Here is a 57671-nt window from a genome sequence, read left to right on the forward strand (position 1 = left end):
TTGTCCTAGCTGTGAGCCTAATAAAATCGCTGTGAGCGGATAACGCGCCATTACGACAGGTGCGACCAGCCCACTCACCATTTTGGACAATAAGCGAAGGAGCGGAATAAAGATCGTCGTCACCAGCGAGCCACTTGTTGTGAATACAAGCGTGATCAGGCTAAGCTGATAGACAATATCGGCTATATTGGACACCGTCTGTGTACCCCATAGCATATAAAACGATTTTCTTATCACTTGCTACATCCCTCTCTATATAAAGTAAAAGCTAGAGAACACAATAATGATGGTAAGAATAAGAAGCATGGCATAATGCTGTGTAGTATGTATCAATTAGAAATCGGGTACAGCACAATACAATCAAAGATCGATGCAGTACATGTTTATTGATTTTGTTGAAATAAAATACAGGCTGTGATGAAAAAACAGGGGCGTGATTTTCTTTTCTCACTTATCATTTTTAAGTATCGCACGTCTGCTTACAATTGTATAGCACTTACACACAAAAAAATTCAATAAAATGGAATTTATTTTTATCATTTTATACGCATATAAGATATTTATCCATATAAAAATAGCGTAATTAAGAATTATAAGAATATAAAAAAATATACAGCAGCCGATGGAGACTGCTGTATAAGTGAATGATCCATAACCTCATCGTAGATGATACGCGACCCTGAATCCGTTAATGACCTGTTATTTTTATCCGACCCAGGCAACTGTTCTTTCATTAATCCTTATATGGATCAAATTCATCCGCACCTGCCATGCACACACCAATCGGACGCAGCACATGCAGTACATCCAGTGTCTCGCGATGCGCATCCAGCACCGTTTGCAGTTTACGGTATACAAATGGGCTTTCATCGGTATCCGCACCGCGCAGCTCGACACCATAATCAGTGATCGCCTGATGCATTTGTTCTCTTGTAATGGCTCCACCAGAACGAGTTCGTGTTTTCCAATTCATTTTGCCCGCCGCCTGTGTACGGCTCATCACCCGTCCAGCTCCGTGCACAGTACTGTAGAACGATTCTACATTTTCGACGCTATCTTTGCCACGGACAATGACCGAGATATCGCCCATACTGCCGCCGATAAAGCCCAGCTGTCCTGGCGCAGAAGGTGTTGCTCCTTTACGTACAACGATCGTGTCCTGTCCAGCATGCTTCTCTTTCCAGGCAAAATTATGATGATTGTGTACGGCAAAATCTGCTTCTGCTCCAATCAATCGCAGCACCTCATCAATCACCACATCCCGGCCTGCGTACGCGTAGCGTCCAGCCAGCTTCATCGCACGGTAGTACAGCTCGCCCACCTCATCATCCAGATTCAATAGCACCGGCGGCTGATCCATATGCTCTCCTGGTGCCTTGCCAAAAAACTCTCGCCCTGCCGCCAGATTCAAAAATCCACTCGCCGTCTTATGCCCAAAGCCTCGACTTCCAAAGTGGTTCCCGATCCACAGCCGATCTGTCGCAGGCTCAACGAACAGATCGACATAGTGATTGCCACTGCCTACGGTTCCTAATTGCTGACGAGCCAGCTGCTTCAGATCATTATGCCCCTTTTGCCCGGCAACCTGCATGTATACATTCCAATCTGGATCATCAAACAATTCATGATCGACCATATACCGATTGCCCCGTCCTACGCCAAAGGCGATTGTGCTGGCGATTCGATCCATTATACTGCCGATATGCGGCATCACATCAGATGCAAGTAGATTCGTACGCACTGCCTTATTTCCACAACCGATATCGTATCCTACCCCCGACGGTGAAATTTGACCGCTGTACGCCACCACACCACCAATCGGCTGACTGTAGCCCTTATGATGATCCGCCATCAACAGCGTTTGCACGACATTGCCATGCTGCGAACACGTAATCGCCTGACTCACCGCCCCTGCATCAGGATCACCCCATATTCGTACGCCTTCAATCATTTGAAAAGCCATTGTTTTTCCTCCTTTATCGTAAACTGTCTAGCGTTATGATGAGACAGCTGAGTTCGTATGCTACTTTTAACGTGATACTAAATGCTGCGGCTGCGCTATGGTAATCGTTCTTTTGCTGCTTTGACGCATTGATTATGTTCGGTAACTAGGTGTTTTTTCGATCTTAATGTATTCTATTTTGCTGAATTGGTTTTCACATGCTTTTTATTATGATTTTGTGTATGACTTCATTGAATTATGAATGGGTATGCATCTGTTTGGATGGGAAGCTTACATCACTTACGGTAAGGAATAAGGGAACGGACTCCCGTCTCGCACAGGAATCTACGGATTAGGAATACATTGTAGATTCCCGTGCTCGGAAGCTGTAAGATATTTTGCTTCGCAAAAATCACTTCCTATTGAACCTCGTGTTAGGAAATCGCTAACACGGCAAGTCCATCCTTTTCCCTTATTTCCTTCCCTCCGTTCCGTGGTACTCGCATCAGATGTGCTTTTGATTTTGATGTAATATCTACTTCCTAACTATAGAGCTAGCTATACTAAGTCGTTAATCATACCAACTAACTTTTTATATGAAGCTATAGATCAAGCTGCTTCTTAAAACTCAGAAAATTAAATGCATCATAATATCCAGTTAAGATATTTTTATCTTCTATATAGATCAACTAGCGTAATGAATCTATTATTTAAACGACTACATTATACCTATCTGAATGCTTCAATCACTACCCCAGCACAAGCATCACTGACTCTATATACAGCGTGCACTATAAAATAATTGCAGTAGACCTTCAACCGCATACATACAGTCCTACCATCACACCACTATAAAATCCTCAAATGACCTTCGCACATAGCTTATTACAAAATCCTAAAAATGCCAGAGTAGCACAGCATACTCGGAACGAAGGCAACTAATGATAACCAACCTTTCATCCAATCACAGAACGGAAGGCAGAGAACGATGCCAAAAGACCGACCTTTAAGCCGGGATACGTCCGCTTTTCCCCATTCCAAGTATCCCGGCTTAACCGGAGGTCGTTGGCATGTTCTCTGCCTGGAGTGGTGGTTGCGACAGATCTATCAGTGCTCTTCGCGTCCAGAGTGGCTGGTGCAACAGGCATGCCAGTATGCTCACCGTTCAGAGGTTGATGCAACAAACAAACCAGTACGCTCACTATCCAGAGCGGCTAGCGCAACAGGCACACCAGCTTGCTCAACCTACAAGAGTAGCGATTGCCAAAAGCATATCCCCACGTCATTTGCATCATCATCTACAGCCGCGGATCAACCGCATCTGCTTCCAGTGCAAGTGCAGCCAGTACACACTCGTGCATACGCTCTAACGGCTCCTTGCGGACGAAGCGGTCGATCGATTCTATGCCCAGTGCAAATTCCATCAGTGCATGGCGTTCTTTTTTGCGAGTTTTGCGCTGCTTGAGACGCTTGAGGTTGTCGGGGTGCAAATAATCCATACCATAAATGATGTGTAAATATTTGCGTCCGCGTACTTTGATCGCTGGCTGGACTAATCTGCCGCTAGCGTGCATAGTCATATATTCCGGCTTGATGACCAGCCCCTCGTGTCCTTCCTCGGTAATGCTTGTCCACCAATCGATCAGCCGCTGCTCATCCTCACTATCCTCATCCAGCTCGACTACCTTATATTCGGTTTCCATCAGCAGATCAGAGCAAGCGGCAAGCTCCTTCGCATGCTCCATATGCCATACATGCTCATGCTCGGTGAAGGCATGATTTTGATGAGCCAAAATGTGGAATGGTGCGATGCGAATGCCTTCCATACCATCGGTATCCCAGCAATAAGCCTGAAACGCTTCGGCAAAGACATTTGCATTTTGTAGCAACTCTGTCCATTCGCCAACCCATTCCTGTACCGGTCGACCGTTCGCTTCGGCAGTCTGCAATGTATCCAGAATCGTCTGCCGATCATGCAGGGCAGCTTCAGCTACATGGGCATACTGGGATGCGATCAGCTCGCGTGCCTTCAGGTTCCACGGTACAATCTCGGCATCGAGCAGTACCATATCCGTCTGATAGCGATCAAAATAGCCTGCCTGCTCCAGATCACTGCGTAAGCGCTCCAATATCTCGCGCTCTAGCTGTGGCTGGAAAAAGGCGCGTCCGGTACGTGTATAGATACTGCCCTGTAATGGACGGCCAATATACGGAAGTGCAGCCTGTTCATTGCGGAATAGCAGCACAATCGCACGGCTTCCCATATGCTTTTTCTCAGCCACCAGTCGCTTCACATTACGCGAACGATAATATTCTACAGCCTCAGCCGGATGCTCCAGATAATCTGGCAATGCCGACACATGAGGTGGTGCCATCGTTGGTGGAATATAGACCAGTTCCTCCAGCGGCACCGTGTAATGGGATGTCGTATCAATCGCTGCTTTAACAAACTCGGCACGTACGCCAATCTCTCCATAGCTATCTGTCAGCACGCTATAGCCCTGGATAAACTGTCCCAGATCCGGTGCAGCAAAGCGGCGCTTACGCAGGCGAATGAGCGGGCTATCTGGATCAGCGGCATAATCCTGCTTCGCTTCTACCGAGACGAAGCTTTGCTCTGGATAACGATAGGCTGTCAATTGTCCGCCAAATACAGCGCCCTGATCGATGTTGATCGTGCGATTCGCAATTGTAGGTTGCAGACGTGGATCATGCCCCCAGACGATTAGCTCACCCGATTGATGCTCGTTAAACCAATCCGTACGTATCGGCTTATCCGAATGCTGACCTGCCACCGTTTCACCATAACGACAATAATCCGAAATGCGGTTCGACTGCTTCCCGATATGATGATCGCGAATACCCGCATGCGTGACGACCACACAACGCACACCATTTTTCGTGAAAATGAGATGGGATGGTGCAGCAAGCAGCATATCGCGGAACTCACCCTTTAGCTGCTCCACTGCTTCTTTTCCATGCTCCTGCTCGTATTGCTGCAATTCAGCGACAAACAGCTCATCACCATGCGTCATATTCACCTGACGACCTTGCAGATAGCGCGCGACCTTCCAGCCGTGATTGCTATCCACCATCAGCCCCTGCCCTGCGGCAAGCTGTCGTTGCCAGAAGCGCATCGTATCGATTGAACGCGGCCCCCGGCTCATCACATCGCCAGCCGAGACGAGCATACGACCGTCAGCATGATGGTAAATTCCAGCTTCATCCGGTACATACCCAAGCTGCCCGATCAGCTCCAGCATCTCCTCATAACAGCCGTGAATATCGCCGATCACATCAATGCCTGCGCCAATCTCATGCAGTAATGGATGTGGCAAACGTACCATTTGCAGTGTCGCCAGCTGGTGCGGACGAAGAATATGCACCTGCTGGAAACCCTCTTTTTTCAGTCGATGGATTTCACTACGGAAATTCCGATAATGCTGCTTGATTCGGTCACGTCCGCGCGGGTGCTTCCGGTCACGATCGCGCTCCAGCAATATTTTTTCCGGTACATCGAGCGCAATGATCAGCACAGGTACATGTAAACGACGCCCCATCTCTACATACTTGGTTCGATCTGCTTCATGGATATGGGTCGCATCGATCCATGTCATCTGGTTCAGGCGGCAACGTGCCTGCACGACCTCATCCATAATGTGGAATGCACGATCGGAGATCAGATGGTATTGCTGATACAATACCTCACTCTCATCGCGTGACGGGCGGCGCCAGTCCAGATGCTCCAGTCCACTCACCATCTCACGAAAACGGTCAGAGGATACGACTTCATCCGGCTGTAAAATCCCCTGCTCGATCTGCTGCTGTAGCCATGTCGTTTTGCCACTATTGGAGGCGCCCATCAGCAGTACGATCGCCCCTACAGGCAGCTCCAGTACAGGTGCTTCATCCGAAGTGAATGTACGAGACTGCTGTTGCGACTCATTAGCTGTATACGTATCGCGACCGCCACCTGAGCGCTTGGTATGTCCATCATCCAGCTTTGCTTGCTGGTTTTTAGCATCGACGCTCATATCGTTTTGCGCTGACATTTCATGGTCTCTCTGTTGCTGGTCACTCATCCTTTATCCCCTCCTATTCTTTGGAAAATTGCCATTTGCGTAGGCTGTCCATATTCATCTGAACGCTCGCCGATCCCTTCAAAGGTCACCTGGTATCCACCATATTCACTCCACTGCTGGCAAAATGTCTGGAATTCCGCACGCGTCCATTCAAAACGGTGATCCGCATGCCGCATCCGCTGTTCGTCCAGCTCATAGATAGCGTTATATTCACGGTTTGGTGTGGTCATAATGAGCGTTTGCGGCTGGTAATCATTGAATAGTGTGCGCATTACCATCGGCAATCTCGCTTCATTAATATGCTCGATTACCTCGCACAGAATCATCACATCATGCCGACTCCAGCGCTCATCCCGGTAAAAGAGTGAGCCCGTCGCCAGCTGGGGCACGACATTCGCCCCCTTTTCCTCCATTGCTGCAAAACGATCCAGCGCCCGTACGCCTGCATAAGCAGACGGCTCAACCGCCCATACCTGTTCCACGCCTGCAATCGAAGCCAGTCGTTCAGACAGCTTGCCTTCTCCTGCACCAAAATCGACTACGCTGCGGTGGGATTGAAGCTCCCCCACACAAGCGACAATCGCTTCATAACGGAGCTCATTCAGTCGCGGTGCTTTAGCCGTTTTCTGGGCTAGCTCGGAAGCTGCTGTCGCTTCTGCTTCCGCTACTTCTTCTGATTCCACTATAATTTCTACTTTGTCCATTTCATTGATCGAGCCATCGAGCAGATCCGAAGATGAGGTTTCCGTTTCATTCATCGCTTGCTCTGCTGTCCCATTATCCAGCTGCGAATCGGCATCCTCGTCCGTTGCACGCAAAAAACGACCACGCGTATCAAAATTATGCGCCACTTCTTCCGGTAACCCTTGACGATATAGGCGCAAAAGCGGAGCGAATCGCAGTGAGCGGCGAGCGATAAACGCATGCTGTGGGTGCTCCCGTAGCCAGCCCTCACCATAGCGATGCAGTTTTTCAATCTCTTCCTCGCCAATGTAATAATGCTTGTAATCGTCCAGTACGGGCATCAGTACGAATAACTGACGTAACAGCTGCTGTAATGTCGTCCTACCTGTTAAATGAACGGCCCGAATCGTGCTGCGCTCCTTTAGCTTAAAGGAATACGATGTCTCTGGACGCTCCAGTCGAACTTCATACCCAAGCGATGTGAACAACAACGTCATGACATCATCCGGCAAATTGGAAGCGACCGGGCCAAAGCTGACCTCCAGCGGAAAAGGGTGCTGCACCCATTCGGTGTAGTCTGCCTTAGGCTTACCATTGAGCGCAGTTCCGAGTGCAGACCGAAGATACGAGCAAAACAGACTGCTCACTGCAAATTCGCGATCGTTAATATACTGTGTAATGTCATAGCTATCTGGCGTACCTTTCACCAGCTCGACAGGATCAGGTGTTACGAACAGCAGCACCTCCAGCTCCTGCTCTGTGAATACCGGATATACGATACGCACACGCGCGCCTTTTTCATCGCGGTCATAAAGGTTATGCGGATTTTTCGCAAGTAAATGCGAGATCATGCCGGCATCCTGTCCGACTGATCGAATTTTTAAGTACATGATTACTGCCTCCTTTGATAGGGTGTGGCTATAGGTTTGGACTTGCTTGGTTGGATCTTATGTGCGAGTAGTTGCCTGTGCTATTGCTGTGTAGTCAACAGACATTTGATTACGTTAGTGCTTTTAGTGCTTTTAGTGCTTTTAGTGCTTTTAGTGCTTTTAGTGCTTTTAGTGCTTTTAACATGTTCTATGCTTCAATCTGCTTCGACTTGCTTCGTACTTCTTCCTTCTACACTACTACTTCCCCTGGACGATGGCGAATATCGTTGCGACACAACCCATTTTATATACAAAAAAGGCCGCAGACTTTTCAGTCCACGGCCGGTTTGCCTTGCAATCTTCCTGCTCATACTGTCCATTCACTTCCTTGCGAGCATGTCGCCTGAAAGTGTACACAGTAAGCTAAGATAAATTGTTCGGTTGTATGTATCTTCGATATGCAGAGTTTACAGCTTATCTAGCGTCTGTATCAGGCTACGCACAGGAAGGCGTGCAAGCTCCGAACAGGCGAGAAAGCAAGGTTGTATGCCACTGCGAAGATCCGGGTGGAGTGATCAGTCAGTTCAATCTGTATCGTATTGCTATTATGCTGGAATTGTTCTGATTCCTCGGGACGAGGATTATATTCGTTACGACTCAGCTCACTTAGCAATGTGAATGCCTGCAAATACAGATTGATGTTCATCATCTCTTCCGGACCTCCTTTTCTCACGAAGTGTAATGTATACGTAGTGGTCAGCGTCTGCTGCCCTCGAATAGTCAACATCATAAACTGCCTTTCCGTTTTCTGTCAACCGCGAATTTGCTGTAGTGCATGCTCCACTGTGCCCTTTAAATTAGCACAGCAGATTGCTTCTGCTTCTGCTTCTGCTTCTGCTTCTGCTTCTGCTTCTGCTTCTGCTTCTGCTTCTGCTTCTGCTTCTATCGCAAATTATACACCAGTAGTGCCAGTGCAAACATCACGAGCGATAGCACCAGACACCACATCGCCCAGCGCATGCGCTGTTTTTTGCGAATACGTCGTTCCTGTGCAGCTGTCTCATCCACATCGCTAACATAGCCGCCCATCCACGAACTACTCAAAAACACCGCGCCTGCCATCGCGATCAATCCCGCCCACACCAAACCATTTACCATATCGCTCTATTCCCCTTTTACCATTCCAAATGTAGTGATACTTCCATTTTAACAGCTATATAGAGCATAATTATACAAATGCACCATATTCACTCTACAGCGCTCAGTATTAACTCCTCACATGCGCCCTGCTCTTGCATCAGATGGAGCCCTATCCCGATACTTCTTAAACGTACGGCTAAAATAAGAAATATCGTTATATCCCGCCGCCATCGCGACTTCCGATACTGTCATCCCCGTATTGAGCAGCAAATATTCCGCCCGATTAATCCGCACCTGATTCACATATTCGGTTACCGTGCGCCCAGTTAATTCGCGGAATACACGGCTAAAATGAAATCGACTCAAGCCTGCCAGCTCTGCCAGCTGCTCAATCGTCATTTCCTCCGCATAATGCTGCTCAATATGCTGTAGAATCGGTGTAAAGCGCTCCACATTACGCATCCGATTTTCCGTATGTCGCCAATCGGACAGATCATCGACATAGCCCCGTACGAGTAAAGCAAGCAGTCGATACATGAGCGATTTCACCGCTAATTCATGACCGATTCGGCGATCGCGAAATTCATCGATAATGTCCTCCATACAGCGCTGTAGCCCGGTATCTCCACGAATATAGCTATGGAAAATCAATCGATTTTGCGTCATCGGAGTGATAAAGCGTGTCTCTACCGCATCCTGTGAAGGACTTTGCAGCGACTGCAAATCCACGATCAGCGCATAATACACCAGCTCACTCGACAGGCTAATGCCCTGATGCAGATCATGACTATTCAGCACGATCAGATCGCCTGCCTGCACATGAATCGGCTTCGCATTACACTCGATCATCGCCTCTCCACTCTCCACATATAGAAACTCCATATGCCGATGCCAGTGATGCGGAAATAACACCTGTCCATACTCACGCGATCCACAAAAGTTCACCTTGATCGGAAACGAAGGATCGGGCATACTCATCGGCTCTTGCAGATTAACAGGCCAATTCATGGCTGGAACCTCCTTCGCAAAGAAATCTCCTCCCCTCACTATACCCCATTCTCACTTCGTATACAGCCGTCCAGACGAAAAACGCTCTCAAAATAGCACAATTGTACAAATAAACCGCACGTCCATTCATGCTCCAGCAAGGCAAACGATTATATAATCCGGGTAATTACACAGCTACATATTCAGCCATATGAATAGGAGAGTCGATCATGACAAAGACGATTGGAATTGGTGTGATTGGGACTGGCAGTATTTCGGAGTTTCATCTAGGCCCCTATGCAAGACATGAGGGTGTAACAATTCGTGGCGTATGCGATCAGAATCTGGAGCGTGCACAGACCGTTGCGGCAAGCTATGAAGGGGCGCAGGCTTACAGTGATTATCACGAGCTGCTCGCCGATCCAGAGATCGATGCGGTCAGTATATGTACATGGAATAATACGCATGCGGAGATTAGCATTGCTGCACTACGAGCAGGCAAGCATGTACTCGTTGAAAAGCCGTTATGTCGTACGATGGAGGAAGCAGAGCAGATTGCTGCCGCTGTAAAAGAGACAGGCAAGCTGCTGATGGTCGGCTTTGTACGTCGATATGATAACAATGCCCAGCTGCTCAAGCATTTTAGCGATCAGGGCGATTTTGGAGATATTTATTATGCAAAAGCTTCCTATATTCGGCGCTTTGGTAATCCGGGCGGCTGGTTTAGCGATATTGAACGTTCAGGCGGCGGCCCGCTGATCGATATCGGTGTGCATGTTATTGATCTGTGCTGGTACCTGATGGGCAGACCGGAGCCATTATCCGTGAGCGGCAATACGTATTATGAGCTGGGCAATCGTGCACATATCCAGCATCTGTCCCACTACAAAGCAGCCGACTACGATGCCACCAAGAACGATGTCGAGGACATGGCAAATGTGATGATCCGCTTTAAAAATGGCGCCTCCCTGCTCGTCGACGTGAGCTTTAGCCTGCACGCGCGTGAAAATGAGGGCATGATTAAGCTGTATGGCAGTAAGGGCGGCTTTGAGGTCGATCCAGCGCTATCGATTACAACGGAAAAATATAATACCGTGCTCAATGTGCAGCCGCAGGTCGATCATCCTAGCTTTCAGTTTGCGACAGCATTTGATAACGAGATTCGTCATTTTATCGAATGTGTGCGTACAGGCAGTCAGCCGATCAGTCCGGTGGAGGATGGTGTACAGATGATGCGGATGCTAACAGGCATCTATGAATCGGCGCGACTTCGTCGGGAGGTGATTCTGTGAAGCTTGGACTGAGTACGTATAGTCTGCATGGCAAGCTTGCGTCTGGTGAGATGACTGTCCCTGATGTGATCGACTATGCCGCAGAGCATGGCGCGGAGCATGTGGAGATTGTACCGCTTAGCTACAATTTGACCGAGCAGCCTGAGCTACTGGAGCAGATTGTCGAACGTGCCCATACACGCGGGATTGAGCTATCCAATTATGCGATTGGTGCTAATTTTCTGAGCGAGGATGAACAGCAGGTGGAGCAGGAGATTCAGCGTGTGCTGAGTGAGGTTGAGATTGCGGCTGAGCTTGGGGTGAAGCTGATGCGCCATGATGTAGCCTCCTCACCGGATGTATCGATCGCCAATTTCAATCGACATCTGGAATCACTCGCTTCTGCCTGTCGACGTATTGCCGATCATGCGGCAGGCTATGGCATCACTACCAGTGTGGAAAATCACGGCTATCTTATTCAGCATGCCGATCGTGTGCAGGCGCTCATTCAGGCGGTGGATCGCCCTAATTATAAAACTACCCTTGATGTGGGAAACTTCGTCTGTGCAGATGAGAATCCACTAGCTGCGGTGCAGAAAAATCTACCTTATGCTTCCATGGTGCATATTAAAGACTTCTATATTCGTCCTGCGCATCGCAATCCGGGTGCAGGCTGGTTTACAAGCACAAGCGGCATGTATTTGCGCGGTGCAATTATCGGTCATGGCGATCTGGATATGTGGGAAATCCTGCGCCTGATCAAGTCGTCTGGCTATGATGGGTATCTGTCCGTTGAATTTGAAGGGATGGAGGATGGTGTGAGCGGAGCCGCAATCGGGCTGGATAATGTACGCCGAATCTGGGATGCCGTGTGACGAATGTCTTTCGACCAAATGAATGTTTACCGAATGGATATTTAATGAAGATACGACTATTTATGTATACACCAAGCCTTATTTTTATATAGCAGATCATTCATTAGACTAGCTTCATCATTTCATTCTGGAGACGAGTATAAGATAACGTAATATGGTCAAACCAACTATTTCTGCAATCGATAAAATCTTATTTAGAGAACATCTACTATTATATATCAAAATATATATCGAAAGGATGTGGCTTTATGGCAGGACTGGGCAAGATCGGCGTTATTGCTGATGCGTTCAAGCTGGATTTGCGTGATAATCTCAGAAAAGCACAGGAGGTTGGCGCAGACGGCGTACAAATCTGGGCAACCGAGGGTGCAATGGACCCGGACAATCTGAATAACGAGCAACGGCGCGAGTTAAAGTCGTTTATTCAGGAACTTGGTCTTGAAGTATCCGCATTGTGCGCAGATTATGGTGGTCATGGCTTTCGGAAGGAAGCGGACAATCTCTGGAAGATCGAAAAATCCAAAAAAGTAATGACCCTTGCACTGGAGCTAGGTAGCCCGATCGTCACCACACATATCGGTGTAATTCCCGAGCAGACGAGTGATCCGGAATATGCGATCATGCAAAGAGCGTGCAACGAGCTCGCTTCCTTCGCTTCGGATATGGGCGGTTATTTTGCCATCGAGACAGGGCCAGAGCCAGCAGAACGCTTGAAAATATTCCTCGATTCGCTCGATAACAAAGGGGTCGCTGTCAATTTTGATCCGGCTAATATGGTGATGGTCACTGGCGATGATCCTGTACAGGGTGTTCATACACTCCGTGACTATATTGTGCATACGCATGTGAAGGACGGGATTCGTACTGCGGAGGTCAATCCGTATGATGTATATGGCGATCTGAGCCATGAGCAGATTACTGCGTTCGAGGATGGCAGTATCGGCTTTCGCGAGGTGGCATTAGGAGAAGGTCAGGTCGATTTTGCTGCTTATTTTGAAGCATTGCAGGCGATTGGCTACACAGGCTATCTAACGATTGAGCGTGAGGTAGGCAATCAGCCAGAGCAGGATATTCGCCAGGCTGTGGAGTTTATCAGTCGATTTAAGGCGAAATAAAGCTACAGAGCTTCATCGAAAATTCAATATTTCATTAGTATGGAGGCTCTATTCGTATTTGATTATTATATAAACTCTATTCGATGAGAGTACTACCAGAAAATAAATGCAAGCACTACCACGCCGTTCGATGGATTTAAGATAACTGAGTTAAAGGAAGCAAGCTTACGTATGAAGCTAGCATCTAGCATCTAGTTATGAAAGCAACGGAACTAGACGATCAAGAGCCAGAACGCACATAGGTGCATACTGGCTCTTTTTTATGACCCATCAGAAACCGATAACGGCTCGCAGTTCCCCATACAACCCAACACATATGTACAGCGCAATTCCCCAGATCAATACCGCAGAGCTACGATTCAGCCATCGGAACCATTGCCCGCTCTGATCCAATCGCCCAATCGTCATGCCTGCTACCGCTAATATGACAAACCACAGCCACGATACGATAATACAGGTCAACGTAAAGGCCCACCGCTCCCCATCCTCATAGCGCAGCGAGTTCGTACCGATCACGCCAATCGTATCGAGCAGTGCATGTGGATTAAGCAGCGATACAGACAAAGCAAAACCGATTTGCCGTCTGGCATTCATAGGAGCTGTTACCATCCCACCAGAGCCTTCCTTTCCCTCTATCTGTTTATTCGGCTCTACTATAGACGGATGGGACGAGGATACAGCAGCACTTTTCCATGTCACCCAGCCCATATAGATTAGAAACAACACACCTGCACCCATCAGCACCAGCTTCACACCCGGTAAACCAAGGACAATAACCGAGACGCCCCCAACAGCCACACTAATTAACAGCGTATCGCATAATCCAGCGGTAATGACAACAGGAAGCACAGCACGCCAGCTACGCTGTACCATCCCCTGCTGAAAAATAAATACATTCTGCACACCTAGCGGCAGTATTAATCCCAATGCTAATATAAAAGCATGTATAATCACACCAGCCATATGGATCTCCCCCTTTTACATAAAGCCCATTGTATCAATGCCTGTACCCTCATCCAACAGCCAAATAAAATGTCTGTATCCCAGCCAAATGTTCTTTTCTTATAGGAAAATCGAATTATTCCTTTCATCATGATCTATATACAGCCGCTTAATGAGCTAGCTATTGCTCCTGCTCCTGCTCCTGCTCCTGCTCCTGCTCCTGCTCCTGCTCCTGCTCCTGCTCCTGCTCCTGCTCTCCAAGTATGAGTACTCTCTCTTTCCATTATCTACATTTAAATCTCTATAGCTGCTCTTCTATATGCAGGCATAGCATCTGGTCATCTTCACTTAAAGTAAGCTTCCTTCAAACCATACTGCGATGCACATAGTTCTAAATGCTTCGTCTGCACATTAGGATTCACACGGTACTCCCTGCACTTACATCTCACTGTCTTCCACATACACCTGTTATACTGAAATGTATCATGCAGTGCATCGTTTATCGTAAGGAGGAAGCTATCATGAACAGGTCTAATCGCTCCTGGCTGTTAGAGCGCGATGGAACGATCCCGCTTTATCGCCAGATTGAGCAGCAGCTACGGCAACGTATTAGTAACGGCGAATGGCCTGTAGGTACACGCCTGCCTTCACAGCGTAAGCTAGCAGAACAGCTCGGTGTGAATCGCAGCACGATCACTCAGGCGCTGGATGAGCTTGCTTCGTGGGGAATGGTCGAGGGCAATAAGGGCGGCGGGACACGAGTGGTCAATAACACATGGAATCGTCTGGCAGCAGCTACGATTGATTGGGACAGCTATGTGGAGTCTGGAGCTCATCAGCCGAATTTACCAGCGATTCGCCAAATCAATGAGGCGGAATATGATTCAAGCATCATCCGTACCGGGACGGGAGAGCCGGGGCCTGACCTGCTGCCAACGGAACGTGTACGCCGCATTCTAGCCGATACAAGTGATGAGCCTTTTCTTGGCTATGAGGAGCCGAAGGGCAGCCTTCGCTTACGAGAGCAAATCGTTCAGTATGCCGAACGGCAAGGCATTTCATGCAGCCCTGAATCGATTTTGATCGTTTCTGGTGCGCTTCAGGCGTTACAGCTGATTGCGGTTGGGCTGCTCCAGCGACCGTCGTGTATTGTAGCGGAGACGCCTTCATATATTCAGTCTGTACGCGTATTCCAGTCAGCTGGTATTGGCGTACATGCTGTGCAGATGGATGAGCACGGCATACAGATCAATCACCTGCAACAGCAGATTGCCGAACACCAGCCCGGTCTGCTGTATACGATTCCGACGTTTCATAATCCGACTGGAACGATCCTGTCCAGCGAGCGCCGAGCAGAATTGCTGGAGCTCTCCAGCAGCCTGTCTCTACCTTTAATTGAGGATGATGTGTATCGAGAGCTATGGCTCGATGAAGAGCCGCCTCCACCGCTCAAGTCACAGGATCGACAGGGCAATATTTTGTATCTGGGCAGTTTATCAAAAATGATGTCGCCGGGGATTCGTGTCGGCTGGATCATTGCACCAGTTCCAGTGATCGACCGACTTGCCGATATTAAAATGCAAACCGATTACGGCTCCAGCGGCCTATCCCAGTATGTCGCTGCACGCTGGCTGGCAGATGGTCATCAGGAGCAGCACCAGACATGGGTACGTCAGCAGCTTCGCACAAGACGAGCCCGCTTACTGGCTGCATTGGAGCAGTATTTTGGCGATATCGCGCAGTGGAATGCGCCAGCAGGCGGCTTTTATATCTGGCTCAGCCTACCGACGAACGTGAATGTCCATCGCCTGTTTACGCTGGCGTTACGTGAGCAGATTTTGATTCATCCGGGTTATATGTATGATCGGCAGGCATCTCACCACATCCGTTTGTCGTATTCCTATGCAGACATGAAGCAGCTGGAGCAGAGCATTTATCGATTGCGTCAGCTCGTTAAGCAATGTATGAATACGTAACCGCTTGTTATCGTTGAGCCGATTCGATGCCGCCAAGCCTATAGGCGTGCATGATGCATCTTACAGCCAGTCACTTGAGCATTGGATCGATGAGCGATTATATTATGTCTGGTGACTATATTTACTATAAATACAGCATGTACGCCTATTCTTATTCAATAAGCGTACACCTATTTATTTGCTGTAATATCGTTTGAATCATTAGGCAAAAAGAGCTTTAATAGTATATAAGGAGCTTAGTATTTGCGAAGTTATGAAGTTATATTATATTGCAGATCATGCTTCAAGATTCATTAAAAAGGGGGCGAAATCGCCTGTGAAAAAATGGTCGTATCTGCTCATTCTACTGGGCATTGCTGTTTTGCTCTATCCCAAGGCATCCGAATGGTATGCCGACTGGCAGCAGGAGCGTTTGCTGGCACAGGCAGAGCAAGGTGAAGTCGCTGGCTCAAGCGCTCAAAATAATAATTTAAAAAATGAATATTCTCTCGTAAATGCTCTACTAAATGAGGGGGCTGCTGCCGATAATAATAATAGTGCTGATTCCGCGCTTACTGCGGCAGCTCAAGGCGACATCATCGGCATCATTACGATTCCTGTGATTGATGTAAAATTGCCTATCGTGGAAGGCGCAACGCGTGATAATATGCGCAGCGCTGCCGTACACATTTCGGAGACGAATCAGCTAGGAGCTATTGGTAACTTTGCTGTTGCTGCTCACCGGGCTCACAAGTATGGACGACTGTTTAATCGTCTTAATGAGCTGAAGCTTGGAGATACGATTCAGATTGAGGCACAGGGTCGCTCCTACACCTATACTGTCGATAAGATTCACATTGTTGAACCTACCGATGTATCGGTGTTAAACGCAAATGGCAAGGAGCAAGAATTAACGCTTGTCACCTGTGATCCACTCATTAATCCTACTCATCGACTGATCGTTCATGCTCATCGAACCGATCGTCAAAGTTAATTCATTTAACAAGGCTAAAAGTGTTATTCATTTCGCGTATTTTAGCGAATAAAGATTGAGATTTCGGCAAAAAGTGCTATGATTAGATTGTGGTTACTCAGTAACTTTTTACGGGTGCTACAAGTCTTCATTTCTCTGTTACTTGATATCGTGTACCTGGTACACATTCGCATAGCTTGAACGATTAGATCAAAGCTTTTGCACGATAATGGCAAACCTGTTGAAAAGCAGGGACGCAAAGCTAAAGGGCCTTACTCATTTACCGAGTTGGCAGCCAGCTACCGAATGGATAAGCTTTTTTTGTATTCTATTAATTCCAAATTTTATAAAACTTGTACGATAATGGCAAACCTGTTGAAAAACAGGGACGCAAAGCTAAAGGGCCTTACTCGCTTACCGAGTTGGCAGCCAGCTACCGAAAGGAGTTTTAATCATGAAAAAATTGGTAATTGCTTGCTCGCTTGCTACATCGTTCCTGTTCGGTGCTATCAGCCCTGCATTTGCAGCTGAAACGACAAATTCCGAATGGCTGGACGCTTCGAATATCGACAATGGCTATATCGCCGTTAACTATACTCCTGCATCGGCTGCACGCACAAAAGTGATGATCGCAAAAAGCGGTACAACGTACACTTACGATCTGAACACAGTAAGTGCAGCATCGAACTTCCCTTTACAGCTGGGTGACGGAACATATGAAGTTACACTGCTGGAAAACACATCGGGTAACAATTATCGCAAAGTAAGCTCGGATTCGCTGGATGTTACACTGAGCAACCCTAACAGCGTATACCTGGCTTCGACTCAAAACATCAACTGGAAAAACAGCCCAGCTGTTATCGCTAAAGCACGTGAGCTGACTGCTAACGCAACAACAGACACAGCTAAAGCACAAGCGATCTATGATTACATCACTTCGAAAGTAAAATACGATTATGCACTGGCAGCTGCACTGCCAGCAGTATACATCCCAAGCCCTGCTCAAACACTGACTTCGAACAAAGGCATCTGCTACGACTACGCATCGCTGAATGCAGCAATGCTGCGTAGCGTAGGAATTCCAGCGAAGCTGGACATGGGTACTTCGACTAAAGTCAAAGAATACCATGCATGGAACGAAGTATTCCTGAATGGCAAATGGGTAGTTGTAGACACCACTGTAGATGCATCGATGAAACAAGGCGGTAAAAAAACAACACTGACTACAGATGCTAGCCAGTACACAGCAGCAAAAGTATACTAATTCATTCGACTCACGTCTTCGTATACACAGCTTCATAGCTCAAACAAACGGCGTACTGCTTAAAGCGGTACGCCGTTTGTTTGAGATTTGTTTGATATATTCGGTGCATCGAGACATTACATGAATTGCACGAATAGATTGAGGTTCTGTATTTAAGTTCTATATTTAGGTTCTATATTTAGGTTTTGTATCTATGTTCTATATTCAAGCTCATTGTATAGCTTCTTTATTCGCATTTCATTCAGATTTATTTACTATATGAATTTCGATATGTAGCTTTTTTCTCTACATTCTATACCGAGTCTTTAAGTAGGATTCAGCTTCTCTGCTGCTTTATGACTATCAGTAACTCTGACATCTTCATCTTCAACCAACCAAACAAGCGCGCTAGACTCAGGCATATACTTGAGTCCAGCGCGCTTGTAGTTTTAATATTTTTTAATTTGTCATTTTTTCCTTCTACTTATATCCTTCTGTTTATAGACTTTGACACTTCCTGATGTTACATAAGCCATTATACCTCTGGATAATCATTACTCTTTTTGCCACGTGGATCGGAATAGACATCGTCTTCCTCTGGTTTAGGCTTGTTCAGCTCGCCACCCATGGCTTTGAGAAAATGTAGTCCGAATGTCAGCGTTGTACGCACATCTGGATCACGCATCATTTTCAGCAATGCCAGCATTCCAGGTGGCTCTTTATCGATATGATCGCCATATTGACGATTCGTTGGATCGATCTCGCTGATTTGGCCGAGACTGCTGCCCAGCGCATTGATCAGGCGATTCATTTCCAGCGGATCAATACTGCCGAACATTTCGACCATTGTGAGTACATTTTTAATAAGCGGCGGCAGATTGAGCGCATTAATCAGCTTGACGCCATGCAGTCCCAACTCGGTACGATTTTCCAGTGCGGCGCTTGTAATATCGAGTATCCCGGCATCGTTCAGCTCCTTCACAATACCGATCGTCTTAATAATCGCTTCTTTATTACTGGCAATCGCATCGATCACCTGACTGAGCGACTCTGCCTGAATTTCCGCTGCTGTAGGCTCGTGACGTTCAATTCGGTTAATGGCTCTGGCCATGCTGGGCACGCTCCTTCCGTATGGTATCCGCAATCGGTTCATAATCGTCGCGCTTCCACTTATCTTCTACACGTACGCTAATCTGTGGATGCCGCTGGGCAAAGCGATGATTCACCTGTGGCAATGGAGATACACCGCGATCCTCCAGCACTTCCATCCGCACATTAATCTCCTTGTAGCTTGGTGTGTGCGTGACTTTATCGGTATGGCTACTGGTCAGGCGATTCACGGCTTCGCTTGCATGCTGCGTATTCATCGGCAGATATAGCTCTTTGCCACGTACACGATCCGTGACAACCACCGACAGCTTCACCGCTCCGAATGGCGATACGAGACGCACCTTCGCTCCTGTCTCGATTCCACGCTCGGCCGCTAGCTCTGGCGATACTTCCAGCCAGGTAGATGGCACCTTATGACGAATATTTTCCGATTGATACGTCATATTGCCTTCATGGAAATGCTCCAGCAAGCGTCCATTGTTCAGATGAAGATCATATTCTGCTTCAGGCTCAAATGGCAATGTCCAATCCACTGGATACAGACGAGCCTTACCATCCGGGAAGGCAAAGCCATCGGTGTACAATAGCTCGGTGCTGCTACCATCTGGCTTCACTGGCCATACCTGACTGCTCCAGCCTTCCAGACGCTCATAGCTTACGCCAGCGAACATAGGAGCAAGGCTTGCTGCTTCGTCCATAATCTCGGATGGATGACGATAATTCCAGTTTGCACCCAGCGCATTCGCCACATCCTGAATGATGCGCCAGTCGGGACGCGAATCACCCAATGGCTCCAATGCCTGATGGAAACGCTGAATACGGCGCTCGGTATTCGTAAACGTACCATCCTTCTCCAAACTTGGTGAAGCAGGCAGAACCACATCGGCAAATTGAGCAGTACGAGAGAAGAAAATATCCTGTACGACGAAGAAGTCCAGCTTGGCGAACATCTCTTCTACAAAATTAGAATTCGAATCGACAAATGCCATTTCCTCACCAAACAGATACATCCCTTTGATACGACCATCCTCAATCGCATCGACCATCTGATGATTATCCAGTCCCGGTTGATCGGGCAGCTTTACGCCCCATGCCTGCTCATAACGAGAACGCACTGCATCATCGCTCACCTTTTCATAACCAGGGAAGAAGTTTGGCATCGTACCAAAATCACAGGCACCCTGTACGTTATTATGACCACGCAGCGGATACGCACCTGTACCTGGACGGGCAAAATTGCCTGTTGTCAGCAGCAGATTACAGATCGCTGTCGATGTATCTGTGCCGCCACGATGCTGTGTAACGCCCATCGCCCACAAAATACAAGTACTGCCTGATTGGTGGATCATTTCTGCGGTACGAATCAGCTCCTCACGTGACAGACCGGAATTCTCTTCCGCATATTCCAGCGTGTACGGAGCGAGGGATTCGCGGTAAGCATCAAAGCCTTGCACATGCTGATCCAGGAACTCGCGATTTTCCCAGCCTTGATCGATAATATACTTTGTTACTGCCGACAGCCATACCAGATCAGAGCTTGGCTTCGGATGCAAATGCAGATCAGCACGCTCCGCCATTTCATTTTTACGAATATCCGATACGATCAGCTTTTGACCATGCAGCTTGTGCGCGCGTTTTACACGCGTAGCCAGTACTGGATGGGACTCTGCTGGATTCGCACCCACGATCAATACAAGCTCAGCCTGCTGAATATCCTTAATCGTACCGGAATCGCCGCCCAAACCGACCGTACGCATCAGACCGGATGTAGCGGGAGACTGACAGTAACGTGAGCAGTTGTCCACATTGTTCGTTCCCATAATGGAACGAGCGAACTTTTGGAAAATATAGTTTTCCTCATTCGAGCATTTAGACGATGCGATATAAGCAAGGGCATCGGAGCCATGCTGATCACGAATACCGCCCAGCTTTTCAGCGATAAGTGACAGGGCTTCATCCCACGAAGACTCAACGAAGCGGTCACCCTGACGAATAAGCGGCTTAGTCAGGCGCTCCTCGCTATTCACGAAGTCCCAGCCCCATTTTCCTTTAATGCAGGTAGAAACGCCATTCACCGGTGCATCTACAGATGGCTCGATTTTCAGAATATCGCGCCCCTTCGTCCACACCTCAAAGCTACAGCCTACGCCGCAATATGTGCAGACGGTTTTCGTTTTTTCAATGCGAGACTTGCGCATCGAGGCTTCCATCTCGGACACCTGAAAAATACTGGAATAGCCCGGCTCCACTTCCTTGGTCAGATCGATTAGCGGCTCCATCAGTCGGCTATCGATATCGGTAATAAAGCCCGCTTCGCCAATCATCGATGTCTCCATTAATGCATTACAAGGGCAAACCGTTACACAATGCCCGCAGGAGACGCAGGAGGATTGATCGATCGGTACATCATTATCCCAGACGACACGTGGCTGCTCACGACTCCAATCGATCGATAACGTTTCATTTACTTGCAAATCCTGACACGCCTCTACGCAGCGACCGCACAAAATACACTGATCTGGATCATAGCGGTAAAAGGGATTGGTATTGTCGATTTCATAAGGCTTATTGCGAAACGGATAGCTCTGGTGCTCAATACCAAGCCGCTCGGTCGTATTATGTACGACACAGTTTCCGTTGTTATTATCGCAAACCGTACAGTACAGCTCATGATTGCGCAAAATACGGGACATCGATTCCTGCTGTGCATCCTTAACCAGATTCGTCTGCGTGGATACACGCATGCCCTGCTTCACCTCGGTGCTACATCCACGCACGAGCTCACCATCCACCTCGACCATACAGGTATCACAGGTGTTGATGGGGCCAAGCTGCTCGTTATAACAGATTTGCGGAATATACAGCTCAGGTACTGCATTAACAGCCTGCACAATTGTCATACCGGGATGCGCTACTACAGATCGTCCATCTACCTCAATCGTCCATGTCTCATTCGTGTCCATTTTCATTGTGCTTGGCTCACCTCTACTCTACAAAATAAAGTTCCATCGTTCCTACTCCACTCTATCTGTCCCCATCGTGTACACCTGGTCTACTAAAGGCGATGTTATACGATTTCCTGTCTGTAGCTGAACTGTCGTGACGTATCTAGCTCAGCAGCTATAGTTAAGCCATAGCTATGAACTGTACTATTGGAAGCTATATGCGAATGTAATGAAGGCTATAGTCGTACTGTTCATTGTGTGCGTTCGCATGAGCAAGCAGACAATTTAGCTTCTAAACTTATAGCATCCAAGCTAGCGTGACGAAGACAGCGTTTTGACATCTATTACCCCGTTTGTGCAAAAGTATGCAGCAACTCGTATAAGAATGTTATTAATGTAGTTACATATGGATAGGGATGACCTGATTTATAAGCACATCGAGCCATCGATGCTTGCTAGTAATTTTACTATTTTCAAGGCTGGCTCAATCAATAGGGATACTGATCGGGACTACACTATCTTTTCGCACCTAACACATAAAATTTGCTAAAATTGAGGAATTTTAAATTTTGGCTATAATCAATTCGCAATTAAGTCACCGATATAAATAATAGCAGCATGCATGTCCTAACAGCCTGGCATTTTAACGACTTCGTATGATCATGCCTTGCTCCTTATTTTGTTCACTATAGCTCAGGGGGAAATGAAGATGAGTAAACAAAAGAACTACGTCATACTGTACATCTCGGCTGGGATTTTAGCGATCTCGCTCTTAGTCCACTTTCTAGCGCGAGAGCTGCACTTTTTTGGGAGTATGATGCAGCATGCTGGCGGCACGATGTCGATGAACGATGGTATGATGAGCAACAATCCACAGGCGCTAAATCTATTATTGCTGCTGCCTATTGTGTTGCTGATCATCGCCTACTGGCTGTATGCAAGGCGTCCTTCTGATCCTAAGGTTGCTTTGTTTAACACACTATCCATGGTATTCAGCAGCATGTCGATGATCTCGGGCGGCAATGGGGATGTCGTCTTTCATTTCTCGATCTTTATGGTGATCGCCATTTTATGCTTTTATGAGAGTATTCGTTTGATTACGATCGCTTCAGCTCTATTTGCAATTCAGCATATTGTGGGCTTTGTGTGGTTCCCACGCTTAATCTTTGGTACAGATACATACTCGCTGACGATGCTAGTCGTCCATGCTTTTTTTCTAATTTGTACTTCTACTGCCGTCAGCGTTCAGATCATTACGAATCAGCGCTATAAGCGTACCTCGCAGCAAAAACAGCAGCAGGAGCGCGGTCGAATTATCGGTTCGGTCATTCAGCGTCTGAATGATGTAGCCGATGGTATCGGGCAGGGCTCATCTGAATTGATGCATATTGCCTCCTCTGCTGCTCTACATGGAGAAGAGATGAATTCGCGCATTGATGGCGTGTCTAAAGGCTCTCTTTTACAAAAGGATCAGGCGAGCCTTGCTCTGGACGCAGTCGCGCAAAATAATAAACAGCTCGAACAGATTCATACTGCGATTGATCTGGTGCTCCGGCGCTCCGACGAAACCGCTAGCTTTACCGAAACGAGTAATCACAGCCTGGAGCAGTTAAATCGTGAAATGGGCTTATTGCTACAGGCGGTTCATCAATCACGCCAGCATATGCACTCGCTACAGCAGCATTCCCAAAATATCTCGCAAATCACAAGCTTTATTCAGGAAATCGCTGCTCAAACACAGCTACTTGCTCTGAATGCCTCGATCGAATCAGCGCGAGCAGGCGAAGCTGGCAGCGGATTCGCTGTCGTTGCTCAGGAAATTCAAAAGCTGGCGCATCTCTCCGCCGACTCCGCTTCGCAGATCACGTCCTTTCTAGCAGAAATGACGCTGGATACACACAAATCTGCCGATTCGATGGAGCAGGTAAATACACGACTGGATGCTGGCGTAGCCGCTACAAAGCAGACACGCGAGACATTGGAACGTATATGGAAGCATAGTGCTGAGGTCGGTCAGGGTGTACAGCACATTTTACAATCCAGCCAGCTCGTGTCTGCCTCCTCGATTCGTATCTCTGGCTCGGTGGAGCATATCGCAGGGATCGCAACTGCCTTTGTAGACAACTGTGAGGATGCAAAAGAAACGGCTGGACGACAGCATGCTACGAATCAGGAAGCCATTCGGGTCGCTCATTCCCTTACCGCCGCATCCGAGGGCTTGCAGCGTGTGATCGATCAGCTACGAGCAGAATAAACGGTGCTGATGTTACATGCAGATCCTACGATGGCATGGAGTGTGTACGTGGCTTCGTCTGTCATCCCCTTACCATGATCGACTTTACATCATTCCTTTTTCGGAGTAACGTTAAAGGATGGGCTTGCTGCCAAGCCTCGACTGCTAAGGAGGTTTGATTCGATGGAAGCTTCACGTTACACAGGAGCGAGCTACCGTATATTGATTGCAACAGCTGTACAAGCTGAACGAAATGCAATCCTACAAGCTCTACCCTATCACGCTAGAGAACGCTACGAGGTGATTATTGTTGGCGTCGGGCCAGCAAGTGCTGCGGCAGAAACTGCTGCTCATTTAGCTCTGCACAGCGATGAGTATGGTCTCGTCATCAGCGCAGGGATTGGAGGCGGCTTTGCACCACATGCGCCAATAGGGAGCATCGTGCTTGCCGATCAGATGATTGCTGCTGATCTCGGCTCGGAGACACCGGATCAAGGCTTTATCGCGGTAGATGAGCTGGGCTTCGGTCACTCGACTTTGCAAGCGGATCGTAGCTCTACACAGGCTGTCGCTTCTGCACTTCAAGCCGCTACCATTCCTGTACATGTCGGTTCTGTGCTGACTGTATCGACTACAACAGGCTCGGCAGAGACAACGACTGCGCTCCTACAGCGTATTCCCAATGCTGCGGCAGAAGGTATGGAAGGCTTTGGTGTGGCGCTGGCTGCGAATCTATTTGACCTGCCGGTTATGGAGCTGCGTGCGATTTCTAATACAGTAGGGCCGCGTGATCGTGATAGCTGGCGTATTCCAGATGCCCTCAAGTCACTTGGGCAAGCAACCCGTATTTTAGCGGAGGTGCTCTAAATGAAAATTGCTTTTTCTCCATGTCCTAACGATACGTTCGTCTTTCACGCCTGGGTACACGGTCTAATCGACGGTGCGCCAGAGCTGGAAGTCACGTATGCCGATATTGATATTACGAATAACTGGGCTGCATCTGGCGAAGGTCCAGAAGTGCTCAAAATCTCTTATGCTGCTCTACCATGGGTGCTGGAGGATTACGCGCTCATCCCTTGCGGAGGTGCACTCGGTCGCGGCTGTGGTCCGCTCGTGCTGACCGCTGATCCTGAAGCTACGGATGCTGCTGCATTATCTGGCAAACGTGTTGCCGTGCCGAGCGAGCGCTCTACTGCCTATCTACTATTCCGTCTATGGGCTGCACAAAATGTTCCGGGTGGAATCGGTGAAGTGGTCGTGATGCCATTTGACCAGATTATGCCTGCGGTGCGTGATGGACAGATCGATGCTGGTCTCGTTATCCATGAAGCACGATTCACGTATCCGAACTACGGTCTTACCCTACTACAGGATATGGGGAGCTGGTGGGAGCAGGATACTGGCCTACCGATTCCACTCGGTGCGATCATCGCACGCCGCTCATTGGATCGTGAACAGATTGCGAGCTGGGCGCGTGCATCGGTTGAATACGCATGGCAGCATCCGCAAGCGTCCCGTGATTATGTACTGGAGCATGCACAGGAGATGGACCCAAACGTTGCTGATTCGCATATTGAGCTATATGTTAATGAGTTCACACGTGATCTGGGCGAGGATGGTTACAATGCGATTGAAGCACTGCTCGGCCGCGCTGCTCGCGAAGGGCTGGTACCGGAGTTTGATCTCAGCCTGCTGCGTAAATAATCAGCGGATCGGTCTGGCAAGTCTATGATATAGATAAAATCGGGCTATATCTATCTGTATGATCTGCTCGTAACGAATGCAAATAAATGAGTACAGATAAACGAATACCACTCGGTCATCGATGTGATTATTTTCAGCAAGCATAGGAACAAAAAAAGCCTTCCCTTGAAGCATCAGCTTCATTGGGAAGGCTTTTTAATATAGCTATATCAGTATATTAGCTATACATCATGCGTATCACATAACGTGGTGGATGAATATCACTATGCAATATAATGATCCATTTATATGAAGTCGAGCAATGACAATCTATAACGACCGATAACAAAAAACCTATAACGGTACATCGACAATACTTCCGCTTATCTAAATCCCTGCTCATACAAACTGGATATTTTTTCTTTTTTTCGCAGCTCTGCGGTAAAAAGTTTGCCAAAGCGGGTATATATCCTGTATACTGGCAATGTAAGTATCAGATGATAGCACAAATAGCCCCTTTTGCCGAAGGGACTGTAGCTTGGCATCTGTATTCTCTTATTTAGGAGGTGAATCCTCATGGCACAAGGCGTACTGTGTGAAGTTAACTCTTGCACTCACTGGGCAGAGCAAAACAAATGCACTGCTGAAACAATCTTCGTTACTAGCCACGTTAAACAAGAAGTGACTGAAGCTCAAGAAACAGATTGTCAAACATTCGAAAAGAAATAAGCTTTGAATATTGCTTTACCAAGAGAAGGGACTTTGCCGAGTTCCTTCTTTCTTTTTATATTCTATCAACAATGATTATTATTATCAAGAGGTTTTGCAAAATTATTGAGAAAAGATTGAGAATCTTTAGAATTCCTGTCGTAGCAAGGGTTTAGCTAGGCAGTACATAGAAAAACCTTTTAACTTTATATGCAATAAAACAAGGACAGCCTGCCAAAATCGGGGCTGTCCTTGCGTTTGATTGAGAATCATCGTCATGCTGTCTACAGCATATGGTGACGAATTAGCTGAGTTTGAACTTGGATACGGACTCTGCCAGACCTTCGATATCTTGCTTGGATTGCTCCAGCTGCTCGCTAACACGATTCGTCTGTTGTACGATATCATCTGTTTTACTTGCGATCATACCTGTTCCCTGTGCCCCTTCATCTGCGGCAACGGAAATTTCGTGAATCGTCTTCACGACATTTTCAACTGATGCGAGCAATTCCTCAGAGGTTGCGCTCAGATCACCTGCAATCGCATCAATCTCCTGCGCACTCGTGGCATAGTGCTCGGCAGAGCTGAGCATCATACGATAATCCTTCCAAATATTCGTATCAAACAGCTCTAGCAGATTGTTGGAATGTGAGGACAGATTATCGACCGAGCGAGTAACGACGCCAGTAATCGCATTGATGCGATCGGCAGCGTTTTTCGAATCCTCTGCCAGCTTGCTAATCTCGCTAGCTACGACAGCAAAGCCTCGTCCTGCCTCACCTGCACGCGCCGCCTCAATGCTTGCATTAAGCGATAGTAGATTCGTCTGAGCAGCGATCTCGATAATCGAGGTAACGAGCGAGCGAATCTGCTCTACAGATTTGGATTCTTCCAGGGCTTGAATCAGATTCGCACTTGCCGTTTTGTACGTGCGATCACTCTCTTCATACGATGCCTTGAATTGAGTAGTCAGCTCTACCGCGCGCTCGGTTAACTGCTCTGCTGCACGCGCTCCCTCCTGCGCTTTAGATGCCACAGAATGTACAGCCGCTTCAATCTCATTGGAGGTGGCATTCATCTCCTGTGCCGACGCTGCGGTCTGTTCCATCCCTGCCGACAGCTGCTCGGTCGTTGAGGAAATGTCATGCACACCTGCATCCAGCTTGTTCATCTCCTGCTCTACATTGCCGATCTTCGTCTGCAAGCTAGCGCTCTCTTCCATCACCTTGCTAAAGGTGAGACGGAATTGTCTGCGCGCTTCACCAAGCGCTTGAATGATCACGGCAAACTCATCCTTTTGCGATAAATATGGAGTGAATTTATCCACATACAGCAGATCAAAGCGTGCTGTACGATCAATCAGATCCAGTGTATCTTTTGTACGTCTTCTTATATTCATCACGATGAAAAATACGATAATCGCCGATAGGATGGCAGCAGCGGCGAGCTGAATATAGGTGAGTACAACCATTTGTTTTTTGAGAGCAGCATTACTGTTCAGTGAGTCGGTGCTGTACTGATCGATAATATCGCTAATTTTATCGATATTACCTCTGGCTGCGCTAAACTGCTCATCAGCATTCGTTGCACTGGTCAGCGTACGTGTATTGACGTTGAACTCCTGCTTCCATGCATTGTAATCCTGGTTAAATGCATCAAACAGCTCAAATGTGCTTTTGCCCGTTTCCTGATCCTTGTACGCTTTGAAAACATCGGCATTTTGCTCCATAATGGCTCTTGCTGCCTGTACACGATCATATACCTGCTTGGCATTTTCATTGTAATCGCCAACCTGCTTCTGGATATCCCCTTCATTTTGCAGGGTTAGCAGCTTCGTTTGTGCGAGTAACGCCTGGTAAAAATCGCGGTCGGCATTCAGAATCAGATAATCGACCTTATACGAATTATCATACAAGGAAGAAACAATTTTCTTTTCGACTGCATCTAGATTGCGCAAAGCCAGAATCGAAAAAACGATCAGGGCAACCATCAGTACAACAACGGGTAGTAGCACTTTGGCACTGAGGCTCCAGTTATTAAATTTAAACATATTCATACGACTTCCTCCTGGTAATAAGCTATTAGATAAGTTGAGATGAGAGATAGTGCAATGAATGTGCAAAGTCTATGCATTTCTGCCGTTTACATTGGCATGCCGAGTCTTTTCGGTTCATATGAACCATCATTTGGTGCTATCACTAACACCTATATCGGTAAAATCATCCAGTTATTTATGGTCAAATATCTTAATTATAAGCAACTTATCAAATTTAATTACTTTCCAGTATTATTTTTCGCAATTAAATTGATGACTATCCAAAATAAGCCTGTGTTTTGCCCATGTTGTCGGTTAATCCTACGTCATCGCATCGGGTAGATTCGTATGTAATGGAGAGCTTGTGATGTGCACGAGCAGAAAATAATTTGGAACACAGCAAAAGCCACCCTGATCCTTCAAGGTGGCTTGTCCAAAGATATGGCTCTATGATATCGAGCTATGTTTTGTTCGGCTTCATGAGCAGCAGCATCGCTTCAACATGATCGCCTCGTGTGTTTACGAGTAGTACAGAGAATTAAGGAGTGAGCAGATGCTCAGATAGCGGAATATTTAACTCGTCGATGCCTGTTGCCACCAATCCGGCAATCTGTACAGCGCCTTGCTCCTGAAAGTGAGTATTATCCTGCACACCATCAGGGAAATACGGATACTGCCCAGCCGCTACATGTAGGAAGATAGATTTGGTGCCTTCAATACCAATCGTATTATACAGCGCTACACTGCGTGCATTCAGATCGATCAATAGCGTTTTCGTTTCGGCAGCAACCTGCTTCATCGCTGCTACATATTCAGGAAAGCTCGGCTTGAATTGCCCGTTGGTTGCATTATAATCGCGGCGAGATACAGGCGTGACCAGAATCGGGGTAGCTCCCTTGCTGCGTGCGCGATCAATATACGTTTTCAGGTAATTCCGATAATCATTAACCGGCGTATAGCGTTCAGGTTTGGAGGAATCGGCATCATTATGCCCGAATTGCACCATGAGATAATCGCCGGGCTGTAGTAGCGCTACAATCGTATCCAGTCGTCCCTGCTCGATAAAGGAACGTGAGCTACGTCCACCGATGGAATGATTGCTAAACTGCACACCATCATCAAAATAGCTCGCAATCATCTGTCCCCAGCCTGCCTGTGGACGCTGAGAAGCGCGATACGTCTGTACAGTCGAATCACCTGCGAGATAGACAACCGGGATATGTACAGCTGTAGTATCAGACGTTGTCTGCGTATCGGAGCTTACACCGTTGTTATCTGCTGCATTTGCTCTACTTCCTCCTGCCATTCCACCGCTAAACCATACCCCCAATAGTAACACCATCGCCAGCAGCCCTACGGATGATCCTCGCCAATTCCGATTCATGATTCATTCATCCCTTCTTCCTGAATTATGAAGCGCTTACATTATTGATCATATCGATTTCCTTCTGTAGTGGGGAATACACGCAACCGTGCGGTTTGTTTAAAATTCAGTGGTTTAGGGGTGGATTGTATGTAGATTGCGGGATTATAGGATTCGATTTCTGTAATGTTGTATGGGTAGCTGCGGTAAGGAAGGAAGAGGGGAAGGGCTTGTGTGGGGTAACAGGCTTTGTTTATTTTAAAGAAAATGCACCTTTGAACAAGCAGCGATTGTCCTAATAACACGGACAATCTACTGGCATTGTGCAAGAGGTGCAGGATAAAGTACAGATATCGTTTTTAAAATAACGTCGTGGGCGCGTATGCTTTAACGCGAGACCATGCTGTACAGCTCTGGCGTCATCTGCGAGCTAGGAAGATCGCGATAGCCAAATAGTCCGTTTTTGAAAACAAGCTGTACTTTGTAGCCGTTCTTCTCTTGTTGTTGACTATAACGTCCAGTATATACTCCACTGTTAGTTAGAATTTGTTTCATCTGATTCGATGAAGTGATGACAATAGCTTGTTTGTTCAAGCTTTTATAGGGTTTATTGTTATCTGGATGCAGCTCCCCCTCTTCTCGAGGCAGTAATTGAATTGACTTTAGATCTTCAGCCTTTGTAATGGTAGAAAGTAAGTTTTTCTTTTTTAGCCAGCTGTGTAGCTTAGGTTCGTTTGCATTTAGCGTATACCTTTCTTGCGTATAGCCGCCTGAAGAATCCAACGGAATCTCAATTGCAACATCGATAACGGCTCCCGAAACATATTCATTCCATGGATTTCTCACTTTTTTTGTCTGTTCAAGCACAAGTTGCTTTAATATTGCTATATCATTAGGATCACGTATAAACTTTGGTGTCGTCGTCCAATTAATGTCTGCATTGTCAATTTGCATACTATCGATGTAATTTGTCAGCACATCTAAATGATAATACATTTTTTTATAGGGTGACTGACTTATCACAGGTAATACATAAGCTTCATAACGATCTATTGGGATGAAATAATTACGTTTCATGATACTTCCATCTTGGAGTAAATAAGCGATCTGCACTTGCTGGTTATTGTTTGCCCATGGGTTGTATTGCTTGCGATATTCTGAATTCGGTCGATCCGCTAAAATTTGGCGATGTAATTGGAGAATGGCATCGATATACTGCGGACTGTCTGATAAAGCTTTGGTATTTAGTATATCACCAACCCGCATACCATTTGGTGCACGTTTAGGTGTATATAATTCACTTGCTAGATCATCACCCATAAAAGCTGCCTGAATGTTAACTGTCTCAGGTATTTTAGCTGCATACCCATTTATACTCGCTACTGGCAACCAAAGGATAAAGGCAATGGCTATACCATAACCTCCCAATACACGGAATAGCTGTCTGTCTCCAACCTGCCACGTTTTACGGATGATCATATCTGCTACAATTCCACCAATTAGCGCACCCATCACATATCCAGCAATGGCTGCAAGTGGGTGATCTATACCAAGATCCATAGACAGAATACCAGCAAATAGTCCAGCAATGAGCATGACAAGCAAACGGAATATTGGATTAAAATAACGGAAAACGACACCTTGACTGGCACTTTCAGCTGGACGTAGTCGGTAAAGTACATAAGTCAGACCGATACATGCTGCCGTCAATATGACATAAATCCATCCTTCTTTCGCTTGCAACGCATTGTAGCTTAACTGTCCAATTCGATAAATTGGAGACCACACACTGGACTCTAATAAGTCAGGATCATCTATAAGATATCCGTATAAAAATACTTTTAAATGACTTTGAAATAGAGACATAAGTATGACGGGAGATACTAATATACCTGCTGACAATAATAGTTGCAGAATGGATTGTCCTAAACAGATGCCGAGAACGATTGTGAATGCAAATACAAGCATAGTAACTACCGAGGTAGATACCGCCCATTGCAGTACCTGCATCTGGCTGAATGATACACGGACAAAGCTAGAATGCATTAAGGATACGATCCATGCAATGAGCCAGGTAGGAAGTAGAATAATACCTGAACCCGCACATAGCATTACACTAAGTAGCTGACTTCTTTTTAATGGTAAGCTGTGCAATAAATCGGACAGTTTACGCTCCTGCATAAAGCGTGTTAAAAATATCGCTACCAGTAAAGGAAAACTGGCAATCATAACAGATTGCACTTGACCATTAATTTCAAACAGATGATTCACAATAAGTGGCGCGCGATATTCAGAATACTGATCAGCATTGAGTAGACCCATTGGCAAAATAGCTAACATTGCCAATCCATACACTATCCCCAGCCAACCAGCCTGACGAAGCGCATACCACCATATTCCCCGATTAAAGAAGTATCGGCTGAACGTCATAACCGGCATCCCCCATTTCGTAAATGAAAATTTCCTCCAGTGTCATCGGCAAGATGTCGAATACATACGGCTCGTACACACGGAATATCTCGCTAATCTGCTCTACGGTTCCTTTGATAATATAAGTGCCTACACTGCCACGCTGCTCTTTATGTACGATATCCAGTAAGCCGGATACCGCTTGCTCATGTCGCTCATCGCGGAAGGCGACTTGAATTTTGTGCATATCTAGCTTGAGATCATCCAGCTCTCTGCTCATCAGCAATTTGCCTTCATGCATAATGCCCACATGATCACACATATCTTCAATCTCTCTCAGATTATGCGAGGAGATCACAACGGTCACGCCATGCTCGGCAACCTCTTGAAATAGTAGATTTTTCACCTGTCTGCGCATCACAGGATCGAGTCCATCGATCGGCTCGTCCAGAATAAGCAGCTGCGGCTTACAGCTCAGAGCAAGCCATAGTGTCGCTTGTCGCTGCATGCCTTTAGACATGCGATGCAGCTTACGCTTGAGATCGATGCTTTGGAATGCAGGTGCTAGCTGCTTGAAGCGCTCTTCGCTCCAGGTTGGATAGATCGAACGGTAAAAGTTTGCCATTTGCCGGATCGTGGTCTGTGCGAAAAAAGCAGGTCGATCCGCAAGAAAGACAATATTTTGCTTGGTCGCCGGATTCTCATATACGGTCTGCCCATCCAGCGTTACTTTTCCCTGATCTGGACTATAAATGCCTGCAAGTAGCTTGAGCAGTGTCGTTTTACCTGCACCATTGGAGCCAAGTAGTCCAAAAATAGACCCTTTATGTATATTTAAGGACAAATCTTCAACTGCATATTCCTCTTCAAATCGCTTGCTGGTATGCTCCAGCTTAATCATCCTGAACGCCTCCTTTTCCTTCTAATGCCTGACGATATAACTTCTCCATATCCGACTGAGTAAAGCCTAGATAGATCGCTTCTGCAAACAGCTTTAAAAGCTGCTCTCGCATCGCTTCGCGCTGGATATCCTGAGGTTGCTGCTCCGCAGGCGAGACAAAGCTGCCCTTGCCTGGCTGCGAATAAATATAGCCATCTCGCTCCAGCTCACGATACGCCTTCTGAATGGTGTTGGGATTCACCGTCAGCTGAGCAGATAACGCACGCACAGAGGGAAGCTGCTCATCCGGCTTCAATACGCCATACACGATCAGTTCCTTGATCTTATCCATCAGCTGCTCATAAATGGGCTTGCGACTGCGTATATCCAGCTCAAACATGGATAACCTCCTTTCACTGTATTAACTGTACTACTATTATTAATACAGTTGGAGGCTGTTGTCAATGCTTTCCATATCATTCAGTCATTAGATATTTTCGTTATCTCTATGAATAGGGTATGCTGAAAGCGTCAAAAGGTTGATGAATTGCTTAAATAAGAATAGACATATCTATTTTGAAAAAAGACCCTTCATGTCTGATGATGAATCGAAATTAGAAATTAAAGCAGACATGGAAGCATAAGCAACCGATCAAAACTAACGAGCACGATATGAGCTGCACAATGGACTGTAAAAGGGAAGGTGGATACCAATGATCCGAGAAATTAAAAAGGAACAAGCATGGCAGGTGCGACATGAGGTGATGTGGCCTGATCGCGAGCTAGACTATGTAAAGCTAAAAAAGGACGATCAAGGCTTGCACTATGGCTTATTCGATGGAGATGAACTGGTATCCGTCATTTCGCTGTTTTTGCATGAGTCGGAAGGACAATTCCGCAAATTCGCCACACGCATACCATGGCAAGGTCAAGGACACGGGAGCAGACTGCTATCCTTTATCATGACAGAAGCCGAACGACATGGATTACGCCGCCTATATTGCAATGCACGCATAGAAAAAACCGCCTTCTATGAACGCTTCGACCTGAGAGCTACAGGCGAATCCTTTCAAAAAGGCGGTAAAGATTATATTATAATGGAACGCTATTGGAGCGGTTGAGGCTAGACAAAAGGGAGAGCCGTTAAAGCCATACATGCAATTCAAAGACAAGTGAACAGCCCATAGGCAGACCCTACAATTCATTCTAATTCAGCACGATCAAGCTATTGATCCTCTTCATCCCTAGTCAGCCGACCTACAATTAGTCAATGTGCTAATCGACAATAGACTAGCCTATATCGATGCGCATCCTTTAGCTCAAGAAGCTCATTACAGGCTATATCACCAATGAGCTTCTTCAGCTCAACGCGCACCAGCAATGAGCTGAAAAAGCTCGATGTGCACAAGCAAAACCGATCTAGCCAGCTCCAACCGACCTCAATCCGTCTCAGCCTGTGTATCCATAGCCAACAATGAAGCATACTGACTCACCTGGTACTCCAGCTCCGCAAAACGAACAAACCGCGCCGCCCGATACACTTCCTTCCCCTCATACATCAACACCACTACCGGCGAAGTAAAGATCATATATGTCGCAGCCAACTCCGGCGCATCCTCCATATACAAATAAGCCCCTTTAACCGCAGAATACCGCCCCAGCAACGCCTCCAACTGCGGCTGAACCGCATCACACACACTACAATGCTGGGTCTTAAACAACACAAGCACCAATCGCTCCACCCGTAACCATTCATCCAGCGCCAACGCACTAGCAAGAGACTCCATAATCAACCCCCCTCACACCCCGATAGTCTATTTTCATACCCTCACTATACCACGAAGCCCATCACTCCTACCCGTGTCTGTGTCTGTGTCTGTGTCTGTGTCTGTGTCTGTGTCTGTGTCTGTGTCTGTGTCTGTGTCTGTGTCTGTGTCTGTGTCTGTGTCTGTGTCTGTGTCTGTGTCTGTGTCTGTGTCTGTGTCTGTGTCTGTGTCTGTGTCTGTGTCTGTGTCTGTGTCTGTGTCTGTGTCTGTGTCTGTGTCTCAAAAATTATATGTATTACCCATCTAATCAAACAATAACTTTTACGCTCCTCTTATCTCTTATTCTTAATCTCTAATTCTTTAAACTGCCACTCCCCTCCACCACTCGTCAGCAGCGCATTCACTCACAAGCATTCATCCAGCTAAAAACAAATTCTTTCCAAAGTTGATTCAAATCTCCCACTATGCTCTGTATTGATATTATCGAACTAATCTTAACTTGTTATAGCTTATTTACAGCTTATTCTGAGCTTATTCAAGCATTTTTTTGATCATATTTTAATAATTTTTTGATCTAGTTAAGTTCTAGCCCATACCTAAGTTGTAGAACCTGTAAATGTGCCCACAACGCAAGCGAGTAAACCCAAAATATTGCCCCCGCACATAACGAAGGCAAGGAAATAAGGGAAAAGGACGCCTTACAGTGTTAGTGATTTTCTAACACGGGGTTCAATGAAAAGTGATTTTTGCGCAGCAAAATATCTTACAGCTTTGGAGGGGCGGGAATCTTCATTCCTTCCCAATCCAAAAGATTCCCGCGGCTCCACCCGAGTCCGTTCCCTTATTCCTTGCCGAAGTGATTGCTGCAAAACCACCAACCCCTACCCGTCTCACAGCACAACCAACAACACACTTACTGCTCAAAAATACTACTCACAAACCCTTACTTTCAAAAAAACATCCAGCTCATACACCCATAACAGCATTATCCATCACTAGCACATATTTGTTCCAGCACCCCATCAAGCTTACCGCTCAAGCTCCTGCCGAGCCCTCACAATATCATAGCAAACCGCCTTCGGCTGCTGCTGCTCATCAAACAACAACGGCCAGTTTTTACGTCCACGTACAGGGAACCCATCCAGCCACGTATAATCATCCGCCGCTCCCCAGAACGTCACACTTGTCAGCACTTCTCGATATTCGTGGAACAACTGGAAGTACGCGCGATACTTCTCCTCCTGCATTCGCACCATCTCTGCTGTAGGTGACTTGAGATCGGTACGCCGATCGTCAAAGGCAAACATGGAGACGTCCATTTCCGTTACTTGCAATTGCAGACCGAGTGCAGCGTATTTCTCTATCGCTGCGCGAATTTGATCCAGACTCGGATCATGGATGTTCCAGTGCGCTTGTAGCCCTACGCCATGCACAGGCACGCCCTCGTCTAGCAGCTCGCGCATCAGTCGGCAGATACGATCACATTTACCTGGATGCGATTCATTATAGTCATTGTAAAATAGCAATGCCTGCGGATCGATCGCATGGGCCATTTCAAATGCACGCGCGATATAATCATCGCCAACGCCCTCCAGCCATGGCGTTGGTCGCAAATAGGTACCATCCTCATCGCTAATCGCCTCATTCACCACATCCCAGCAACGAATGATATCACGATAACGTCCCATCACCGTCTCCATATGCTGCTGTAGACGGTTAAGCAGAATGGCGCGATCTGCCTTGCCACCTTGCTCATTTTGAAATACCCAGTCCGGTGTCTGATTATGCCATACAAAGGTATGACCGCGCAGCCCCAGCTGATGTTGACGGGCAAAATCGGCAATCGCATCCGCCTGCTCAAAGGTGTACCGATGCTCCTCTGGATGAATACAGATGAATTTCATTTCATTTTCAGCAGTCAGGCTGTTGTATTGCTGCAACAATAGCTCGCGCTGACTATGAATCGTATGCGCGCTTACCGCCGCTCCGATCGGAAAGTCCTGACGGAACGTTTCCGCCAGACGAATATCCGTAGCTGACTGTAGCGATGGATTAGCTGAGGATGCAGATGACCCTTGTCCTGTTTGCTGTTCAGCTTGTGCTTGCTGTGCAGAAATCGAATCCGATGTATTGCTCATAGGAACGCCTCTTTTCTAAATATTTTGGTCGTTTTTCTCGTTTTGCTCATGTTCAGCATGTGGTTCATTTTGCTGGTCTTACTCATGTTTATCGTGCGGTTCATTTTTCTCGTCCTGCTTACCGCTATTGTGGCTTGTTCGTTGACGCTATTGCAGTTGCAGCAGACCATAACCAGCGGTGTTCTGATACGATTGACCGGTTGTGTCATTCCAGATCATCACGGTATCGCGCTTGCCATTACCGGTATCGTCGTTGTTCACCTGAATGTCGAAGCCTACCCATTGTCCGGCTGTCGGTGCAGTGACACCCTTCGGCCAGTCGATGGAAGCTTCGATTCGATAGCCGCCTGGAATAACTTTGGCGACCGATTTCAAGCGGGTTTTCTGATCGGCTGGATTCACACTTTCCACGCCTTTGTAATTAATACGGTACTGTCCATCATCTCCTGGCTCAAAATACGGAGTACGTCCCAGATTCGGATCAACGAAAATTTCAATCGAATCCTGCTCATACGCATTCGGACTGCTTGCCGATAGGAGCTTGTCCTTTACCTCAGCCAAAATGTACAGACGATCTTTATCCCACATCGTGCGTACCTGTGCTACCGAGCCGCCTGTTCCGACAACCTGACGTGAGGTCGTAAAGGTGGTCGCCTTTTGCCAGCTGGTGTCCACATCGCCGTCGATGGTTGGTGTGCCTTTGATTGCGGCGGCAATCTGTGGGCCTTGCTCCAATGTGACTTTACCATAATTCGCTGTGCTGCTATTTTGCGCACCTGTCGTATCGCTCCAGTAGATACGTGTCGGCTGATTGCCCTTGTAATCGGACAGTACCAGATCGATCGCAAGCTCTCGTCCGAGCTGATTGTTCGCTACAGGCAATCTCGCTTCAATCTGGTAACCCGTATCCGTACGGGCGGAGCGATATGCCCATTTTGCGTTATTTTGTGCACCGCTACGCTGCATCGTGTAGCTATCTGGCTTCTTATCCTTACCATTACTCACATATACGGTTACGCTATCCTTGCCATTTACTGCGGTATCATTCACATCTGCCAGTACATATACATTTTTCGCGTCCCACATCAGGCGAAAGCTACCTGCCTCTGTTCCATCTGGTTTGGTCACTGGAATACGTGCGGAACGATTCCATTCCTGCTCCATACGAGCATCGATCTTAGCTGTACCCTGCGAAGCCTTCGCTTGCTTCGGCTCAATCGGTACTTTGGATGGATCAACCAGTGCCCAGTACGCATACTTCGCTTGCAGCTGCGCATCGAACAGTAGCGGCCAGTTGTTACGAACGGTTGGGAAGGTGGTCAGCCATGTATTGCCATCATCCTTGCCCCAGAAAATAACTGCTGTAATCTGATCACGATGCTTGAGGAATACGTTCATCATGTCCTGATAGCGATACGCCTGACGAATCTGCTGATCCTCAGGGAACGTCTGCCATGAATCCGTATCATTGCTGTATACACTCATATCCAGCTCAGTCACTTCCTGCTGGATGCCCAGATCAGCAAATTTGCTAAACATCGCATCGACAGCTGCTGTAGACGGATACGAGGTGCTAATATGCATCTGATGACCGACACCGTCGACTGGAATCCCTTTTGCCTGTAGACGCTTGATTAGCGCGTAGAGTGCATCACGCTTCGCAGGCTCCTCGGTATTGTAATCGTTAATGAACAGCTTGGCGTTAGGATCGGCTTCATGCGCATAGATGAACGCTTTTTCGATAAATTCTTCTCCAGCAATCTGATACCAGAGGCTATTACGCAGACCGTTAGGGCCGGATGGATCGATCACTTCGTTGACTACATCCCATGTGCCAATCTTCCCTTTATAGCGTCCCATAACGGTATCGATATGCTTTTTCAATCGTTGTAGCAATACTTCCTTACTTACCAGATTGCCCTTGTCATCATGGAACACCCAGTCCGGTGTCTGACTGTGCCAGGCTAACGTATGTCCTCGGAATTCCATCCCATGATCGAGTGCAAACTTCACAATCTTATCTGCACGGGTAAAATCAAACTGACCTTCCTTCGGCTCGGTGGCATCCCATTTCAGCTCATTGCCCGCAGTTAGCATATTAAAATGCTTTTCCAGTAGCTGTGCATCCGGCCCATTGGGATCGGCAATTTCGGATACAAGCAGGGCACTTCCAATTTTAAAATCCTTCGCGTATACATCCTTGAGTGATGGAATATCCTTCTGAATCGAGATCGGCTCCTTCACCGGTGTTGGCTGGATCACAACATCATCCAGATAAAAGGAAGCGCTTGCAGATGAGCCTGCTTCAAAATACAGCGCGGCGCTATCCAGTGAATCGGTCAGCACATAGTCTGCCTTGAGCTCTGTCCATTTGTCCGCACTGATCGTCTGGCTGGTCAATGCCTTGTACTCGTTATCCTTGCCATAGGTGCTTTGCTGCACCGACATGGAGATCGCGGTGGAAGGTGCACCTTCTGGTAGACGCAGCCATGCGGAGATCGTGTAGGAGCGCCCCTTTTCCAGTACAGGCGTTAGCTCATGCTGTGGCCCATGCCAGCTCTGCGTACGTCCTTTAATCTCCAGTCCATAGCTTCCGCTATGGGCAGCCGCCGCAGTCGCGGTTAGCTCTTCCACTCCACCTCGTCCATACCAGCCCATCGCCGTACCATCCTCAAAGCCTGCATTCAGCACGGCTCCATCATCAGCAGCCCGTGCTGAGCGTTCCGCAGGTGCCAGTAACGGTAAGAGCAGCAGTACCGCGAGTGTGATCATAAATACTTTGCGCCAGTGTGTATGTACCAATACAATCCCCTCTTCTTTCCTTTTATTGTGCATACTGAAAAAGGATGCCGCGTTTCTTTGCCGTGTTACCACGCTCCGATACAGCGGCATCCTTCCAGTTGCCTGTGTGCCTTTATATAATGATGCTGCCTATTCCTTCACACTACCCAGCTGCAAGCCGTGTACAAAATACTTTTGCAGGAATGGGTAAACGATCAGAATCGGCAAGGAAGCGACAATCGTAATCGCTGCCCGGATCGATACCGGGGTGACCATATTTTGTACGGCGTTCAGATCGGCTCCGTTCGCCATCGAGGCGCTGCTATTCGTATTCATCGATGAGGATAGCAGCTTCATCAGCTCGAATTGCAGTGTGCTCAGGCTCTGCTTGGACGAAGCAAACAGGAACGTATCGAACCATGAGTTCCATTGTCCTACAGCGATAAACAGGGCGACCGTCGCCAGTACTGGCTGACAGAGTGGCAAAATGATCGAGATAAATGTACGGAAATCACCAGCGCCATCAATTTTCGCCGATTCGATCAGACCTTCTGGTAACGTCTGAATATATGTCCGAATGACGATCATATTAAATGCGCTGACCAGACCCGGAATGATGTACACGAGGAAGTTGTTCAGCAAGTGTAGATCACGAATCAGGAAGTAATACGGAATGAGACCAGCGCTAAAATACATCGTCAACACCACGATAATCGTAATTGGCTTGCGCAGTACGTATTCCTTGCGACTGATCGTATACGCCAGCATGGAGGTTAGGAACAGACTGAGTACGGTCGCAATGACTGTCCGTGCGACCGAGATCAGAAACGCATTGAAGATCGTTCCTCCTGCAAATACCGCACGATAGTTCTGCTCTGTCCATACACGCGGCCACAAATAAATACCGCCTCGAATCGTATCATTACCGGCATTCAGCGAAACCGCCAGTGTGTTCAAAAATGGATAAAGGGTAACGATCGCAATCACGATCATAAAGATCGCATTAAACGTGTTAAATACAATCGGCTCTAGCTGTAAAGATTTCTTTTTCATGCGTATCCCCCCTAGATCAACCGCTCGTCGCCGAAGCGCTTGGCGATCGTATTAGCGGCGAAGATCAGCGTAATGCTGACAATCGTTTTGAAAATACCGGCTGCGGTCGCAAGTGAGTAGTTACCGATCTGCAAGCCGTACTTGAGTACGAAAATATCAATCGTTTGCGACCAGTCCACCACGACCCCGTTACCGAGCAGGTACTGGACTTCAAAGCCCGCTTCCAGAATCCAGCCAATATTCATAATCATCAGAATGATCACGATCGACTTGATACCTGGCAGGGTGACATACAGCATTTTCTGATAGCGGTTCGCTCCATCAATTTCGGCGGCTTCATACAGCGATGGATCGATCGAGGTGATTGCTGCCAGATAGATAATCGCATTCCAGCCGACCTCTTTCCAGACGTGGGACGCACCGACAATGCCCCAGAAGTATTCAGGAATACTGAGCCACATGATCGGCTGACTGATCAGCCCGAGCTTCATCAGCACGACATTCACGATACCGTCATCGACGGACAGTGAGCTAGCGACAATTCCGGTTACGATAATCCACGACAGAAAGTGAGGCAAGTACGAAATGGTCTGAATCGTCCGCTTAAACAGGCGTGTCTTGACCTCATTTAGCAAAATGGCAAATACAATTGCTGTCGCAAAGCCGAGCACCATATTGATCAAGCTCATCGCCAGCGTATTACGCAGTACATTCAAAAAGGTCGGATCGGTAAACAGGAATTGAAAATGCTTGAAGCCAACCCATTCCTGATCCATAAAATCCCGGGCAGGCTTGTAATTCTGAAACGCCATCGTCCAGCCCCAGATTGGATAATACGAAAAGACAAGCACATACAGTACGATTGGCAGCGACATCCACATCAGCTGCTTTTGCCCCATCAGGCGCCGCCACGGACTTTCCTTCGATACATTGAGCGATCTGGCCTTTTCTCCCTTGGCTCGGATGCTTTTCGGATAATCAGTCATACTCCACTCCCTTTCCAGTTAGACACAGGCGTATTGCCTCTATATAGGCAAGCTAGCAACGGCGGACAGCCGATCTGCCGTTATGGCAGATCAGCGTGTCGCCTTGCTTAATTGTTCGTTGCCCAGTTTTTCAGACGCCACTGAATCTGTTCGTTGATGCGATCTTCATAGGCTTTTACATTGATTGCTTTATAAGCGTTCACGTATTGATCCCATACACTATCGAATTGAGAGGTACCCGCCATAATCGCCTGCGGTAGGAATTTGAGTGAGGCATCGTTCATCTGTTTATTGGCGACAGATGCTTCGGAGCCATCGATCAGATCAATCTGCCAGGCTGGATAATAGACTGGATTCTCTGGAGCTGGCGAGAAGAAGTCTGTCCATGTTTTATGACCATAGGCATCAAGCAATGCGCGATCCTCTGGCTTCAGGGATGCATAGAATTCCTCTGGCTGACTGCCTGCATCGGTTGCATTACCATCGCTGTACGTACCTTGCATTTTTGGTGCTGCTCCGTAGAAAGCATCGGCACGGTTCGCGAGCTTCCACGATGGATCTTCCTGCTCCTGACGTTGCTCTGGTGTACGATAGAACTTGCCTTTGCTATCAACTTCATAGTCCTTGCCCTCTTCACCCCAGGACAGCAGCTTTTGATACTTCTCATCCATCAGTGCATCGAGGAACTTGATAATACGCTCTGGATCTTTGGCGTTCACACTAATACCAAAACCGTTATTCAGATTGATAACCGGACGATCCAGATAGTGATCTTTAATGCTTGTATCGTATACGAGTGGGAAGCCCACATACGTTTTACCATTTTTCTTCTGGGAAATGAGTGTGTCTTCTGCTTGTGTGAAGTTCCAGTGCTGATCGAACATACCGAGTACACGTCCGCTTGCCAGCTTGGACAGGTACTGGTCATAGTTTTGTACAAATGCTTCCTTGTCCATCAAGCCTTCGTTGTACAGACCGTTTAACTCTTTGTAGTAACGCTTCGCAATGTCCTTATCAGCAAATACGCTGGCTACATTGTTGTCTACAACAACGCCGCCATCATTTGGATGACCGGTCAGATGCTCCGGTGCATTCAGCAGCGGGAATACACGCCAGTCGGAAGCAAGTGTGGTGAAGCCGATCGTTGGCTGTCCATCAATCGTTGGATGCTTTTTTGCGTAATTACGAATCAGCGTCATGTATTCATCAAGTGTCTTCGGTGTTGGATAGCCTGCATCCTTAAGTACATCCTTTTGAATCCAGAATGCTGGACCCGAATACGAGTTAGCATGGAATTCGCCAGAATAAGCGCCATAGTTCGGCAGCCAATAGATATGTCCGTCACTGGAATCCTTCATACGGTTCCAGTATTTTGCATAGTGCTTTTTCAAGTTTGGCCCGTATTTATCGATCAGATCCTCCAGCGGAATGACCGCTCCAGCTGTAACGAGCTTTGGATCGGCTGTGATCAGATCAGGATACTCACCGCCAGCGATCATAACACCGAGCTTTTGCTGCAAATCGCCCACGAGGAATTCCATGTCGAGCTTCACGCCTAGCTCATCCTGAATTTTTTTGTAAATACGGTTATCCTGCGAAGGTGCCTGGTTCGGCGTACTAATAAAAGCGGTAATCGTGAACGGCCCGGAATCATCGGACGATGCGCTATCTCCACCGTTACAGCCTGCCAGCACCATGCCCAGTGCCAGTACGAGCGACATGGAGCCAAAGAAGGCCCGTCGTTTCATTTTTTTCATCAATCTGCTCCCCCTTGATATGGAATCGCATTGCCTGTGGCGTATCCGCAAACGATCACGCAGTAACGACCTGACGCTAGCCTGCTGCGCTACTCGCTTCACGATGAACGTCCAGCTAAAGCTTCGTTTCATTCTCATCACCCGAATGAGTAAATGAATTTGCGTATACGGCTTATGTATTTATTATGCTCAAATGTATACGCTTTCAGAATAATCAGATTAAAGAACTGTCCACCTGAAATTTAAGGTGTTGCTAGAATTGTCCAGTTCTATAACAAAAAGGATTGGAGAAAGCGTTATACGAGAGTGCGTTAACTATCAAGCTAGCACAAATAGTTAATTTAAAAAGCCTGGCGCTTGAAAGTCACACCACTCTAGGAAGGAATAAGGAAACGGACTCGGGTGGAGCCCAAGAATCTATGGTTGAGAAGGGAAATGTAGATTCTTGGGCTCCAAAGTCGTCCTTTTTCCTTATTTCCTTCCCTTCGCTCTGTTCGTATCGCCCACTTCATCATGATAAAATTCAACTCCATGTAATCGACTCGTTGTATTCTTATAATTCTGATCTTTATGCCTGTTATAAGATACTACATATTCCAAGCAACCATATCTTGAACTCTCGAATACTCATTCAACTGTTCTTGAATTTCAGCCACCTATTATGATGGGGGTGCATGTACCTGTTTACACCTACAGTCGAACTTATATGTAGACTAATAATCCAATCGCCTTCCTAGCTCACAAATAAAGCTGCTCCCTGATGGGAACAGCCTTGTGGCTTAATCACTCAACTCTTGCTGTTGCCTGTAATCACTCGGTCGATACCCTGTCCGCTTCTCAAATTGCTTTAAAAAATGCTGGTATCCGCGATAACCGATTTGTTCGGCCACATTGCAGAAAGCAAGATCGGTGCTGGTGAGCAGATGTTTAGCTTCTTCAATGCGTAACTCATGGATAAAATCAAGAATGCTCATTCCATAGCGACGAGCAAAGGACTGTCCGAGATAGACCGGATGGATATAAAATTTCTCTGCTAACTCGCGAATCGTCCACGTTTCGGTATAGTGCTGGCGCAGGAAATCAGCTACCTGTGCCTGAATGCCGCCTGTCTGCGTATCCTGTAGCATGCCCACCTCCTGCTGACAGCGCAGGCAAAATTCGGTCAGTCGTTCCTCCAGCACATTCAATCCGCTATACACGCAGGTGATCTGCTCCAGATCAGTAGGGCCTACTATATCGCCACCCTCACCACCTAGCTCGGCATACAGAGATACACAGCGTAGCACCACTTCATTGCTGAAAATGCCAACCAGCTCTGGCGCTGTACGTTCAATTCGGAAGTGCTCGAATTGCTGGTGTAGCTGCTCTGTTAATCGCGTGGCATCGCCATTTTCGACCAGCTCGCTGATCGTTTCGGCTGTAGCAAGCAGGGAGCTAGAAGCCGATTCTGTCGTTTTAGCCGCCATGGGCTTGGATGAAGCAGCCACCTGCTCCTGTCCATCAAAAAATAACAGCCGACTATGCACCCGTGCGTCCTGATATGAGAAATGTAGCTGACGCAGATCATATACAGGCACACCTGCACTAATGCGTGAGCCATCGGGAAGAGACGTTTGGAGTCGTCGACATAGCTGCTCCGCCTGCTCAATAGCTTGTATTTGATCCGCGACGAGCCAGCCCTTGACGATGCCGAAGGAGCCGCAGCGATCGGATAATACATAACAATCACTTTCCTGTGCAGCCCAGCGAGCTGCCTCAGCATAGGCTTCACTACCATTTTCAATTCCACACTGTACATGCAGATAGCTCCATACGCGCTTTTCCGTTCCGAACAGGGGGGCAAGCTCCTGCTCGGTATACGTACGACCTCCCGCATCCGGGCCAGCGATCAGCGCAGCCAGTAGCTGGCGCACAGCATACTCGTCCGCTGTGCGGCGGATATGCTCGCGGCGGCTTTGCTCCTCTAATTGCTGCTGTACTCGTGTCAGCACACTGTCCACCTCAGGCCCAATCACAGGCTTGAGTAAATAATGCGCTACCCCCAGACGCATCGCCTGACGTGCATATTCAAAGTCATGATATCCACTGGCAATGACAAATGTACTCGTCACATTGCCCAGACGGCGCGCCTCACGAATCAGATCAAGTCCATCCATGACAGGCATCCGAATATCCGTCACGATCAGCGATGGCGTCTGCTCTCGCAAATACTCAATCGCTTCCTCGCCATTCGAGCATACATTGTCAATTCGAAAGCCATACTTATCCCATTCGATCATCAGCTGCATGCCTTCCAGCGCGAACGGTTCATCATCGACCAGTAATACATTGTGCATAATGTCTCTCCTTTACCCCGACTCCCTACGTCGGAAATGTCCTTCTCCATCTAACTCAGCACGCGCAATTCGGAATCCAGCTTCTGTTCCCGTGCCTGCGTCACTATGCAATATAAAATCCGCTTCGCCTTCATAAAATAACTCCAGTCGTCGGTACACGTTACGAATACCGATATGTCCTTCCATCGCTTCATCTGACTTCATATTTTGCAATAGCTGCTGCAAGCGCTCTGGCGGCATACCGATGCCATTATCGATCACCATCACATTCAGACCATACTTATCCATATGAGCTGTAATGCGAATGCTACGGTCGCTTTTGCGTGCCTGTAAGCCGTGTTTACACGCATTCTCCACGAGTGGCTGAATGCTCATACGTGGAATCCGCTGCTTGAGCGCCGCTGGCTCAATATCAAATGTGTAATCGAACAGATCGCCGAAGCGGAATTTCTCAATTTGCAGATACATCGAGGTGAACTGTAGCTCTTCCTCCAGCAGCACCAATCCATCTGCACGACTAAGAAGCTGACGCATCATAAGCGACAGATTTTTGATAATGCCTGTCACATCGGTATAGCCATTTTTCGTACAGACAACAAGCAGCGCATTCAGCGTATTAAACAGAAAATGCGGATTCACCTGACTTTGCAGCATCGACAGCTCTGTACGTACGCGCTCCAGCTCAAAGCTTTTTTGCCGAATTTCCAGCTTGTACACATCATTGATTAGCGTTGTAATCCGCATCGTCATCACATTAAATGTCCGAATCAGCTCGCCAATCTCATCGCTACCTTCTGGCATATTGATCGGCTCAAACCGCTCATGCCGTATATTTTCCATATGATCGGATAGTCGCTTCACCCGATCATGATACGACCGCAAAATTACAAAAATAAGCAGCGACGGGATGACCGTACTGAAAATCGCCAGCAGCAAAATCGAGCGATGCGCTTCATTCAGCAGATTATCAATCCGTCTGGTATCGGCGATACCGATCAGCTTCCAGCCCTTTACATAGTTAAAATCGCCCAGACTGCGCTCGACGACATAACCTGCATTATCCTCATGCTCCGGTAAAGGTGGATTCGGAATAATCTCCAGATCATCCTCATTGCCATCTCCACTGGCAGCGACTACGCGATTTTCATTGTCGACCAGCCGTAATTGCAGACTATCCCGCTCACGATTTAAAATATCGTACACCTTACTCACCGTCAGATCGACTCTCGAATATTTATCATAACGAGCATGGGAGATGTAGGTATTCATTTTACTTACAATGCTCAGACGCTTGCCCGGATTCAGCCCGGATGTCTCATCATAGGCAGCGACAGTAATATTGCCACCTGACCGCGCCAGCTGCTGAAGCCATGGCTGACTGCCAAGCGTGCTGCTGCTCATCACATGATAATTGGCCCCCGTCTGAATCGTCTGGTTATCTGTATACACCCGCACCTCGGTAATATTAGCGGACATATACCGCGTTAGCTTGTCACGTAAAAAGCCGTAATATTCATCATAATAGGCCGATGGTGAAGCATAGGTACGGTCTAATGCTTCATAGATCGAGTTATCCATACCAATCGAATGATTGAGCGCGATTCCTTCATTGATCATGCCAAGCAGCTCGCCAGAAGCACGATCGATCGATTTGCGTAGATTCTCCACCTCACGCGCTTGAATATCCTCCGAATTACGCTGATAAAAAAAGCTATTAATCGCAATAATCGGCAGCAGCACACAGAGCAGATAAATGAGCAAAAACTTGTATTTGAGCGGAATATCATTAACTCTGTGAAACAGGAACCTCTGGAGTCCACGCACCGGCTTATCCTTGATCGGATCGGCTCCAGCCGCTTGTAATCTCTGTGCTCGCTGACGCCGCTTCCGCTCATTCTTTTGCCGCTGATTCGGCTTGTGGCTTGACCACATTGTGCATCATCCTTGCCTTCTCGATTTATAAACGGATGGAAGCTCACCTGTAAGCGCTTTATATTTATTCGTAAAATAATCACTATCATGATAGCCCAGCCAGGCAGCAATCTCCGCTACCTTCATATCGGTACGCCGTAATAGCTTTTGCGCTTCTTCAATACGTAGCCGATGCACATAATCGTTAAAGCTACAGCCCAGCTCGCGTTTAAACTGCTGTCCAAAATAAACCGCATTCAGATTAAAGCGCTGCGCTAGCTCCTGTAGCTGCATTTTCTCACGATAATGCTCCTGCATGTACTGCTTCGCCTCCGCGATAATGCTTGCGGCTGTGCCTTTGGCACGTGCTGGTTTATTGACTATTACTTGCTCAGCTGCACGCAGACACAGTCGCTTGAGCGTATCCAGACTCCAGCCAGCCGGATCATCCGCATGTGTCCCCAGTAAATGACGCAGCCAGCTCGCACTATCTATCGCCCCTGCCGCTTCACGCTGCTGGGCCTGTCGCAGTAGCTCGCCAAGCAGATGACGAATTAGCACACGTAAAATAGGATCGGGCACCGCCTGTCTGCCCCAGCGCTCTGGAAGATGCTCCACTGTCGCACGAATCGCATCGGTATCACCGCGCTGTACGGATTGCAGTAGATGAAGTGCGCATTCCTGCACCTCATCCAACCGATAATCTGCCAGCTGCGTACGATCACTAGCTGCATCGGTATCAACCGTAATACTGCGTGCTGAGCTGGAGCAGCGTCTTAGCTCCATCGCTCGCGCATACAGACCCGGCAGCTCCTCCAGTTGTTCTGCCGGCTGGCTGGAATAGAGACGATACGTTGCCAGCTCGCTATTGGAGGTGGCTGCTGCCATTTTACATGACTCCAGTGCAGCTACGAACGCTGTACGGCTGAGCGGCTCTGTAATGAGTAGCATTCCGGTATGCCCCGGGCTATCTGCAAATGTCCAGGCCATATAACCCGCAGCACGACATGCCGCTGCCAGACGTACCATTGGCGTTTCCTGCTGCCACGGTTCGTCCGCATGCCAGTGCTGTCTTGAAGAAGCAGAATCGACAGCTTCATCATGTACGTGCGCAAGCGCGGCTGTTCCATCTGTCAACCGCTGGGCAGATCGATGCGCAGACAGCGTGATTGCCGTGCTATCGCTGCGTTGCCGATGACCACGCACAATGCGAGAGCTGGATGAATGCGAGGAGGTGTCCTCATTTCTACGATAATCTTGCTCCAAACCGCCAGCTATTGAAGCTGATGTAGGCTCGGATGTATGTTCTAGTGCAGGATTGGTTTCATCTATGTGTAGTGAATCTATAGGAGATAGGCTCTGTGTTACATCCTCTTCATCAGGCGTTGCGCCTACAATAATACGTAGCTGCGCTTCCGGCTTGATCCCGAGCAAGCGAGCCATATACTCCGGTATCGTCGCTTCCTCTGCACGTAACAGCCGTAAAATAGCTGCCGCGGCTGCGGCTTCTGTCTGCTGACTTAGTCGCTCCTGCTCTGCACAGCTCTGATCGAGCGCCAGCTTGAGCTCTGCCAGCAGCTCATGCATTTCCTCACCCAGTACAGGCTTGAGCAAATAATGATCGACCTTGCACTGCAATGCCTGTCGGACATAATCGAATTCAGAGTAACCGCTTACAATAATCGTTCGCATAGGAAGATTCGGCTCCTGGCGTAGCGCCTTGATCAAGCCAATCCCATCCAGCACAGGCATGGAAATGTCCGTGATCAATAGCTCCGGACGCAGACTTTGGGCTAATTCCAGCCCTTCCTGTCCATCCGTTGCCATGCCGCATAGCTCAAATCCGTAGGCTTCCCAATCCACCATCGTCTGCCAGCCTTCCAGCATCATCGGTTCATCATCTACCACAATGACTCTGTACATGTCTGATCACCGCCTGTCCGATTTTGGTTGAGTTCACTTTATCCTTTATAAAGGAAGCTCCATTCTCATGCATATACAGCAACCTGTTATCCGTTATATTCTATGCTGCTTGTCCATAATCGCCACACCGGATCTAGTTGCCATCACTGTGCGCTATATACGATTTAGTATGGCATAACTACCCGTATCCAACAATATAAAATTTACTTATATTGGAATAGCGCACTACAGCAGACAGATTTAAGACTGCTTTACTGCCATCCCTTATGTGAGCTTCATCCGCGTTTTCGAGCTGGGTTAGATAAGTTTAATGCGGTTAAAATGACCATCATATCACGGTTTATATACTTTTCTTCGTCGAAGGGGATGAGGTAAAGTCGCAAGTACCTTTGTCAATTTCTATGTATTCTAAAGCATGATGTCTCTATGATCACTTCAATCGTGTGACACGATACGATAATCTGGAAGCCCCTCCTTCATCACAGACAAACGTAAGAAGGCTGCCTTGCCAGCGCATAATGCGCAGCAAAGCAGCCTTCTCTTATCCCCTTTTTATACAACTAACCTTATATCTCTACAGGCGCCTATTTTTTATATGTGATCGGCTTTTCTTTTTATCGGCCGCAGGCTACCCATTTTTTAGCTTGTTTTACTTTTTATTGATCATTCTCGCTGTACGATCAGCAGAGAATGGATCATATAACCGTACAAAGTCGCTCGGATCAGTGATTAAAAATCAAATTTGAAGTCGTCATCAGTCAGACGCTCTACATTGATCGCACGCACATAACCATTACCCTTTTTGGAGAAAAAGTCATGCTGCTTGGTGTGTGTGCTGATGCCGTTGAATACGATCGGGTTCACTTCTTCATCCGGGAACAATGGATCAAAGCCCAGATTCATAAATGCCTTGTTCGCATTGTAACGCAGGAAGATATTCACTTCCTCGGTCAGACCGATTGGATCGTACACCTCTGCGGTGTAGCCTTCTTCGTTCTCATGCAGATAACGGAACAGGCCTTCCAGTGTCTCATACGCATCCTTTTGCTCGTGCTCGTCCAGATCATTGTAGATTTCCTGTGCCAGTACACCCACGTATACGCCGTGGATACTTTCATCGCGCAGAATCAAGTCGATGATCTCGCCGCTGCATGTCATTTTACCCTGACCTGCCAGATAGAGCGGATAGAAGAAGCCACTGTAGAACAGATAGCTTTCCAGCAATACGGAAGCCGACATCGCCAGGAACAGCTCTTTCGGTGTATTAATGTTGTTGTAATACTGTCGAACTGTCTCCGCCTTACGTTGCAGGCGTGGATGCTCCTCTACCCATTTGAAAATGCTATCGATCTCTTCGGTCGAGGACAGTGTGGTGAAAATACTGCTGTAGGACTTCGCATGAATCTGCTCCATCATCGCCATAAAGCCGAGTACGGCTTTACGCTGCAATCCATCCACATGCTCCAAAATTTGCGGCATACCGATACCGCCCTGAATCGTATCGAGCAGTGTCAGACCGCCCAGTACCTTCATATACGTCTCACGTTCAGCATCGCTCAGCTGAATCCAGGACATTTTGTCATCGGACAGCGGAATCTCATCATCCGTCCAGAATTGCATAATATTCTGATTCCAGAACATCATTGTAAAGTCATCATCCGGACGGTTCCAGTTGACTGCCTTGATTGGCTCACTCATCGATAGGTTGCCCCTTTCCTGTAGACTGGCTTGGTTAACCAGTAAAATATCAACATCACCCAGCAAAATTTCCCATTGAATATCTCTATATAAATGTCATCGTTTAACCGTGTCCCCGTAGCTGTAAAGTAAACCGTTATGTACGGATGCCTAGCTACCTCTACTTACCTAGACAACGGCGAACGAACCGTATCCTCCATATCAGCGCAACATAAGGACAGCATGCAAAAGAATGCAGGAGCATGTCGCCCTGAGATGGTTCTTTTGCAAGCTGTATGAAATACCTTATACATAAATCAGAATGTTATCCCTGGTGCTGTAATGCTTCCCACGCATCCCATGTCATTAGCGGCTGCTCCGGTTGTGCCGTATGTGGCAGCATCGCAATCAGCTCCAGTGAATGACCGTCCGGGTCGGTAAAATAGATCGAAACCGCCGGCATAAAAGGAAATACGATCAGCTCACCCGCCTGCTCGACGGAGTCGCCGTGAAAATTCTGAGCGGTAATGCCAAGCTCTGCCAGCTGTGCGGCTGCCGTATACAACTGCTCCACCCCTGTCGTAAACGCAAAATGCTGACGCTGTACGAGCGGAGATGGATAGTTCTCACGAATACCGAGCATCGACGTGCCATGCTCACCAATCCAGTAAAAACGGCTCTTGCGCTGTGTATCCTGATGCAAAAGAGTAACGCCCGGTAAACGTTCATAAAACCGGGCGGATACCTCTACATCACTGACATTAATATGCGTTTCAAAAATACCTTGAATCATCGATACACACTTTCTGTCAGCGGATTGCTGGCTATAGAATCACTGTAAATCAGCTTACATACTTCCATGTGTAGCTGCATGCCTGATCGAGACGATGCTAGCCACGCATGAATGACTGCATAAATCATTCATGTCCCTGCACCTACTAGCTACTAACTTCGTCTTAGATCGAGCAGCTAATGCACTCTTCTACAGTCAGACGCTTCGTGCGTGTGTAGTAGAGAGATTTCAGACCTTTATGCGCTGCATACAGATAGTAGCGTGCCAGTTGACGTGTCGTTACGTCACTGCTTACGTGCAATACAGTCGAGATGCCTTGATCCACGTGCTGCTGAATTTCAGCAATCAGATCGAGCACCTTGAACTGATCCATCTGGTATGCCGATTTGTAGTAGAAGAAGTTATCCTGCTGCATGTAAGGCATTGGATAGTACGTTGTCGAGTTCGCATACGTGCGTGTCTCGATTTGCTCCACGATTGGCATAACGCTGGATGTTGCATTTTGGATATACGAAATGCTTGCGGTTGGCGCGATTGCCAGACGATATGCATGGTACAGACCATGCTTCATCACGTCTGCTTTCAGGTTCTGCCAGTCCGCAGGGCTTGGGATGTACATGCTGCCGAACAGCTCCTGTACACGCGCGCTCATTGGACGATAATCAGTCGACAGGTAACGGTCAAAGTATACACCGCTCGCATAGTCGGATTTCTCAAAGTCCATAAAGGTTTCCTGCTGCTCGCGAGCAATCTCCATACTCTTTTCAAGAGAATAGAAGTTCATCATCATGAAGAACGTGCGAACGAATTCCTTCGCTTCGTTGCTTTCATAAGCGATTTTGTTTTTCGCCAGATAGCCGTGCAGGTTCATAACGCCCAGACCAACAGAACGCATTTCGCGGTTCGCTTTGGCTACACCTGGTGCATTTGCAATGTTCGTCATGTCGCTAACCGCAGTCAGACCCATGATGCCTTCATGCACGGATTCGCGAATTTTGCCCAGCTCCATCACGTTAACGATGTTTAGGGAACCAAGGTTACAGCTAATATCGCGACGGATGATGTCTTCCGTACCATAATCCGTAATCTCTGTTGTCTCCTGTAACTGGAAGATTTCTGTACACAGATTCGACATTTTAACAGAGCCGATACTGTTCAGAGCATGGAACTTGTTCGCATTGCTCTTGTTCATAATATAAGGATAGCCGGATTCCAACTGAATGCTTGCAATCTTCGTTAGCATATCGCGTGCGCTCATGATCGCTTTTTTCTTCACGCGCTCATCAGCAAGCAATGTATCGTACATCTCGTCGATGTTCATATCGTCCAGATGCTTGCCATACGCCTTGAATACGCTATATGGAGCAAATACGTGCAGCATTTCGTTATCTGCTGCCAGCTTGTAGAAGCGATTCGGCACGATCAGACCGATCGACAGAGTTTTTAGACGTGTACGCTCGTCGGCATTGATCTTTTTGCTATCGAGGAACTCCAGAATGTCCCAGCCGAAAATGTTGTAGTATGCCGCGCCAGAGCCTTTACGTTGACCCATCTGGTCAGCATAGGAGAATGCATCCTCCATCAGCTTCAGTACAGGCATAATGCCTTTCGCTGCGCCTTCTACACCTTTGATTGGCTCGCCGCGTCCGCGAAGCTTGGACAGGTTCACCGCTACACCGCCGCCAATTTTGGACAGCTGCATGCAGGTGTTCAGCACGTAGTTGATCGAGTTAAGGGAATCGTCCATTTCCAGCAGGAAACAGGATACCATCTCACCACGACGACTTTTACCTGCATTCAGGAAGGTTGGTGTTGCTGGTTGCAGACGCTGCTCCATCATGGAACGTGCCAGCGTCTTTGCATTTTCCGCATTACCGCGACCTAGATGCAGAGCAACAACCGCTACGCGATCTGGATAGTGCTCCAGGTATTGAGAGCGATCATTCGTTTTTACTGCATAGTCCTTATAGAACTTGGAAGCTGCCATATAGGAAGGGAATTGGAACCCGTAGCTGTGTGTGATTTCATATACTGCTTCTACCGCATCTGGACTGTAATGCTCATACATGTCCTCATAGTAGTCGTTGTCGATCATGTAACGCACCTTGGACGCAGTGTCCGTGAAGTGCATACTTTTCTCGTCAACTTCCTTCATATACTCCTGTACCGCTTCTTTATCTTTATCCAATCGGAAAAAACCGTTTGCGTCGCGTTGCATCAATAGGTTGTTCAATTCAATATGCCGCAATTTTTTCTACCTCCTGTACGAATCGTTGGGCATCACCCGTGGTGCCCGACAGTTCAAATTTGTATACAACCGGAACACCGTAGCGCTCTGAGATCAGATCCGCACTTTTACCAAAATTGTCACCCCAGTTACGATTGCCGCTAGCAGCAACTCCAAGCAGACGCTGGTGGTTCTTTTCCAGAAAATGATTCACCTTTTCAGGAACCTGACCGAAGCCTGTCGTATACGTGATCAATACGAAGGGTTCATTCAACTGCAAGGCTTCTTCAATCTGTACCGCCTGTACGGAGGAATGCTTCAGTTTTCCGATAAACCGTTTCACATTGCCTGTTTTGGAATCATATGCAATCAGCATAGGTGACATCTCCTTCTCGACTCAATATATAGTGGCTATATGTAGTGCCATGTTGCGGGAATTCAAGGCGATTTTATACGTTTCAACCGCTGCTAACCCGCTGCCGTAGCGCTCTTATGTAGCAATTACCCATATATCGCACAATCAAACACCGTAACTCAATATATGGAGGATGCTTTTGAGTTTACCCTCTATATATTGTGTTGTCAAGGTGACTTGTAGACTGTTTAAACGGTCGAAAAAGGGGCTTTTTTGTACGGATTCCCCCTGAAATGGCATAGCTACGCCTTCCGTTCATGCGTCTCCCCCTGATGAGCATGAACGAAAAAATATTTCGCTTGACATACTATATGTTGTATGGTTGATTTTCCCTCCAAATTCCATTTTTTACGTCGAAATTCTCGGATCAACCATTCCCAAATGTGGACACTCAAGTATAAAACTTTACTGCTTTCACACTAAAAAAGCAAATGAATTTTGCAACCTTTTGAGAAAGTTCATAATTGAAAAAGCTTGCAAAATTCATTTTTATTTCTCGATCATCCTTTTACATTTTTGACGAAATTCAAGATTCGTGAATAGACCGCCTTTTGAGAGCGAATTCAAAGTCAATTGCTGGAATGTTACGAATGAAAACAATCATTTAAAAGTAGATTAAAAATCTTATACGGATAGAAGTTATTTTTACCCATCCGAGCCACATTATATTTTAGAGTAGGATCAATATCCTGATATCCATATTTTGGAGAGAAAGATCGAATGAAATGTGGGACATATACATTAAGTTCTATAGCTGTGCTGTTCGGCGATCTGGAGAACGCCAGTGTCACTTCCCTTTTATTCTGTGATGATGTGCATGAGCGTATATAGCGGACATCCAGATACTGATCTCCATTCTTAATTCTATAATTTTAAATAAATTACATATAATGTATAATTTAACACGCAATATGAAAGCGTATACAAAATAAGGAGGGATTTGATGTTTCATTGGATTGGAAAATGTATCTTACTTGCTTCGCTAGTCATGGCTGGTTTTGCATCGTCAGGTATGACTGACTATGCTTCCGCTGCTGCCCCTTCGGTCGGCTCGATCCCTGCTTCGTCCATTCCAGCTCCAACTGGAAGTGGTGTGATGACATTCAAGGTAATGAACGCGACAAATGGTGCGTATTCCGATAGCCAGGTGTACTGGGGCATCCTCGGTATCAATCCCGCTACCAAGCAATGGAGCTATCTCACCAGCTCGGGTGAGCTGCGTCCAATCTCAGCAGCGCTGAATGATGCGTCCGGTCATTTGACTAAAAATGGTGTGAACTACGCCAACATCTATAGCACGATCGCGCAAAAAGAATGGGTGAGCTTACCGAAGATGGATTCGGGTCGTATGTTCATCTGTGTCGGCTCGCCATGTTATATCAAAACCTATAATGATGGCTTCGCTGGCCCGGACATTAATAACCCGTCCGATCCGAATCTGAATGTGTATTTTGACTTTGTGGAATTTACAGTGAATGATTCGGGGTATCATGGTAATACGACTCGTGTCGATGGCTTTGGCTTCCCTTTACAGCATCGTCTGGTAAACCGTGCTGGTAACTACGACCGGACGGTAGGCGAGCAGGAATCAGAAACGCGTGCAAGCCTGTTTAACAAGTATCGCAGTGAGGTTCCTTCGGCGTTCAAAGGTCTGGCAGATGTACAGGCACCTTATCGTATCGTTGCTCCGATTCATGGCTCGTTCAAGGCGGGTGGAGCGAATGCGAATTATTTTGCTGGCTATTCCAATTATTCGACGCAGGAGATTTTGCTCTGTAATGGGGCATTGCAGGAATCTCCAGGCATCTGCTCGGCGATCAATCGTCATGTGTATGCCAATCAGGCGGATTGGAACAATGTAGCGGCTTATTACAAGGCAGCTCCAGCGAACTATTATGCTAAGTTCTGGCATGATCACAGCATTGGTGGGCTGGCGTATGGATTTGCTTATGATGATTATAATCAGCAGGCGGCTTATCTTGAGGTAGGTGATCCGAAAGGGTTAATCGTTCGAGTGGGCTGGTGAGGGTTTACTGCTGGATCGTTTCTGCATACTATTTAGTGCAGATTATGATAGAACATTCGATTCAGTTCGTTGAATGTCATTGATGGAGAATGTATGGTTTGAAGAATTATATAATTAGCTGGGATGCACAATTGGGTGCTTGGTGCAGCAATCACTCCAAAAAGGAATAAGGGGACGGACTCGGGTGGAGCCGCGGGAATCTACGGAGTAGGAGTCAGTTGTAGATTCCCGCCCCTCCAAAGGAGTCCTTTCCCCTTATTTCCTTTTTTCCGTTATGTGCGTCTGCGTCATGTGGTGTATGTTCATCTGCGTCGTGTGTATATGCATCTGCATCCTGATTCTGATGCTTTATTTCAAATCGTATCTTCAATATATGAAAAGCGGAAAGTCTTCTTCTTAATAGAAGGAAACTTTCCGCTTTTTCGTATATCTTTACAT

41 protein-coding genes and 2 riboswitches (1 of these 43 only partly in view) are annotated in these 57671 nt (G+C 47.3%); of the genes, 12 read left to right on the forward strand and 29 right to left on the reverse strand.

Annotated elements, in window-relative coordinates; translation table 11 throughout:
• The 7 genes from SK066_RS18950 to SK066_RS18980 all read right to left on the reverse strand — a co-directional run.
• On the reverse strand, nt 1-237 hold the beginning of the coding sequence (locus tag SK066_RS18950) for an MFS transporter (protein WP_320542645.1). It extends 1053 nt beyond the left edge of the window; the window shows 237 of its 1290 coding nt (coding positions 1-237); it begins with the start codon at nt 235-237; its stop codon lies beyond the left edge, outside the window.
• A 496-nt stretch (nt 238-733) separates the two neighbouring features.
• Nucleotides 734-1963, reverse strand: a complete 1230-nt coding sequence (locus SK066_RS18955) for an RtcB family protein (RefSeq protein ID WP_320542646.1) — start codon at nt 1961-1963, stop codon at nt 734-736.
• Between the two features lie 1277 nt (nt 1964-3240).
• Nucleotides 3241-6024, reverse strand: coding sequence for a polynucleotide kinase-phosphatase (locus SK066_RS18960; protein WP_320542647.1), 2784 nt, complete (start codon nt 6022-6024; stop codon nt 3241-3243).
• Nucleotides 6021-7598: a methyltransferase domain-containing protein gene (locus SK066_RS18965; protein ID WP_320542648.1), complete on the reverse strand. Its 1578-nt coding sequence runs from the start codon at nt 7596-7598 to the stop codon at nt 6021-6023. The genes SK066_RS18960 and SK066_RS18965 overlap by 4 nt, the downstream gene beginning before the upstream one ends.
• A gap of 469 nt (nt 7599-8067) precedes the next feature.
• A complete protein-coding gene (locus SK066_RS18970; RefSeq protein WP_320542649.1) occupies nt 8068-8286 on the reverse strand; it encodes a hypothetical protein in 219 nt (72 codons plus the stop codon).
• A 233-nt stretch (nt 8287-8519) separates the two neighbouring features.
• Entirely contained in the window at nt 8520-8735 is a 216-nt protein-coding gene (locus tag SK066_RS18975) for a hypothetical protein (RefSeq protein WP_320542650.1), read from the reverse strand.
• Nucleotides 8736-8852: 117 nt separating this feature from the next.
• Nucleotides 8853-9725: an AraC family transcriptional regulator gene (locus SK066_RS18980; protein WP_320542651.1), complete on the reverse strand. Its 873-nt coding sequence runs from the start codon at nt 9723-9725 to the stop codon at nt 8853-8855.
• A 209-nt stretch (nt 9726-9934) separates the two neighbouring features.
• Here SK066_RS18980 and SK066_RS18985 point away from each other — a divergent pair, with 209 nt between their 5' ends.
• From SK066_RS18985 to SK066_RS18995, 3 genes are all read left to right on the forward strand, one after another.
• Nucleotides 9935-10996 (forward strand): Gfo/Idh/MocA family protein, encoded by a 1062-nt coding sequence (locus SK066_RS18985; protein WP_250343005.1) that lies wholly within the window; start codon nt 9935-9937, stop codon nt 10994-10996.
• On the forward strand, nt 10993-11850 hold the full coding sequence (locus tag SK066_RS18990) for a sugar phosphate isomerase/epimerase family protein (protein ID WP_320542652.1): 858 nt from the start codon (nt 10993-10995) through the stop codon (nt 11848-11850). Before SK066_RS18985 ends, SK066_RS18990 begins: the two co-directional genes overlap by 4 nt.
• Nucleotides 11851-12098: 248 nt before the next feature.
• The gene (locus tag SK066_RS18995) at nt 12099-12965 is read left to right on the forward strand and encodes a sugar phosphate isomerase/epimerase family protein (RefSeq protein WP_320542653.1); all 867 of its coding nucleotides are present in this window, start codon (nt 12099-12101) and stop codon (nt 12963-12965) included.
• Between the two features lie 270 nt (nt 12966-13235).
• Here the strand turns inward: SK066_RS18995 and SK066_RS19000 are convergent, their stop codons facing one another.
• The gene (locus SK066_RS19000; protein ID WP_320542654.1) at nt 13236-13928 is read right to left on the reverse strand and encodes a LysE/ArgO family amino acid transporter; all 693 of its coding nucleotides are present in this window, start codon (nt 13926-13928) and stop codon (nt 13236-13238) included.
• Nucleotides 13929-14428: 500 nt separating this feature from the next.
• Between SK066_RS19000 and pdxR the strand changes: the two genes are divergently transcribed.
• From pdxR to SK066_RS19015, 3 genes are all read left to right on the forward strand, one after another.
• A complete protein-coding gene (gene pdxR, locus SK066_RS19005; RefSeq protein WP_320542655.1) occupies nt 14429-15883 on the forward strand; it encodes a MocR-like pyridoxine biosynthesis transcription factor PdxR in 1455 nt (484 codons plus the stop codon).
• A gap of 316 nt (nt 15884-16199) precedes the next feature.
• Nucleotides 16200-16856: a class D sortase gene (locus SK066_RS19010; RefSeq protein WP_320542656.1), complete on the forward strand. Its 657-nt coding sequence runs from the start codon at nt 16200-16202 to the stop codon at nt 16854-16856.
• 200 nt (nt 16857-17056) lie between these two features.
• Nucleotides 17057-17142, forward strand: a riboswitch (cyclic di-GMP riboswitch).
• A gap of 48 nt (nt 17143-17190) precedes the next feature.
• Nucleotides 17191-17276, forward strand: a riboswitch (cyclic di-GMP riboswitch).
• A gap of 13 nt (nt 17277-17289) precedes the next feature.
• Nucleotides 17290-18099: a transglutaminase-like domain-containing protein gene (locus SK066_RS19015; protein ID WP_188778456.1), complete on the forward strand. Its 810-nt coding sequence runs from the start codon at nt 17290-17292 to the stop codon at nt 18097-18099.
• Nucleotides 18100-18613: 514 nt separating this feature from the next.
• On the opposite strand, the gene SK066_RS19020 is transcribed toward SK066_RS19015, so the two are convergent.
• Together SK066_RS19020 and fdhF are read right to left on the reverse strand one after the other, a co-directional pair.
• The gene (locus SK066_RS19020) at nt 18614-19189 is read right to left on the reverse strand and encodes a helical membrane plugin domain-containing protein (RefSeq protein WP_250343010.1); all 576 of its coding nucleotides are present in this window, start codon (nt 19187-19189) and stop codon (nt 18614-18616) included.
• Entirely contained in the window at nt 19173-22157 is a 2985-nt protein-coding gene (gene fdhF, locus SK066_RS19025) for a formate dehydrogenase subunit alpha (protein WP_320542657.1), read from the reverse strand. Before fdhF ends, SK066_RS19020 begins: the two co-directional genes overlap by 17 nt.
• A 685-nt stretch (nt 22158-22842) precedes the next feature.
• On the opposite strand from fdhF, the gene SK066_RS19030 reads away from it, so the two are divergent.
• From SK066_RS19030 to SK066_RS19045, 4 genes are all read left to right on the forward strand, one after another.
• Nucleotides 22843-24387 (forward strand): methyl-accepting chemotaxis protein, encoded by a 1545-nt coding sequence (locus SK066_RS19030; RefSeq protein WP_320542658.1) that lies wholly within the window; start codon nt 22843-22845, stop codon nt 24385-24387.
• A gap of 162 nt (nt 24388-24549) precedes the next feature.
• The gene (locus tag SK066_RS19035) at nt 24550-25233 is read left to right on the forward strand and encodes a futalosine hydrolase (RefSeq protein ID WP_320542659.1); all 684 of its coding nucleotides are present in this window, start codon (nt 24550-24552) and stop codon (nt 25231-25233) included.
• Nucleotides 25234-26070 carry a 1,4-dihydroxy-6-naphtoate synthase gene (locus SK066_RS19040; protein ID WP_188778446.1) on the forward strand — a complete coding sequence of 279 codons (837 nt, stop codon included), beginning with the start codon at nt 25234-25236 and terminating at the stop codon, nt 26068-26070.
• Nucleotides 26071-26625: 555 nt separating this feature from the next.
• Entirely contained in the window at nt 26626-26778 is a 153-nt protein-coding gene (locus SK066_RS19045) for a DUF1540 domain-containing protein (protein WP_188778445.1), read from the forward strand.
• Nucleotides 26779-27061: 283 nt separating this feature from the next.
• Here the strand turns inward: SK066_RS19045 and SK066_RS19050 are convergent, their stop codons facing one another.
• The 5 genes from SK066_RS19050 to SK066_RS19070 form a co-directional block, all read right to left on the reverse strand.
• A complete protein-coding gene (locus SK066_RS19050) occupies nt 27062-28813 on the reverse strand; it encodes a methyl-accepting chemotaxis protein (RefSeq protein WP_320542660.1) in 1752 nt (583 codons plus the stop codon).
• Nucleotides 28814-29330: 517 nt separating this feature from the next.
• Nucleotides 29331-30176: a rhamnogalacturonan acetylesterase gene (locus SK066_RS19055; RefSeq protein ID WP_320542661.1), complete on the reverse strand. Its 846-nt coding sequence runs from the start codon at nt 30174-30176 to the stop codon at nt 29331-29333.
• 366 nt (nt 30177-30542) lie between these two features.
• Nucleotides 30543-32585 carry a hypothetical protein gene (locus tag SK066_RS19060; RefSeq protein WP_320542662.1) on the reverse strand — a complete coding sequence of 681 codons (2043 nt, stop codon included), beginning with the start codon at nt 32583-32585 and terminating at the stop codon, nt 30543-30545.
• The gene (locus SK066_RS19065; protein ID WP_188778435.1) at nt 32560-33465 is read right to left on the reverse strand and encodes an ABC transporter ATP-binding protein; all 906 of its coding nucleotides are present in this window, start codon (nt 33463-33465) and stop codon (nt 32560-32562) included. Before SK066_RS19065 ends, SK066_RS19060 begins: the two co-directional genes overlap by 26 nt.
• Nucleotides 33458-33844, reverse strand: coding sequence for a GntR family transcriptional regulator (locus SK066_RS19070; RefSeq protein WP_320542663.1), 387 nt, complete (start codon nt 33842-33844; stop codon nt 33458-33460). The genes SK066_RS19065 and SK066_RS19070 overlap by 8 nt, the downstream gene beginning before the upstream one ends.
• Before the next feature lie 313 nt (nt 33845-34157).
• On the opposite strand from SK066_RS19070, the gene SK066_RS19075 reads away from it, so the two are divergent.
• The gene (locus tag SK066_RS19075) at nt 34158-34565 is read left to right on the forward strand and encodes a GNAT family N-acetyltransferase (protein WP_229686023.1); all 408 of its coding nucleotides are present in this window, start codon (nt 34158-34160) and stop codon (nt 34563-34565) included.
• Between the two features lie 318 nt (nt 34566-34883).
• Here the strand turns inward: SK066_RS19075 and SK066_RS19080 are convergent, their stop codons facing one another.
• The 14 genes from SK066_RS19080 to nrdI all read right to left on the reverse strand — a co-directional run bounded on the left by SK066_RS19080 (nt 34884) and on the right by nrdI (nt 55168).
• Nucleotides 34884-35231 (reverse strand): thioredoxin family protein, encoded by a 348-nt coding sequence (locus SK066_RS19080; protein ID WP_320542664.1) that lies wholly within the window; start codon nt 35229-35231, stop codon nt 34884-34886.
• Between the two features lie 44 nt (nt 35232-35275).
• Nucleotides 35276-35521, reverse strand: coding sequence for a hypothetical protein (locus SK066_RS19085; RefSeq protein WP_320542665.1), 246 nt, complete (start codon nt 35519-35521; stop codon nt 35276-35278).
• A 717-nt stretch (nt 35522-36238) separates the two neighbouring features.
• Nucleotides 36239-37348 carry an endo-1,4-beta-xylanase gene (locus SK066_RS19090; protein WP_320542666.1) on the reverse strand — a complete coding sequence of 370 codons (1110 nt, stop codon included), beginning with the start codon at nt 37346-37348 and terminating at the stop codon, nt 36239-36241.
• A 147-nt stretch (nt 37349-37495) separates the two neighbouring features.
• The gene (locus SK066_RS19095) at nt 37496-40150 is read right to left on the reverse strand and encodes an endo-1,4-beta-xylanase (protein WP_320542667.1); all 2655 of its coding nucleotides are present in this window, start codon (nt 40148-40150) and stop codon (nt 37496-37498) included.
• A gap of 129 nt (nt 40151-40279) precedes the next feature.
• Nucleotides 40280-41182 carry a carbohydrate ABC transporter permease gene (locus tag SK066_RS19100; RefSeq protein ID WP_320542668.1) on the reverse strand — a complete coding sequence of 301 codons (903 nt, stop codon included), beginning with the start codon at nt 41180-41182 and terminating at the stop codon, nt 40280-40282.
• Between the two features lie 11 nt (nt 41183-41193).
• Nucleotides 41194-42168, reverse strand: a complete 975-nt coding sequence (locus SK066_RS19105) for an ABC transporter permease (protein WP_320542669.1) — start codon at nt 42166-42168, stop codon at nt 41194-41196.
• A 107-nt stretch (nt 42169-42275) separates the two neighbouring features.
• Nucleotides 42276-43925: an ABC transporter substrate-binding protein gene (locus SK066_RS19110; protein ID WP_320542670.1), complete on the reverse strand. Its 1650-nt coding sequence runs from the start codon at nt 43923-43925 to the stop codon at nt 42276-42278.
• Between the two features lie 779 nt (nt 43926-44704).
• On the reverse strand, nt 44705-46261 hold the full coding sequence (locus tag SK066_RS19115) for a response regulator (protein WP_320542671.1): 1557 nt from the start codon (nt 46259-46261) through the stop codon (nt 44705-44707).
• Between the two features lie 12 nt (nt 46262-46273).
• Complete coding sequence (locus tag SK066_RS19120; RefSeq protein ID WP_320542672.1) at nt 46274-48193, reverse strand: sensor histidine kinase; 1920 nt, start codon at nt 48191-48193, stop codon at nt 46274-46276.
• 6 nt (nt 48194-48199) lie between these two features.
• The gene (locus SK066_RS19125) at nt 48200-50095 is read right to left on the reverse strand and encodes a response regulator (RefSeq protein WP_320542673.1); all 1896 of its coding nucleotides are present in this window, start codon (nt 50093-50095) and stop codon (nt 48200-48202) included.
• A gap of 729 nt (nt 50096-50824) precedes the next feature.
• On the reverse strand, nt 50825-51793 hold the full coding sequence (nrdF, locus tag SK066_RS19130) for a class 1b ribonucleoside-diphosphate reductase subunit beta (protein ID WP_188778585.1): 969 nt from the start codon (nt 51791-51793) through the stop codon (nt 50825-50827).
• A gap of 304 nt (nt 51794-52097) precedes the next feature.
• Nucleotides 52098-52565, reverse strand: coding sequence for a VOC family protein (locus SK066_RS19135; RefSeq protein WP_320542674.1), 468 nt, complete (start codon nt 52563-52565; stop codon nt 52098-52100).
• Between the two features lie 163 nt (nt 52566-52728).
• Nucleotides 52729-54813, reverse strand: coding sequence for a class 1b ribonucleoside-diphosphate reductase subunit alpha (gene nrdE, locus SK066_RS19140; protein ID WP_320542675.1), 2085 nt, complete (start codon nt 54811-54813; stop codon nt 52729-52731).
• Nucleotides 54800-55168: a class Ib ribonucleoside-diphosphate reductase assembly flavoprotein NrdI gene (nrdI, locus tag SK066_RS19145; RefSeq protein WP_320542676.1), complete on the reverse strand. Its 369-nt coding sequence runs from the start codon at nt 55166-55168 to the stop codon at nt 54800-54802. The genes nrdE and nrdI overlap by 14 nt, the downstream gene beginning before the upstream one ends.
• A gap of 982 nt (nt 55169-56150) precedes the next feature.
• Here nrdI and SK066_RS19150 point away from each other — a divergent pair.
• The gene (locus SK066_RS19150) at nt 56151-57233 is read left to right on the forward strand and encodes a glycoside hydrolase family 64 protein (protein WP_320542677.1); all 1083 of its coding nucleotides are present in this window, start codon (nt 56151-56153) and stop codon (nt 57231-57233) included.
• The last annotated feature ends 438 nt before the right edge of the window (nt 57234-57671 follow it).

It is taken from the genome of Paenibacillus hunanensis, assembly GCF_034055775.1.
Classification (GTDB): domain Bacteria; phylum Bacillota; class Bacilli; order Paenibacillales; family Paenibacillaceae; genus Saccharibacillus; species Saccharibacillus hunanensis.

Coding starts and splice junctions, on each gene's coding strand:
- fdhF (WP_320542657.1), bottom strand. CDS start 22,157: ATGAAAATGGACACGAATGAGACATGGACGATTGAGGTAGATGGACGA.
- SK066_RS18965 (WP_320542648.1), bottom strand. CDS start 7,598: ATGTACTTAAAAATTCGATCAGTCGGACAGGATGCCGGCATGATCTCG.
- SK066_RS19015 (WP_188778456.1), top strand. CDS start 17,290: ATGAAAAAATTGGTAATTGCTTGCTCGCTTGCTACATCGTTCCTGTTC.
- SK066_RS19035 (WP_320542659.1), top strand. CDS start 24,550: ATGGAAGCTTCACGTTACACAGGAGCGAGCTACCGTATATTGATTGCA.
- SK066_RS19090 (WP_320542666.1), bottom strand. CDS start 37,348: ATGAGCAATACATCGGATTCGATTTCTGCACAGCAAGCACAAGCTGAA.
- SK066_RS18960 (WP_320542647.1), bottom strand. CDS start 6,024: ATGAGTGACCAGCAACAGAGAGACCATGAAATGTCAGCGCAAAACGAT.
- SK066_RS19060 (WP_320542662.1), bottom strand. CDS start 32,585: ATGACGTTCAGCCGATACTTCTTTAATCGGGGAATATGGTGGTATGCG.
- SK066_RS19120 (WP_320542672.1), bottom strand. CDS start 48,193: ATGTGGTCAAGCCACAAGCCGAATCAGCGGCAAAAGAATGAGCGGAAG.
- SK066_RS19030 (WP_320542658.1), top strand. CDS start 22,843: ATGAGTAAACAAAAGAACTACGTCATACTGTACATCTCGGCTGGGATT.
- SK066_RS19045 (WP_188778445.1), top strand. CDS start 26,626: ATGGCACAAGGCGTACTGTGTGAAGTTAACTCTTGCACTCACTGGGCA.
- SK066_RS19020 (WP_250343010.1), bottom strand. CDS start 19,189: ATGGCCAGAGCCATTAACCGAATTGAACGTCACGAGCCTACAGCAGCG.
- SK066_RS19065 (WP_188778435.1), bottom strand. CDS start 33,465: ATGATTAAGCTGGAGCATACCAGCAAGCGATTTGAAGAGGAATATGCA.
- SK066_RS19115 (WP_320542671.1), bottom strand. CDS start 46,261: ATGCACAATGTATTACTGGTCGATGATGAACCGTTCGCGCTGGAAGGC.
- SK066_RS19000 (WP_320542654.1), bottom strand. CDS start 13,928: ATGGCTGGTGTGATTATACATGCTTTTATATTAGCATTGGGATTAATA.
- SK066_RS19125 (WP_320542673.1), bottom strand. CDS start 50,095: ATGTACAGAGTCATTGTGGTAGATGATGAACCGATGATGCTGGAAGGC.
- SK066_RS18995 (WP_320542653.1), top strand. CDS start 12,099: ATGGCAGGACTGGGCAAGATCGGCGTTATTGCTGATGCGTTCAAGCTG.
- SK066_RS19110 (WP_320542670.1), bottom strand. CDS start 43,925: ATGAAAAAAATGAAACGACGGGCCTTCTTTGGCTCCATGTCGCTCGTA.
- SK066_RS19070 (WP_320542663.1), bottom strand. CDS start 33,844: ATGTTTGAGCTGGATATACGCAGTCGCAAGCCCATTTATGAGCAGCTG.
- SK066_RS19100 (WP_320542668.1), bottom strand. CDS start 41,182: ATGAAAAAGAAATCTTTACAGCTAGAGCCGATTGTATTTAACACGTTT.
- SK066_RS19040 (WP_188778446.1), top strand. CDS start 25,234: ATGAAAATTGCTTTTTCTCCATGTCCTAACGATACGTTCGTCTTTCAC.
- SK066_RS18975 (WP_320542650.1), bottom strand. CDS start 8,735: ATGGTAAATGGTTTGGTGTGGGCGGGATTGATCGCGATGGCAGGCGCG.
- SK066_RS18980 (WP_320542651.1), bottom strand. CDS start 9,725: ATGAATTGGCCTGTTAATCTGCAAGAGCCGATGAGTATGCCCGATCCT.
- SK066_RS19150 (WP_320542677.1), top strand. CDS start 56,151: ATGTTTCATTGGATTGGAAAATGTATCTTACTTGCTTCGCTAGTCATG.
- nrdF (WP_188778585.1), bottom strand. CDS start 51,793: ATGAGTGAGCCAATCAAGGCAGTCAACTGGAACCGTCCGGATGATGAC.
- SK066_RS19055 (WP_320542661.1), bottom strand. CDS start 30,176: ATGAATCGGAATTGGCGAGGATCATCCGTAGGGCTGCTGGCGATGGTG.
- SK066_RS18985 (WP_250343005.1), top strand. CDS start 9,935: ATGACAAAGACGATTGGAATTGGTGTGATTGGGACTGGCAGTATTTCG.
- SK066_RS19075 (WP_229686023.1), top strand. CDS start 34,158: ATGATCCGAGAAATTAAAAAGGAACAAGCATGGCAGGTGCGACATGAG.
- SK066_RS18955 (WP_320542646.1), bottom strand. CDS start 1,963: ATGGCTTTTCAAATGATTGAAGGCGTACGAATATGGGGTGATCCTGAT.
- SK066_RS19050 (WP_320542660.1), bottom strand. CDS start 28,813: ATGAATATGTTTAAATTTAATAACTGGAGCCTCAGTGCCAAAGTGCTA.
- nrdI (WP_320542676.1), bottom strand. CDS start 55,168: ATGCTGATTGCATATGATTCCAAAACAGGCAATGTGAAACGGTTTATC.
- SK066_RS19135 (WP_320542674.1), bottom strand. CDS start 52,565: ATGATTCAAGGTATTTTTGAAACGCATATTAATGTCAGTGATGTAGAG.
- SK066_RS19105 (WP_320542669.1), bottom strand. CDS start 42,168: ATGACTGATTATCCGAAAAGCATCCGAGCCAAGGGAGAAAAGGCCAGA.
- pdxR (WP_320542655.1), top strand. CDS start 14,429: ATGAACAGGTCTAATCGCTCCTGGCTGTTAGAGCGCGATGGAACGATC.
- SK066_RS19080 (WP_320542664.1), bottom strand. CDS start 35,231: ATGGAGTCTCTTGCTAGTGCGTTGGCGCTGGATGAATGGTTACGGGTG.
- SK066_RS18970 (WP_320542649.1), bottom strand. CDS start 8,286: ATGATGAACATCAATCTGTATTTGCAGGCATTCACATTGCTAAGTGAG.